Here is a 56372-nt window from a genome sequence, read left to right as displayed (position 1 = left end):
ACGACGGTGCCGGCGTACTTGGCCAGGTGCTGCTCCAGCCACTGCACGCTCTCCGCGTCCAGGTGGTTGGTGGGCTCGTCGAGCAGCAGCAGGTCGGGGGCCTCCAGCAGCAGCTTGCACAGCGCCACGCGGCGCCGCTCGCCGCCGGAGAGCTGGGTCACGTCGGCGTCCGGCGGCGGGCAGCGCAGCGCGTCCATGGCCAGTTCGAGCTTGGAGTCGATGTCCCAGGCGTCGGCATGGTCCAGCTCCTCCTGGAGCCGGCCCATCTCCTCCATCAGCTCGTCGGAGTAGTCGGTCGCCATCTGCTCGGCGATCTTGTTGAACCGCTCCAGCTTGGCCTTGGTCTCGGCGACCGCCTCCTCGACGTTGCCGAGGACGGTCTTGGCGTCGTTGAGCGGGGGCTCCTGGGCGAGCATGCCGACGGTGAAGCCGGGCATGAGCCGGGCCTCGCCGTTGCTCGGCCGGTCCCACCCTGCCATGATCTTGAGGAGGCTGGACTTACCGGCGCCGTTCGGACCGACCACACCGATCTTGGCCCCCGGCAGGAAGTTCAGCGTCACGTTGTCGAGCACGACCTTGTCGCCGTGCGCCTTGCGCGCCTTTTCCAGGACGTAGATGAACTGGGCCACGGTGCGGGCTACCTCCGTCGGTTGCGATCGCGAGCTTGCGGGCGCGGGCGCGGGCGGCGACTTCCGCCCGCCGCCACCGGCCCGGGGCCGGCCGCGCGCACGTCGTCGTCAATCCTGACAGGTACGCCCCGCCGCGCCCACATCACCCCGCCCGGCGCTGCGCCGCGTGCCGCCGCAGGCAGCGGGTGTCGTCAAGATCACGTCATGGGTTGAGCGGTCGTGGGACGGGTAGGTGACTCCGGCACGGGGCACCAGACGCCGCAGCTACGCTCAGTACGCTCATCGCGGTGGACCCGTCAGCACCCGGAGGTGGCCGATCGTGACCGTCCGTAGCTCCTTTGTCGTAGTGGCGAACCGACTGCCGGTCGACGAGGTGAGCACACCAGAGGGACGGCAGTGGCGACGCAGCCCGGGCGGGCTGGTCACCGCGTTGCACCCCGTCCTCGCCGAGCACCGGGGCACCTGGGTGGGCTGGGCCGGTGGCACGGGGGCCGCCCCGGAGCCGTTCGACCTGGAGGGCATCCGCCTGCACCCGGTCCCGCTCAGCGCGGAGGAGCTGGAACGCTACTACGAGGGCCAGTCCAACGCCACCATCTGGCCGCTCTACCACGACGCGGTGGAGACGCCCGCCTACAAGCGCCGCTGGCGCGAGGCGTACCGGCTGGTCAACGCCCGGTTCGCGGAGGCCGCGGCGGAGGTCGCGGCCGAGGGCGCGACGGTCTGGGTGCAGGACTACCAGCTCCAGCTGGTCCCGGCGATGCTCCGCGAGCTGCGGCCCGACCTGAAGATCGGCTTCTTCCTGCACATCCCGTTCCCGCCGATCGAGCTGTTCATGCAGATGCCGTTCCGCACCGAGATCCTGCGCGGCCTGCTCGGGGCCGATCTGGTCGGATTCCAGCAGCGGCTGGCCGCGCAGAACTTCGTCCGGCTGGCCCGGCACCTGCTCGGCCTGCGCTACGAGGGCCAGATGATCCAGGTGGACGGCCGGCAGGTGAAGGCCGGGGCGTTCCCGATCTCCATCGACACTCGGGAGATGGAACGGCTGGCCGAGGACGCGGCGATCCAGGCCCGGGCGAAGCAGATCCGCGAGGAGCTCGGCAACCCGAAGACGATCATCCTGGGCGTCGACCGGCTGGACTACACCAAGGGCATCGAGCTCCGACTCAAGGCCTTCCGGGAACTTCTTGCTGACGGAAAGTTGACAGTTCCGGACGCGGTTATGGTGCAGGTCGCCACGCCCAGCCGCGAGCGCGTGGAGCACTACCAGGCACTTCGCGTCAAGGTGGAACGGGAAGTTGGCCGGATTAATGGTGAATTCGGACGGGTCGGCGTGCCGGCGGTGCATTATCTGCATCAGTCGTACAGTCGCTCCGAACTGGCCGCGATGTACGTCGCGGCCGACGTGATGATGGTGACCCCGCTGCGAGACGGAATGAATCTGGTGGCCAAGGAGTACGTGGCATCGCGCGCCGACCAGGGCGGCGCGCTCGTGCTCAGCGAGTTCGCCGGCGCCGCCACCGAGCTGCGTCAGGCGTTCCTGTGCAACCCGCACGACCCCGACGCCGTCAAGGACGCTCTCCTGCGGGCTGTACACGTGGAGAAGCCGGAGGCCCGTCGACGCATGCGGATCATGCAACGTCATCTGCGCACCCACGACGTGGGGCACTGGGCGAAATCGTTCCTCACCGAACTCGGCACGCGCGGGGCGGAGGCCTCGTGAGCGTGCGGAGTGAGCCGACCCTGCGAGCCCCGCAGCCGCGAACCGAGGTGACATCGTGAACGCCCCCGCCACCGACATCGTGACCCCGCCCGCGGGGACGATGGACCCCGAGCTGCGCGCGGCCATCGGGCGGATCGCCCGGGTCCCGCAGCTCCTGGTCGCCTGCGACTACGACGGGACGCTCGCCCCGATCGTCGAGGACCCGAGCAAGGCCGTGCCGCTGCCGGAGTCGGTCGCCGCGGTCCGCGCGCTGGCCGCGCTGCCACAGACCACCGTCGCGGTGGTCTCCGGTCGCGCGCTGCGGGACCTGGCGGCGCTGTCCCGGCTGCCCAGCGAGGTCCACCTGGTCGGCAGCCACGGCTCCGAGTTCGACATCGGATTCGTGGAACGGCTCTCCCCCGAGCTGGTCGCCGTACGCACCCGGCTGCGCGACGCGCTGCGCGAGATCGCCGCCGCCCACCCGGGCGTACGGCTGGAACGCAAGCCGGCCAGCGTCGCGGTGCACACCCGCGGGGTCGACCCGCAGGTCGCCGCCGCCGTCATCGAGGCGGTCCGCAGCGGCCCCGCCACCTGGGAGGACGTCACCGTCACCCAGGGCAAGGAGGTCATCGAGCTGTCGGTGGTCGCGACCCACAAGGGCACCGCGGTCGACCAGTTGCGGACCCAGCTCTCGGCCAGCGCGGTGCTCTTCATCGGCGACGACGTCACCGACGAGAACGCCTTCGGCAACCTGCACGGCCCCGACGTCGGCATCAAGATCGGCCCCGGCGACACCCAGGCCCACTACCGGGTCGCCGAGCCGATCGACGCCGCCCGGGCCCTCGGCCTGCTGCTGGAGACCCGCCGGCACTGGCTCTTCGGCGAGCGGGCCGTCCCGATCGAGCGGCACTCGATGCTCGCCAACGGTCGGACCGTCGCCCTGCTCACCCCCGAGGCCAAGGTCAGCTGGCTCTGCCACCCCAAGCCGGACTCGGCGGCGATCTTCGCCGACCTGGTCGGCGGCAGCCCCGCCGGGCACTTCACCATCGGCCCGGAGCGCGGCGGCATCCCGCTGGGGCAGCGCTACCGCAACGGCACGATGACCGTGGAGACCCGCTGGTCCGGCCTCACCGTCACCGACTGGCTCGACCTGCCGGCCCGGGAGACCACCCCGGACGGCCCGGCGATCATCACCGGCGACTCGACCCTGGTACGGGTGCTCACCGGCTCCGGCAAGGCCCGGATCGAGTTCGCCCCGCGGCCCGAGTTCGGCCAGGTCGCCACGCAGCTCCAGCCGATGGACGACGGCCTGCTGGTGCTCGGCTCCAACGAGCCGGCCGCGCTCTACGCCCCCGGCGTGGATTGGGAGATCAGCAACGACGGGGGCTACGAGACCGCCCGTGCCGTGGTCGACCTGCGCGCGGCTGGCGGGCAGGTCGTGCTGGAGCTGCGCTTCGGCACGCACAGCCTGGAGCACCACGCCGACCCGATCCACGACCGGCAGGCCGCTGCCGAGCAGCCCTGGAAGGACTGGGTGGCCTCGCTGCGGCTGCCGACCACCGCCCGGGACCTGGTCGCCCGCAGCGCGCTCACGCTTCGTGGGCTCTGCCACGAGGCGACCGGATCGATCCTGGCGGCAGCCACCACCTCGCTGCCGGAGGAACTGGGCGGCGTGCGGAACTGGGACTACCGGTACTGCTGGCTGCGCGACGCGGCGATGACCGCGCGGGCGCTTGTCGACCTCGGCTCGATCGAGGAGGCCGAGGCGCTGCTGCGCTGGGTGGACGGCTGCATCGAGCGCACCGGCGGGCACCCGGAGCGGCTGCACCCGCTCTACACGGTGGACGGCTACGAGCTGGGCGCCGAGGCGGTCATCGACACCCTGCCCGGGTACGCCGGCTCCCGGCCGGTCCGGGTCGGCAACCTCGCCAACCACCAGCTCCAGCTCGACGTCTTCGGCCCGATCGCCGACCTGATCGCCGCCGTGGCCGACGCCCGCGGCTCGGTCCGTGAGGACGAGTGGCGGGTGCTGGAGAACATGGTCGAGGCGGTACGCCGTCGCTGGCACGAGCCCGACCACGGCATCTGGGAGGCCCGTCTTCCTCCCCGGCACCACATCTTCTCCAAGGTGATGTGCTGGATGACCGTGGACCGGGCGCTGCACGTGATGCGTCAGCACGGCGGCGAGGACCGGCCCGAGTGGGTGGAGCTGCGCGACCGGATCGGCGCGAACGTGCTGGAGAACGGCTGGCACGAGGAGGTCGAGGCGTACAGCGTCGCGTACGGCGACGAGGACATGGACGCCTCCTCGCTCTGGATCGGCCTGTCGGGGCTGCTCCCGGGCGACGACCCGCGCTTCCTCTCCACCGTGCTCCGGATCGAGGCGGACCTGCGCAGCGGCCCGGTCGTCTACCGGTACCACTGGGACGACGGCCTGCCCGGCCGGGAGGGCGGCTTCCACATCTGCACGGCGTGGCTGATCGAGGCGTACCTGCGCACCGGCCGCCGCACCGACGCGGAGGAGCTGTTCGTCCAGATGGTCGACACGGCCGGCCCGACCGGCCTGCTCCCCGAGCAGTACGACCCGCTCGCCGAGCGCGGCCTGGGCAACCACCCGCAGGCGTACAGCCACCTGGGCCTGATCCGCTGCGCCCTGCTCCTGGACAACATGCTCAAGCAGTGACCTGACCGACGACGGCGGCCGGAGACTTCGTCTCCGGCCGCCGTCGCGTCTCCACGGATCACCAGGCTCGAGACGGGCAGAACCTCAGGTGTCCAAGGCCCCGACGACGGAGCCGATCACCACGATCGCCGGCGGACGCAGGCCCGCCGCGACCACGTCCGCCGCCACCGTGCCGAGCGTCGAGCGCAGGCTGCGCTGGGCGCCCGTGGTGCCCTCCTGGATCACCGCGACCCGGGTGGCCGGGTCCTTGCCGTGCCCGGTGAGGGTGTCGGCGATCGCGGCGAGGTTCTTCAGCCCCATCAGCACCACCAGGGTGCCGCGCAGTCCCGCGAGGGCCGGCCACTGCACCAGCGAGGCCGGCGAGTCCGGCGCGACGTGCCCGGAGACGACGGTGAACTCGTGCGCCACCGCCCGGTGGGTGACCGGGACACCGGCCACCGCCGGCACGGCGATCGCGCTGGTCACCCCCGGTACGACGGTCACCGGCACACCGGCCTCGGCGCAGGCGAGCAGTTCCTCGCCACCCCGGCCGAAGACGTACGGGTCACCGCCCTTGAGCCGTACCACGAACCTGCCGGCCAGCGCCCGCTCGACCAGGATCCGGTTGATCTCCTCCTGAGCCCGCGACGGCCCGTACGGGATCTTGGAGGCGTCGACCAGCTCCACGTCGGGGCGCAGTTCGTCCAGGAGCAGCCCGGGGACGAGACGGTCGGCGACCACCACGTCCGCCTCGGTGAGCAGCCGCCAGCCCTTGACGGTGATCAGCTCCGGGTCGCCCGGGCCCGCCCCGACCAGCGCCACCCGGCCGGGGGCGGCCCCGGTGGGCGCCTGCGGGGCCACCGCGGCGAGACCGGTGCGGACGTTCAGCAGGTCGCGTACCGCGTCGCGGACGCTCATCGCCCGGCGGGGGTCCCCACCGCCGAGCACCGCGACGGTGACCGGGCCGTGCCGGGTGACCGCCGGGGTCCAGGCGGTGGCGGCGGCGCGGTCGTCGGCGCGTACGCAGAAGATCTTCCGCTCGGCGGCGGCGGCGCTGACCGACGCGGCGGCGAGCGGGTCGTCGACGGCGACCTGCACCAGCCAGGCCCCGTCGAGGTCGTCCGGGACGAACCGGCGCGGCGCCCAGTGCACCCGGCCGGCGTCGACGTGCGCGTGCAGGGCGGGGGTCAACTCCGGGGCGACGAGGAAGACGTCCGCGCCCGCGTCGAGCAGTGCCGGCACCCGGCGGGTGGCGACCGCTCCCCCGCCCACCACGACCACCCGCCGGCCCGCCAGCCGCAGGCCGAGGGGGTAGGGATTGACCGTCACTTCTCCGAGACCCCCGCCGAGTCGAAGGTGGCGACCTCGTGCAGCACCCGCACCGCGCCGGTGACCACCGGCAGCGCCAGCAGCGCACCGGTCCCCTCGCCGAGGCGCAGCCCGAGGTCGATCAGCGGATCCAGCCCGAGGTGCCGCAGCGCGACGGTGGCGCCCGGCTCGGCCGAGCGGTGCCCGGCGACCATCGCGCCGACCGCGTCCGGGGCCAGGGCCGCCGCGACGAGCGCGGCGCTCGCCGCGATCACCCCGTCCAGCAGCACCGGCACGCGCCGCGCGGCGGCGCCGAGGATCAGGCCGGCCAGCGCCGCGTGTTCCAGGCCGCCGACGGCGGCCAGCACGCCCAGCGGGTCGGCCGGGTCGGGCCGGTGCCGGCGCAGCGCGGCCCGCACCACGCCGACCTTGCGCCGGTACGTCTCGTCGTCCACCCCGGTGCCGCGTCCGGTCGCCTCGGCCGGGTCGGTCCCGGTGAGGGCGGCGATCAGCGCGGCCGACGGGGTGGTGTTGGCGATGCCCATGTCGCCGGTGAGCAGGATCCCCGCCCCGGCATCGACCAGCTCACCGGCGACGCGGATGCCGGTCTCGACCGCCGTGCGGGCCTCCTCCCGGGTCAGGGCGGCGGTGACGGTCATGTCCCGGGTGCCCCGGCGGACGTTGGCCTCGACCAGCCGGGGGCCGGCCCGGTCGGCGTCCGGGTCGACCGGAAGCGCGGTGGCGACGCCGACGTCGACCACGGTGACCGACGCACCGGCCTGCCGGGCGAACGCGTTGACCACCGCGCCGCCGGCCAGGAAGTTGCCGATCATCTGGGCAGTGACCTCCTGCGGCCAGGGAGTCACCCCCTGGGCGTGCACGCCGTGGTCCCCGGCGAAGATCGCCACCGCGGCCGGTTCGGGCAGCGGCGGCGGGCAGGTCCCGGCCAGCCCGGCCAGGCGTACGGAGAGCTCCTCCAGGGCGCCGAGCGAACCGGCGGGCTTGGTCAGCCGTCCCTGGAGGTCCCGGGCGGCGGCCATCGCCGGCTCGTCGGGCGGCCGGATCGCCGCGATGGTGGTCTCCAGCATCATGCCTCCAGGATCTCGGCCAGTACCTCGGTGAACGCGTCGGACGTGGCCGGGTCGCGCACGGCCACCCGCAGCCAGTCGGGGCCCAGGCCGGGGAAGGTGTCCCCGCGCCGGACCGCCCATCCGCGCGCACGCAGCGTCTCGCGCACCCGGTCCGCGCCGGCCAGGTGGATCAGGACGAAGGCGCTGGCCGGGCGGCCCGCGACGCGTACCCCGGGCAGGGCCGACAGGCGGGCGACCAGGTGGTCGCGGTCGGCGGCGAGCCGGGCGGCGATCGCTCGCTCGGCCGCGACGGCGGCCGGTGCGGCGATGGCGGTGGCGGCGGCGAGTGCCGGGGTGGAGACCGCCCAGAGCGGCTGGCCGGCCGCGAGCCGCGCCAGCAGCGCTGCCTCGCCGAGTAGATAGCCGATCCGCAGCCCGGCGAGGCCCCAGGTCTTGGTGAGGCTGCGGACCACGAGCAGGCCGGGCAGGTCACGCCGGCCGGCGAGGGACTCCGGCTCGCCGTCGACGCCCGGCGCGAGCGTGGTGTCGGCGAACGCCTCGTCCACCACGAGCACCCGGCCGGGCCGGGCCAGCGCGGCCAGGTCGGCGGCGGGGTGCAGCACCGAGGTGGGGTTCGTCGGGTTGCCGATCATGACCAGGTCGGCGTCGTCGGGCACCCGCGCGGGGTCGAGACGGAAGCCGTCGGCCGGGTCGAGCAGCACCCGCTCGACAGGGTGCCCGGCGGCCCGCAGCGCTGCCTCCGGCTCGGTGAACTGCGGGTGCACCACCACCGGCCGGCGCACCCCGGCCAGGGTGCGGGCGATCAGCACGAAACCCTCGGCGGCGCCGGCGGTGAGCAGTACCTCCTCCGGGGGACGGCCGTGCCGGGCCGCGACGGCCGCCCGGGCGGGCCGCGGGTCCGGGTACGCGGTCAGGTCGGCCAGCGAGGCGGTGAGCGGGTCGGCCAGCCAGTCCGGCATCTCGTCGCGCCGGACGTTGACCGCCAGGTCGACCAGGCCGGGGGTCGCCTCGACGTCCCCGTGGTGGCCGAGGTCCGGCTCGTCCCCGGGCATCCGGTCCGGCCCCCGGGCCGGCGGCCCGGGGGCCGGTTCTCCTCCGGCGGTCGGCTCCGCCCCGATCAGTTGCCCACGCATGTCCGCGATCCTGCCGGGAAGCCGCCGTACGGGACAGCGGATCCCGGCGTGGGCCGCGTCACCACCCCCGAACCCTCCGGCCCGTTTACGAATTCTTCTCATTTCCGAATCGGAAATGTCATAACTTGGCCCTGTGAGCAACCGACCCCTTGCTGCCGCTGGTCGTTCCGTTCCGCTGCTGCGCGCCGGCCTGATCGCGGGCCTCGTGGTGGCCGCCCTGGCCTACCCGCTGGCCGCCGTCACCGGCATCGGCGCGAAGGCCACCGCGCACGCCATGGAACAGAAGACGGACATCCTGCGCACCGCCATGCCGGCCGAGACGTCGTACCTCTACGCCCCCGACGGCAAGACGATCCTGACCATGTTCTACGAGGAGTACCGGCAGTACACGAAGCTGTCGGACATGTCGCCGCACATCCAGCAGGCGATCGTCGCCGCCGAGGACAACCGCTTCTACCAGCACCACGGCGTCGACCCGAAGGGCGTCGCCCGCGCCTTCGTGGCCAACGCCCGCTCCAGCGGCGTCTCCCAGGGCGCCTCCACGCTGACCATGCAGTACGTCCGGATGGCGCTGCGGGACAGCGCCAAGACCCCGAAGGAGGTCCAGGAGGCCACCCAGCAGACCAGCCTGCGCAAGGTCAGGGAGATGCGGATGGCGCTGGACATCGAGAAGGAGCTCACCAAGGAACAGATCATGGAGCGCTACCTCAACTCGGCGTACTTCGGGCACCGGGCGTACGGCATCCACGCCGCCGCGCAGATCTTCTTCTCCAAGACCCCGGCCACCCTCACCCCGGTCGAGGCGGCCACCCTCGCCGGGCTGGTCAAGTCCCCCTCCGCGTACGACCCGATCAGCTCCGACCAGAAGGAGGCCACCGGGCGACGAAACTACGTGCTCGACCGGATGGCCCAGCTCGGCTACCTGTCCCCGGACGCCGCCGCGGCGGCCAGGGCCGAACCGATCCGCACCCGGGTGACCAGCCCGGCCAACGACTGCGCCTCGATCGACAAGCGGTACCAGAGCTGGGGCTTCGCCTGCGACTACGTGAAGAACTGGTGGAGCGCGCAACCCGCCTTCGGCGAGAACCGGCTGGAGCGGATGGACAAGCTGCGCCGGGGCGGCTACCGCATCGTGCTCAGCCTCGACCCCAAGGTCCAGGCGGCGGCCGAGAAGAACGTCGGCGCCAAGGAGAACGTGGGCAGCCCGTTCGCCAACGGCATCGTGGTCGCCGAACCGGGCACCGGCCGGGTCAAGGCGATGGCCGTCAACCGCAACTACTCGCTGGACCTCAGTGAGAACGGGCCCAGCTCCAACCCGGAGGCCAGCCCCAACGTCAAGGCCAACTACCCGAACACGGTGGCGCCCCTGCTCGGCGGCGGCAGCCTCCCCGGCTACCAGGCCGGATCCACGTTCAAGATGTTCCCGATGCTGGCCGCGCTCGACGCCGGGATGACGCTGTCCACCGCGTTCGACTCGCCCCACCGGTACCACTCGCAGGTGTACGACGGCTGGTCGCCGTCCAACGCCAGCGGCGCGATGACCGGACGGCAGACCATGTGGTCCGGCTTCGGCAAGTCGGTGAACACCTACTTCGTCTGGCTGGAGGAGCAGGTCGGCGCGGACCGGGCGGTACACATGGCCGAACAGCTCGGGCTGCGCTGGCGTACCGACGTGGACCGGGAGCACGCCTCCCCGGCCAAGGCCAAGAAGTGGGGCGCGTTCACCCTGGGCGTCTCCGACGCCACCCCGCTGGAGATGGCCAACGCCTACGCCGCGGTCGCCGCCGACGGGCGGTACTGCGAGGCGATCCCGGTCAACTCGATCACCAACCGGGACGGCACGCCGGCCACGTACCGGACCGCGAGCGGCATCGAGCGGGAGGTGGCCAAGCCCCGCTGCCGGCAGGTGGTCAGTGCCGACGCGGCACGCGCCGCCACCGACGCCGCCCGCTGTCCCACCGGTGACACCCCGGCCAAGGGCAGTTGCGGCGGCTGGTCGACGGCGGACAGCGTCCGGGGCACGGTGGGCCGTCCGGTGGCCGGCAAGACCGGCACCACGGACAGCACCCGGTCGGCCTGGTTCGTCGGCTACACCCCGGAACTCGCGGCGGCCAGCTTCATCTCCGACCCGGACAACCCGTTCAACGCCGTCGGCGACGGGCAGTCCCAGATCCCCATCCAGGCGGTGGCCAACACGCTCAAGGAGGCGCTGAAGGGCAAGCCCGTCCGCCAGTTCACCCCGCCGTCGGACGCGATCGTCGGCTGACCGCCGGCCCGCGCCCCCGAGGGTGACCACGAACTCTGCGTCAGGAACGGTGCGGTTCCTGGCGCAGAACCCTGTCCGGGCCCGGAGCCGCCCCGGCCCGTCGTCGGCGGCTCAGTGCAGGTCGGTGGCTCAGTGCAGGTCGGCGGTGACCAGGGACCACATCTCCAGGTCGACCCGGGCGCCCCGGACGAAGCCGGCGTTGCGCAGCAGGCCCTCATAGCTGAAGCCGGCCTTCTCGGCCACCCGGCGCGACGCCGTGTTCCCCGGCGCCACCCGCAGCTCCACCCGCTGGAAGCCGTGCTCCAGGATCAGCGCGATGGCCAACGCGTCCACCGCCTCGGCGGCCAGGCCGTACCCGCGGGCGTGCGGGGCGATCGCGTACGACACCTCGGTGAGCCGGGCACCCCAGTCGGTACGCCGGGTCCAGAGGCAGCCGACCACCCGGTCGTCCTCCCGGCGCAGCACCGCGTAGTGGTCGCCGTCGCCGCTGTCCCGACGCTGCCGCGCCAGGTCGGTGCACCAGGCCAGCCCTTCGATCTGCCCGGCCGAGTCGGCCAGCGGCAACCAGCGCTGGGTCTGCCGGTCGGCGAAGACCTCGTCCACCGCCTGCGCGTCCCCGGCGCGGAGCTGGCGCACCTCGGTACGCGGGGTGGAGACCGTCAGCTCCGGGAAGCGGCGGACCGCCACCTGCCCGATCACACCGGCGCCCCGACACCCTCGGCCACCCCGGCCGCCGTCACCAGCCGGGTCGCGATCGCCGGATCCGCCGCCCAGTGCAGGCCGAGCTGCGACGCGTGCACCCCCCGCCAGACGAACCCCTCGGGAGCGCCGCCGTCCCAGCTCCATGCCGGGTGCTCGCCGGCCCGAGGACTGAGCACCGCCGCGTGCTGCTTGTAGCCGACCACCGTCGTTCCCGCTTCGGCGACCACGCTGGCCGTACGGGCCGTCGCCTCCCGGTGACCGACGACCATGCCGTCCCGGCTCGTCCCGACCGCGTCCAGCACCCCGCACATCGGTGCGCCGTCCCACTCGCGGGCCAGCCAGAGCAGGCCGGCCCCCTCGGCGACCAGCGGACGGCCGGTCCGGGCCAGCTCGGCCACCGCGATGCAGAGCCGGCGGTTGGCGGAGAGCTCCCGGGCGTACGACTCGGGCAGGCCGGCGCCGACGACCAGCGCGCGGGTGCCGGCGGGCAGGACCTCGTCGCGCAGCGGGTCGACGGCGACCACCTCGGCCCCGGCGGCGCGCAGCAGCTCGGCCGTCTCGGCGTAGCTGTAGCTGCCGCCCGGCCCACCGGCCAGCGCGACCAGCGGTGGCCGCCCACCGCCCGGCTCGGCCGGCGCGACGGCCGGCGACCAGGGCTCCACCGGCAGGACCGGGGCGGAACGGGCCAGCGCGAGCAGTCGCTCCAGCTCGACGGTGCCGGCCACCGCCTCGCCCAGCCGGCGCACCGCCCGCGTCGCCTCGGCGTCGCCCCGGAGGACCGGCAGCACCCCGTGCCGCCGGGCGGGCAGCACCGGAGGCAGTTCGTGGCGACGCAGGACCCCGTAGACGGGGACGTCGATGTCGTCGAGCGCCTCGCGGAGCATCGTCTCGTGACGCGGGGAGGCGACCTGGGTGAGGATCACGCCGCCCAGCCAGAGCTGCTCGTCGTACGACCGGAAGCCGTGCACCAGGGCGGCCACCGACTGCCCCATCGCGGCCACGTCCACCACCAGCACCACCGGGCTGCGCAGCGCGGTGGCGACAGCGGCCGTCGACTCCGCCTCGGGGCGGCCGGAGACCGAGTCGTAGAGGCCCATGGTGCCCTGGACCACCGCCAGGCCGGCGCCCGCGGCGCCGTGCGCGAAGAGCGGCCCGAGCCGGTCGGACCCGACCAGCCGGGCATCCAGGTTCCGCCCCGGCCGACCGGCCGCCAACCCGAGGTACGCGGCGTCCACGTGGTCCGGCCCCACCTTGAAGCCGGCGACGTCCACGCCGCGATCGGCGAGGGCGGCGAGCAGGCCGATGGAGAGGGCGTTCGTGCCGTGCCCGGAGGACGGCGCGCTGAGCACGAGGCGCGGCACCGCGGTCATCGTCGACTCCTCGCAGGAGACAGGGGGTGGCGCACGGACAACCGGGAGGAACTCGGACGGTGATCCGCTCGCGTGACCATACCCGCCCGGACCGACGCGTGGCGGCCTCCGGCCGACCGGGGTAACGGGCCGGCGCGGTCAGTGGTCCGGGTCATACGGGTAGCCTCGTGCTGTGTACCGGTTCCTGCTGACCCCACGCTGGCTGGGCATCCTCGCGCTGACCCTGGTCGCCGCCGCGGTGATGGTCCTGCTCGGCAACTGGCAGCTGGCCCGCTACGAGGAGCGCACCGCCGTCAACGAGCGCATCGACGCGGGCAGCCGGGGGACCCCGGCCCCGCTGCGCGACCGGGTGCCGGCACCCACCGGCGGCGCGGGCACGACCGGACCAGCCCCGGCCGAGCAGGCCGAGTGGAGCCGGGTCACCGCCACCGGCCGGTACGACCCGTCGAACGTGATCCTGGTCCGGGGCCGGACGGTGGACAGCACGGTCGGCTTCGAGGTGCTCGCCCCGCTGGTGCTCGCCGACGGCAGCGCCGTGCTGGTGGACCGGGGCTGGATCCCGCCCGCCCCGGGCGGCGGCGCGCTGACCGCGCCGGAGGTGCCCGCCCTGCCCACCGGCGAGGTGACGGTGATCGGCCGGGTGCACCCCACGGAGACCGGCGGCAGCGGCGTGGGCCGACGCGACGGCCGGCTGGAGACCCGCCGGGTCACCGTCGGCAAGCTGGCCCGCGAGCTGCCCTACCCGGTGCACGGGGCGTACCTGCTGCTCGACGAGCAGACCCCGGCGAACGACCCGGCCTTCAAGGCGGTGCCGATCGGGCACGCCAACAATTGGCAGAACCTCGGCTACGTCGTCCAGTGGTGGATCTTCGCGGCGATGACGCTGGTCGGCTACGGCTGGGCGGCGCGGCGGGAGGCCCGCCGCGCGGCCGGGCTGGACAAGCCGAGGCCGCCGGTCGACCGGGCCGCGGAGCCGGTCACCCCGGCCTGACGTCCCGCCCCGCCGGGGTCGCGGGTGGCGTCGCGCCGGTCGCCGCTCGGTCTCCTGCCGTGACGCGGAACGGTCACGCCGAGGGGCCACCGGAGGACCAGGGACGCTGTAGTGTCCGCCCATGATCGACAACCGTGAGGGGTCGCGGTGACCCCTGATCCCACGATGCCACCAGGGTCGGAGCCGACCGCGGCGTACCCGGTCCACCACCCCTGGGGTGCGACGCCGGCGGCGGACCCGGCACCACCCACCACCGACCCCTCCGCGCCGACCACCCGGTTCCCGGCCCCGCCGGCACCGATGTCGGGGCTGCCCGCCACCGCCCAGTTCGCCGCGCTCCCGGCGCAGTTCTCCGCACCACCGGCGCAGTTCTCCGCACCACCCGCCCCGCAGTCCGGGCCACCGGCCGGCCCGTTCTCCGTGCCGCCGGCCCGGTTCGCCGCTTCCCCGGCAGTGGACCGGCCCGGGCCGCATCCCCCGGCCTTCGTGCCGGTGCAGCCGCCGATGCCGCCGATGCCGCCGACGCAACGGGCCCTGCTGCCGGCCGGCCACCACACGCCCGGACAGGACGCGGTGGCGGTGCAGATCGCCGAGATCGTGGTGACCCCGCCGGTGATCCGTACACCGGCCGGTGCGCTGCCCGTGCAGGGCGCCGTCTGGGAGATCGCCGACGACTGGCAGACCCACACCAGGATGGCGCAGTGGGGCATCGTGCTGGCCATCGTGCTCTTCTGCTTCACCGGCGGGCTCAGCCTGCTCTTCCTGCTGGCCAGGACGACCTATCACACCGGGACGGTGCAGGTCACCGTCCGGCACGGCCAGCGGCAGTACGTGGCCCGGATCCCGGTACAACACCAGGGCGAGGTCCAGCAGATCAACAACCAGGTCAACTACGCCCGGTCGCTCTCCACATTCTGAGCCGAGCGGTCCCGCGGTCACGGCGGCCGGCCCCGCACCCCACGGACCTGTCGAGGGTACGGCCCGTCCGACGGGATCCGGTCGCCCCGCGGTCGCTCGGACCGGCCCACCGTCGGGCTACGGGACGCGGCAGCACGGTCCGGGGTGCCGGCCTCCGCCGCCCCCGGGCGCGACCGCCCTCAGCCGCCGGCCCGCCCGGCGTGGATCGCCCGGACCATGTCGACGGTGTCCGCCTCGGCGGCGGTCTTGTCCTCCCGGTAGCGCACCACCCGGGCGAAGCGCAGCGCCATCCCGCCCGGGTACCGGGAACTGGTCTGCACCCCGTCGAAGGCGATCTCGACCACCTGCTCGGGACGGACCCGCACCACCCAGTCGCCGCGCTCGACGGCGAGGGCGAGGAAACGCTCGGTCTGCCACCGCAGCAGTTCGTCGGTGAGCCCCTTGAACGTCTTGCCGAGCATGACGAAGCCCCCGGTGCGCGGATCACGCGCACCGAGGTGGAGGTTGGACAGCCAGCCCTGCCGGCGGCCGCTGCCCCACTCGACCGCCAGCACCACCAGGTCGAGGGTGTGCCGGGGCTTGACCTTGACCCAGGCCGCGCCGCGCCGGCCGGCATCGTAGGGCGCCTCCGGCGCCTTCACCAAGATTCCCTCCTGACCGGCGTCGAGCGCCGCGGCGAAGGCCTCGCCCGCCTGCTCGGCGTCGTCGACCTCCACCCGCCCGACCAGCAGGGACTCGTCGACCGCACCGGCCAGGGCGGCCCACCGCTCCCGGCCGGGCCGGTCGATCAGATCCACGCCGTCGAGGTGCAGCAGGTCGAAGAAGTACGGCGTCAGCACCGTCTCGCCGGTGGTCTCGGCGGCGGCGAGCACCGCCGGGGCCACCGGGGTGCCACCGGTGGTGCTGGGCGTGGCACGGCGGGCGGCCCGGCTGGAGGTCTGTTGGAACGGCAGCGGGCGGCCGGCCGCGTCCAGCCCGATCGCCTCACCGTCGAGCACGAGCTCCCGGGCCGGCAACGCGCGGACGGCGGCGACCACCTCCGGCACCCGGGTGGTGATCTCGTCCAGGCTGCGGGTGAACACCGCGATGTCGCTACCCGAGCGGTGCACCTGGATGCGGACGCCGTCCAGCTTGACGTCCACCACCGCCGGCGCGCCGGTGGCGTCGAGCGCCGCGTCGACCGTGGGGGCGCTCTGCGCCAGCATCGGGGCGAGCGGACGACCCACCCGCAGCCCGAACTCGGCCAGCGCGGCGGCGCCCCCGCCGAGGGCGGCCGTCGCGACGGCACGCAGGTCCCCGGCGAGCAGCAGGGCACGGCGTACGGCGGCGACCGGCACCTGCGCGGCCCGGGCGATCGCCTCGGCGAGCAGCCCGGCCTGCGCCCCCTGGCGCAGCTCGCCGCTGAACAGGCCGACCAGCAGCCGCTGCTCGTCGGCGGTGGCGGCGGCGAAGAGCACACCCAGCAGCTCCCGACGGCGGGCCTGCGATCCCGGCCCGCGCACCGCCGCGATCCCGTCGATCGCCGCGTCGACCTCGGCGACGGTCAGGGTCGGCTCGGCGGCCGGCGGCGGCAGGTCGCGCAGGCTGGCCCAGCCGACGCCGGTCTGCCGTTGGCGCAGCTCACCGGCGAGGTAGCCGGAGCCCGCCGGCACCTCGGCCGGGTCCAGCGACCGCAGGGCCGTGGCGAGCAGCTCCACCTTGGCCCGCCGGCCGCTGGTGGCGCCAACGGCTGCGGAGGTGGCTGCCAGGTCGAGGAACCGCACGAACCTCATCCTGCCAGCCACCCCCGACACCACCCGGGCATTGCCGTACCCGGGCCGTCCAGGGACGATCAGGCGCCGGTCGGGCCGGGCGGGTCAGGCGGAGACGGGTTCCTCGATGCGCAGGCCGCGGGCGCGGACCTCGTCGGCGACCCGGGAGAGCACGCCGTCGAGGGCGACCAGCGCCGCGGAGAGCTCGCCCAGCTGTTCCTTGAGCGTGTCCTCGGGCCACGCGGAGACGTCGACGTCCCCCAGAGCACTCACGGCGGCTTCGAGCCGCGCCATCACGTCGTTCGTACGCATGTTCGAGAGGCTATAACAGCCGCGCGCCCGACACACCGCAAACTCCGACATCGACCCCGAAGTTACGGTTCCGCGACCTTTCCTCCCCGCCGCGCGGGTTCGCCACCCCGGTCGGGACGGTCGAGCCCGCGCAGGCGACGGCGGTCTAGCTGGCCTGGCGTCCCACCTCGGCGACCCGCGCCAGCAGCAACGCCTCGGCCAGGCACACCCGGGCGAACTCGCCGAGGTGCAGGCTCTCGTTCGGCCCGTGCGCCCGGGCGTGCGGGTCCTCCACGCCGGTGACCAGGATCGCCGCCTGCGGGAACATCTCCTGGAAGGTGGCGATGAACGGGATCGACCCGCCGACGCCGATGTCGACCGGGTCGGTGCCGTCCCAGGCGGTACGGAAGGCCGAGCGGGCGGCGTCGAACATCGGACCGGCCGCGTCGATGACGCACGGGTCCCCGTCGTGCTCGAAGCTCACCGTGACCCGGGCACCCCACGGGGCGTGCTTCTCCAGGTGGGTACGGAGCGCGTCGTACGCCCGCTTCGGGTCGTCACCCGGCGCCAGCCGTACGCTCAGCTTGGCCTTGGCCGACGGGACCAGCGCGTTGGGCGCTTCGCCGGTGGCCGGGGCGTCGACGCCGAGCACCGCCAGGGCCGGCTTGGTCCAGAGCCGGTCGGTGATCCGTCCGGTGCCGAAGAGCGACGCCCCCTCGACCAGGCCGGCCTCGGCGCGGAACCGGTCCTCCGGGTAGTCGACGCTGGCGCCCTCCCGGCCGACCAGCCCCTCGACGGTGACGTCACCGGCGTCGTCGTGCAGTGTCGACAGCAGCCGGACCAGGGCGGTCAGCGCGTCCGGCACCGCGCCGCCGAACATCCCGCTGTGCACGGCGTGGTCCAGGGTGCGGACCTCGACGAAGCAGTTGACGATGCCGCGCAGCGAGGTGGTCAGCGCGGGCACGCCGACGTCCCAGTTGGTCGAGTCGGCGATCACGATGACGTCGGAGGCGATCTCCTCGCGATGCTCGGCGAGCAGCCGCTCCAGGGAATCGGAGCCGTACTCCTCCTCACCTTCGATGAACAGGACCACGCCGACCGGAAGCTGGTCGCCGAAGGCGCGCAACGCGGCCACGTGCGCCATGATGCCGGCCTTGTCGTCGGCGGCGCCCCGACCGTAGAGCCGGCCGTCGCGCTCCACCGGCTCGAACGGGTCGGACTCCCACAGCGACAGGTCCCCGACCGGCTGCACGTCGTGGTGGGCGTACATCAGCACGGTGGGCGCGCCGGGCGGGGCCGGCTTCCTCCCGATCACCGCGGGCTGGCCACCGGAACGCACGATCCTCGTGTCCAGGCCGCACCCGCGCAGCAGCTCGGCGACCGCCTCGGCGGAACGCTCCACGTGCGAGTGGTCGAAGCCCTCGAAGGCGATGCCGGGGATGCGGACGAGGCGTTCCAGGTCGGCGCGGACTCCGGGCAGCTCCCGCTCGACGGCGGCCCGGATCTCGGACTCGGACATGATCGGAGTGGTCATGACCGGCATCGTATGCCGGCCTTACCGCGTCGTACCGTCCGAGCCCGCGTCCGGGCCGGTCAGCCGCACGTAGTAGCGGCGTTCGTCGTGCGGCAGCGAAGGCGCGCCGTCGACCACCAGGTCGGCGTGCGGCGCGGTGGCGTCGGCGGCGAAGTGCGTGCGCTCGCCCGCGTGCCAGCGGCGCAACTCGGGCAGGATCTCGGCCCCGTCCCGGCCCACCGCGCGGGTCAGCCGCAGGCCGGCGGGCGCGGTGACGAAGACGGCGAGGCTCAGCTCGGGCCGGATCGCCGCCCGCGCCGCGCTCACTCCTTCCACCAGCAGCACCGGCGCGACCGGCACCGGCACCGGCCGGGGCAGGAAGGCCCGCCGCACCCAGCTGTACCGGTGGTACGCGCCCGGCCGGCCGGCCCGCAGCGGCGCCAGCACGCACCTCTCCAGCCGCGACCAGAAGGTGAGCTGATCGGCCCAGCCGTCGAGCAGGTCGTCGGTGTGCACCACCGGTGGGCGCGCGCTGCCCGGGAGGTCGGCGAGGGCGTCCGCGAGCCGCGTGGCGAAGACGCTCTTGCCCGCGCCGCTCGGCCCGTCGACGGCCACCAGTCGGGTACGCCCGAGCCGCGCCGGCCGGGCCAGCACCCGCCGGGCCAGCGTCGCGTACGCCTCGACCACCGCCACCGCCACCGGCGTGACGCTACCGGGTGTCCCCCGTGAGTTTGGTTCCGCCGCCGGTGGCGGCGTTCGCCGGTGGGCCGGTGCCGGTGACCGGCATGATCTGGACGTGCTCAATGACGTGATAAGTCCGGGCGTGGACGCCCTGCTGGAACAGGCCCGTGCCGGGCTGCGCCGGCTGAGCCCGCTGGAGACCGTCGAGGCGGTACGGGCGGGCGCTCTGCTGGTCGACACCCGCACCGACGCGCAGCGCCGCGAGCAGGGCGAACTGCCCGGCGCGATCGTCATCGAGCGGACCGTGCTGGAGTGGCGGCTCGACCCGGCCAGCGAGTGCCGCATCCCCGAGGCGACCGGCTACGACCGGGAGATCGTCGTGGTGTGCCGGCAGGGGTACAGCTCCAGCCTGGCCGCCGCGAGCCTGCAGGCGCTGGGGCTGCGTAACGCGACGGACATGATCGGCGGGGCGCAGGCGTGGCGGGAGGCGGGGCTGCCGCTCAACGACGGCCCCGCCGACGTCCGCCCCTGAGCAGTGGACCGCCCGGCGGGTTCGGCGGTCTCCCCGCCCACCTGGCCCGCACGCCGGAGGCCACGCGCCATGGCGGCGAGGTAGCGGCATCCGGCAGGCTCCGATACCGCCACGTCGCCGACATGGCGTCGATCATGACGCTCCAGCGGGCGGTCAGGCGGCCGGGGGCGCGCCGGGTGGGATGAACGGCAGGTCGGCGGGGGCCCCCGACTCGATCAGCCGCCACAGCGCGTCGGTGTCCAGGTGGTCCTCGACCAGGTCGCCCAGCAGATCCAGGGAGCGTTCCCGGGCGGCGGCGAAGGCGGTGTCCGGGGCGACCCGGAACCCGTGCCGCCCCGCCGTGCGGGCCACCTCGGTGAGGAAGCGCCGGCGGAACTCGTCGGACTCGAACGCCCCGTGCCAGTGGGTGCCGTACACGGTGTCGAGCCGGACCCCCTCGCCGCCGCCGTCGGCGTACCTGAGCAGCGGGGTCAGGGTCGGGTCGGTGGTCGAGACGTACCCGTGGTGGATCTCGTAGCCGCGCACCGGGACGGCGCCCGACGCGGTACCGACGGCCTGCCGGACGGTCTTGCGCGGGTCGAAGGTGATCTCCACGGGAAGCAGGCCGAGGCCGGGGACGCTGCCCCGGCGGCTCTCCACCGGATCGTGGATGGCCCGGGCCAGCATCTGGAAGCCGCCGCAGATGCCGAGCAGCGGCCGGCCGGCCGCCGCGTGCGCGGTGACGGCGTCGGCCAGGCCGGTCTCCCGCAGCCAGGCCAGATCGGCGACGGTGGACTTGGACCCGGGTAGGACGACCAGGTCGGCGGCGGCCAGTTCGGCGGGCTCGACGGTCAGCCGGACCCGGACGCCGGGCTCGGTGGCGAGCGCCTCGACGTCGGTGGCGTTGCTGATCCGGGGCAGCCGGACGACGGCGACGTCCAGCCAGTCGGTGCCGTGCGGGGCGGCCGGCCGGCCGAGCACCCGCCCGTACGCCAGCGAGTCCTCGGCGTCGAGCCAGAGGTCGAGGTGCCAGGGCAGCACCCCGTACGTGGGCCGACCGGTCACCCGGTGCAGCATGTCCAGCCCCGGCCGGAGCAGGCCGGGGTCGCCCCGGAACTTGTTGATCACGAAGCCGGCGACGAGTGCCTGATCGGCCGGGTCGAGCAGGGCCACCGTGCCGAACATCGAGGCGAACACGCCACCCCGGTCGATGTCACCGACCACGATCGTGGGCAGGCCGGCGTGCCGGGCCAGCCCCATGTTGACGTAGTCGCCGGCCCGCAGGTTGATCTCGGCCGGGCTGCCCGCACCCTCGCAGATCACCACGTCGTACGTCGCGCGCAGCTCGGCCAGCGCCGCGTACGCGGTCTCGGCGAGCCGGGGGCGCAGCTGCCGGAAGTTGCCGGCGGTGACGGTGTCGACGGCCTCGCCGAGGAGCACCACCTGGCTGGCCAGGTCGCTGCCCGGCTTGAGCAGCACCGGGTTGAACCGCAGGTCCGGGGCGAGGCCGCAGGCGGCCGACTGCATCGCCTGGGCCCGGCCGATCTCGCCGCCCCGGCCGTCCGGCCCGACCACCACGGCGGAGTTGTTCGACATGTTCTGCGCCTTGAACGGCGCGACCTTGACCCCACGCCGGTGCAGCCAGCGGCAGATGCCGGCGGTGAGCACGCTCTTGCCGGCGTCGGAGGTGGTGCCCGCGACCAGGAGACCGCCGCTCACCGGCCCCTCCCCCGCTGCGGGCCGGCATCGCCGGGCACCGCCGGTCCGACCGCCCCGGGAAGCCCGGCGCCGGCGGTGCCGACGGCGCCGGGACCGCCGGCACGGGTCACCGCGGCTCCCAGGCCGCCGACGGCGGAGGCGACGGTGGCGGCGACGGCGGAGGCCAGGACGGCCGATCCGCGCCGGCCCACGGCGCCCGCCAACCTGCCCCCGGTGAGCGGCCAGGCTGCCGCGATGCCGAGCGCGGCGAGGCCGACCGCGCCGGAGATCCGGGCCGCCCGCTTCAGGTGCCGGGCCTCGGGACGGGGCCCGTCGCCGAGGAACGGGCGCACCTCGGAGCGGCCGAAGTAGACGTTGCGCCCGCCGAGCCGGACGCCGAGGGCGCCGGCCATGGCCGCCTCGCACTGACCGGCGTTCGGGCTGGGGTGGTCGTTGCGGTCCCGCCGCCAGATGTGCCAGGCCCGGCTCCGGTCGCCGTCGGCCACCGGGGCCACGGCGATGGTGAGCAGGCCGGTCAACCGGGCGGGCGCCAGGTTGAGCAGATCGTCGAGGCGGGCCGCCGGGGTGCCGAAGCGGGCGTACCGGGGGGAACGGTGACCGACCATGGCGTCGAGAGTGTTGGCCGCACGGTAGCCGAGCAGGCCGGGCAGGCCGGCGACCGCGCCCCAGAGCAGGGGTGCGACCACGGCGTCGGAGGTGTTCTCGGCGACCGACTCGACGGTGGCCCGGGCCAGCTCGGGCTCGTCGAGGGCGGACGGGTCCCGGCCGCAGAGACTGCCCAGCCGGCCGCGTGCCGCGGGCAGGTCACCGCTGCGCAGGGCCGCCCCCATCAGCCCGGCCTCGCGGCGCAACGTGCGCCCGCCGAGCACCGTCCAGGTGCCGGCCGCCACCAGCAGGGCGCGGACCATCGGGCGACGTCGGGTGGCGGCGGTGGCCGCCGCGCCGAGCAGCACCGGCGCACCCACCGCGAGCGCGGTGAAGACTGCCCCGGCAGCGCGGTCGGGGCGATGGATCCGCCGCTCCAGGGCACCGGCCGCGCGGCCGAACCCGGCCACCGGATGCCAACGGGCAGGGTCGCCGAGCAGGCTGTCCAGGGCGTACCCCGCCAGCAGTCCTGCCGCGTTCGCCACGGCGGTCGCCTGACGCACCTGTCACCACCTCCGGCCGGCCAGCCTAGCCGTACGCGGGGTGGCCACGTCGCCGTCGCCACCCCGCCCCCGTCCCGTGTCGCCCGACCCGGACCGCCGTGCCCCCGACCGCGCACGTCACCGGGCTCCGGTCCACCGGCTCAGGCCGGCACCGACACCCTGCCCCGGGCGCGACGCCCCCGGCCGGGCCGGGCGACGGCCGCCTCCGCCGGCACCGGGTCGAGCTCGCCGGGCTCCCCCGCGTCGGCGCCGTCGTCCACCCGCTCGCCCGGCTCCGGGGCGAGTTCGTCGTCGAGGGTCCGGCCGTCCTCGTCGTCGTCGAACGGATCGGCCGTGCCCTCGAAGCCGGAGCCCGTCAGCTCGTCGCCGGCCGGGCCGCCGGGCAGGTCGTCGCCCGGCAACCCGGGACGGTCGGGCAGTCCGTGGCCGGCCTGCGGAACGGCGAACCCGGCGAACTCGAAGTCCTCGTCGAACGGCCGGTCCTCCGGCGAGGTGGGGGCCTGCCCGTGCGGCACCGGCTCCGTCGGCTCGCCGTGCACCCGGACGGCCGCCTCGGCGTCCTCCACGGCGCTGGTCGTCATGGTCGGCCGGTTGCGCAGGAAGCGGGCCCGGCCCCGGGACAGGTCGTGCCCGACCGCGACCGCCTCCAACTCGTAGAGGGTGCGGTGGTTGCCCGCGTCGTCGGTCCAGTCGCGGGTGTAGAGGCGGCCCGCCACCACCACCGGGTCGCCGACCATCACCGAGGCGGCCACCCCCTCGGCCAGCTTTCGCCAGCAGTTGACCCGGACACGGAGGCTGTTGCCGTCCACCCACCGGCCGCTGTCCCGGTCGAGACGGCGGGCGGTGGAGGCGACCTTGAAGTTGGCGACCAGGGTGTTGCTCTGCGTGGTTCGCCGCCACTCCGGAGCCGTCAGAACATTACCGACAATTGTCACGTACGTGTCGAACATCGTCCCCTCCCAGGGGTTCAGGGCTGCCGTGGTGAGTCGACTCGCCGCCGAGCCTCGCCGGTACGGATGTCCGGGCGCAGCAGCAGACGGCCGCCCTGTGGACGACGGAACCCCCTGTGGACAAGAACCTGATCAAGGTCCCGGTCTGCTAGGGCCGACCGGCCCTGGGTGGCGGCACCGGGGACGACCAGGATCGAAGTACGGGATCACCGGGAGTGAGGAGGATCCCGACCGGGTATGGAGTTGATCAACCAGAGACGGCCACCACCACGGCCACCACGGCACGTCGACCGAGCGCCGCACGGCACGAGGTCAGATGAGAAAGGTCAGCGAGATGATTCTCAGCCCGCGTACGACCGGCTCCGTCCGTACCGAGCGGGAGGTGCGGCGATGAGCGCGGTGACCAACCCGGCGACCGTCGCCGAGTGCCTGCGCGTCGGCGCCGGCTTCTCCCAGGGCGACCGGAACTGGATCGTGGAGCAGTTCGCCACCCTGGACGCGCGGCTGGCCGCGTTCCACGCCGACGCCACCGAACTGGAGGTGTCGGTCAAGGACCGGGAGGCACGGGGGCAGAAGGTCACGCTGGAGTGCTGGATCGCCGGCCGGCAGAAAATCGTGACCACCTCCAGCGAGGAGGACCTGCGCGCGGCGCTGCACGACGCCCGGGACGACCTGCGCCGACGGCTCAACGACGCGAAGACGAAGCAGGAGCCCCGGCACAACAAGCACATCCGGGAGATCGGCCAGCCCGGTCCGGGCCAGGCAGCCGACGCCGACCTCGACCGGGTCGACGTCGAGACGGCCTGAGTGACACCACTGGTTCGTCCCCGTTCGTCCGGTACGGCCGGGCGGGGACGAACCAGGGGCTACCGCCCGGTAGCTTCCGGGCGTACCGTCGCCCTCGTGGAACCGGACGTGCTGGGGCCGCCGTACGAGCGGCAGACGATCGACCTGGGCACCGACGACGAGGGAGCGGTGGTCGCCACCCTGGTGCGGCGGCGTGCCGACCACTCGACCCGACGGGCCGTGCTCTACGTGCACGGCTACGTCGACTACTTCTTCCAGACCCACCTGGCGGACTTCTTCGCCGAACGCGGGTGGGACTTCTACGCCCTCGACCTGCGCAAGTACGGCCGTAGCCTGCTGGCGCACCAGACCCCGAACTTCTGCCGGGACCTGAGCGACTACTTCCCCGAACTGGACGCCGCCGCGAAGATCATCCGCGAGGACGACGGCCACGACACGGTGCTCGCCATGGGTCACTCCACCGGCGGCCTGATCATCTCACTCTGGGCGCACGCCCGACGCGACGCCGGCCTGGTCGACGGGCTCTTCCTGAACAGCCCCTTCTTCGACATCAACGCCCCCTGGGTGATCCGTCGACCCCTCGCGGCCGCCGTCTCCCGCCTGGGCCGCCGCGCGCCGCACCGGGTCCTCCCCTTCGGCCTGGGCACCGTGTACGGCGAGAGCCTGCACGCCGAGCACCGCGGCGAGTGGACGTACGACCTGAACTGGAAGCCGCTGGCCGGGTTCCCCGTCCGGGCCGGCTGGCTGCACGCGATCCGCTCCGCCCAGCGGCAGCTGCGCGCCGGGCTGGACATCCCCGTGCCGGTGCTGCTGGCCTGCTCGACCCGGAGCTTCAAGGGCACGAAGTGGCACGACTCGGCGGCCCTCGCCGACGCCGTGCTCGACGTCGAGCACATGGTCCGCTGGGCACCCCGGCTCGGCCGGCACGTCACCCTGGCCCGCTTCGACGGCGGCATGCACGACCTGACGCTCTCCGGCCCCGCCGTACGCGAGCAGGTCTTCGCCGAGGTCGGGCGGTGGGCCGAGGCGTTCCTCGGCGCGGGCCCGACGGAGGCCGGCCCGGCCTCGCCCGCGGCGGTGCCCGGCAGCCGGTCCCCGGCCGACGCGGACGAGCCCGCCACGGCGGCCCAGGGCGGCTGAGTCAGCCCAGGTCCGTGACGACCCGGTCGAGGGTGGCCACCGGGTGGCCGCCCTCGCCGGGCAGCACCACGCCCAGGCAGCGCAGCCCGACCTCGCCCGCCACGTCGGCCTGGACGCCGAAGACCGGCGCGCCGAGGTAGCCGGCCGGCAGCTCACCGGTGAGCCGCAGCCCGTCAGCCGCGCGGACCACCCGCTCGACCGCCACCTCCAACGGCCGTGACCCGTCGTCGCGGACACCGAGCGCGAGCACGATCGCCGAGACCGGCTCCGCGCCGATCCGGGCCACGTCGTCCGCGCCGGCCGCGATCGCGTCCGGCACCGACTGGGTACGCCAGCGCCAGCCCTCCCGCACCGCCCGGTCGTGCAGCCCGCCGGCGGGCAGGACCGCCACCCCGCCTTCCGGCCGGTGTACCCACCACCCGCAGGGCAGGGCCAGCGCGTCGGCGGCCACCCCTGTCGGCTCGGTCACGCTCGGTCTCAACCCGATCTCCGCGACGTCGGCGTACGCCAGCACGTCCGCCGCCGTGAGCAGGTACTCCCCGGTCGGATGGTGGAGGAAGAACGCCGTTCCGACCGGGCCGTCACCGGCCGGACGGATCGGCAGGATCGCCCGACCGAGCAGCTGGCACAGCTCGTAGGCGACCTCGTTCTCGGCATCCGGTTCCAGCAGCACGGCACCGAGGGTACGGGGCGGGGAGGGCCCGGCTGCGGCTGACGGGCCCTCGCCCCCGGGCTGTGGCATCACCCACCGACCGATCGGGGCGTCGCCTGCCGACCGATCGGAGTGGAACCGAGGTGACCAGGGCGGCGGTGGCGTGCGACGCTGATCACCGTGCCGGGACGGCCACCCGTTCCCCCACCTGGCGGGGGTACGGCGGTACCCTCTTGGCGCGAGTTGCATGTTGCGCGCCCGTAGCTCAGCGGATAGAGCAGGGGACTTCTAATCCCAAGGCCGCAGGTTCGAATCCTGCCGGGCGCACAGGTACTTCTCTGACTTGAACGGCTCGCGTGGGGCTGTCCGTGGTGCGAGTGGGCTACGGTGGCCCCGTGGCAGCCTCGAACGGACGCAGCAAACGCCAGCGTGGTGAGATCGAAACCTTGCCCAGTGGGTCACTGCGCGTGAAGGTCTATGCCGGGATCGACCCGATCAGCGGGAAGCGGCACTACCTGACCGAGGTCATCCCCGCCGGCCGCACCGCAGCCAAGGAAGCCGAGAAGGCGCGTACCCGGTTGCTGGCCCAGGTGGACGAGCGGCGCAACCCCCGCACCCGCGCCACCCTCGACCAACTCCTAGACCGGTGGCTTGAGGTGGCCGAAATCGAGGCCACCACGCGCATGGGCTACGTGAACAAGCTCAATAAGCACGTCCGGCCGGTGCTGGGCAAGCTGCCGGTCGGCCGGCTTGAAGCCGAGACGTTGGAGTCGTTCTACGCGAGCCTGCGCCGCTGCCGCGACTGGTGCGGCGGCAAGGCGTACGTGAAGCACCGCCTGGAGGGCGAGCACAGCTGCACGGCGAAGTGCCGGCCGCACGTCTGCAAGCCGCTCAGCGCCTCGTCAGTGCGGCAAATCCACTGGATCCTCAGTGGTGCCCTCAGCCGCGCCGTCCGTTGGCGCTGGATCGCCGTCAACCCCGCCAGTCAGGCCGAGCCACCCGCGCCGCCGCACCCCGATCCGCAGCCGCCGAACCCGGCCGACGCCGCGCGGATCATCAACGAGGCGTGGCGCGACCCGGATTGGGGCGCGTTGGTGTGGCTCGCGATGACGACGGGCGCCCGGCGCGGCGAGCTGTGCGCGCTCCGCTGGCACCATCTCGACCTGGCCGCCGGTGTGCTGACGCTACGACGCAGCTCCTACCTGGACGCAGACGGCGAACTGCGGGAGAAGGACACCAAGACGCACCAGCAGCGGCGGGTGGCGCTCGACGCGGAGACGATCGAAGTGCTGCGCGAGCTGCACGGCCGGTACGTCGAGCGCCTGGCCCAGCTCGACGCGGACGCCGATCCCGCCGACTACGTCTTCTCCCCCGAGCCAGACAACAGCCGTGGCTACCGCCCTGACACCATCACGCAGCGGTACGGCCGACTCGCCACCCGACTCGGCATCACCAGCCACATTCACGCCCTGCGCCACTACTCGGCGACCGAGCTGATCAACGCAGGTGTCGACGTGCGGACCGTCGCCGGCCGACTTGGTCATGGCGGCGGCGGGACAACTACGCTCAGGGTCTATGCAGCCTGGCTGTCGGAGTCGGACCAGCGCGCGGCAGGGACCCTGGCCGCTCGAATGCCGCCGCGTCCGGCTACACCCACACGGCGAACGGCGGAAGGCAGCCCTTACCAAACAATAGCGGCAGACCTTCGCGAGCAAATCGCGACTGCGATGCTGCGGCCCGGTGATCAGCTTCCGGCGGTTGCTGAGCTTGCGGCAGCTTATGGCGTCTCCGTGGGCACCGCTCACCGGGCTGTCGTCCTTCTGACAGCAGAGGGCTTGGTCAGTGTCTCTCGGGGTCGTCGAGCGACCGTCGCGTGTGCATGAGCTGCGGATTCGCTCTGAACAGCGACTCGAACAGTTTGCTATAGGGGAGCACAGGAGGGACGGTCTGTCGGTACCCCAGCGACATCAAGTAGGGCAGACTTGGTACGTCCATCGTTCTACCCGCTTATTGACCTGTGGGAGCCAAGTTGACGGCGGTCAAGCGAATCTTATGCCTTGCAAATTCTCGCAAACCGCAGGGGCGATGCATAGCCGGGCTTGAACTAGATGGAGCTAGAGCCACAGGATGGATCCGACCCATAAGCAGCCAAACTCACGAGGCGGTCTCATACGACGAGCGGAAATACGAAGACGGAAGCGAACCGCAGGTGCTGGACATCATCGACATTCCTCTACTTTACCCCCGACCACGAGGACATCAGCAGGAGAATTGGGTAATCGATTCCAATTCCCGTTGGGTGAAGGCTGGAAGCGTTACCCCCGGCCAAATTACAGCACTGGCCGCCACTTCCGGCCCACTTTGGAAGAACGGTTGGCGCACCCAAAACGGCCTGCATGATTGCCTTCCCGCAGAAGAGGCCGATCCCGCAGACGGCTCCCTAAAGCTCATCTACTTAGCCCACGGGCTAAATCTGCGCGTTTTTACAATCGGCGAGAATTTCGGCAATCCAAGGCGGCGAGTCCAGGCCGACTTTCACTTCGGCGGCGTGCAGTATAATATCACGGTCACGGACCCAATAATCGAACGCGCGTACCGAGATCGAGCAATCGGCGAATATGCGCTCGGCGCTAGCTACTTGACGATTAGCCTTGGTGAGAAATTCGCAGACGAACGCTGCCACAAGTTCGTCGCCGCCATCATTGGAGCATAGGATGCCTGCACATGAAATGCAAATCTTCACCATTGGACATTCCACACACTCACTTACCAGCTTCATAGAACTTTTGCGGAGGGCAGGGATATCCGCTATTGCCGACGTCCGATCAACTCCCTACAGCAGACACCAGCCTCATTTCAACCGCGAAGCGTTGAGATCTTCACTGAAAGACGCTGAGATATCGTACGCTTTCCTTGGGCACGAGTTAGGTGGACGTGGCGTTGGACCATCCGTGAGAGATCAGCATGGTCGCGTCCGTTACGATCGAATTGCCAGGTTGGATCTCTTTCGCGAAGGGCTTAAGCGGCTACAAGAAGGAACCCAACGCATGCCGATTGCAATCATGTGCACCGAAGGCGAGCCACTGAATTGCCATCGCGCAATCCTGATCAGCCGACACCTAGCCGAAGACGGCATGGAAGTAACGCACATTCACTCCGACGGCAACTTTGAATTTCACCGCGATGCAGAGAATAGACTTCTGCGCATTACCGGCCTCCACCAGCCGGAGATATTTAGAACCAGAAGAGAGATACTTCAAGAGGCTTACCAGCGCCAAGAGGAGCGCATAGCCTATGTCGCACCTAGGACCGAAAGTCATGAGAGCGTTCTGTCGTGAAAATCTACACTATTGGCTTCACACGGAAGTCCGCCTCCCAATTTTTTGACACTTTATGCGGCGCGCAAGTCAACAGGGTTGTCGATGTCCGGCTAAACAATGTCTCCCAGCTGGCCGGGTTCGCCAAAAAAAACGACCTAGAATACTTTCTTAGAAAAATCGGATCTATTCGCTACACACACGCTCTAGATCTTGCGCCTACCCAGGAAATGTTAGATGCCTACAAGAAGGGGGCGGGCACCTGGAGTGAATACGAAGCACGTTTTGGAGAGTTGATTCAAGGAAGACGCGTAGAAGCGAGCTGGGCTGACGAGTTGCGCGACGGCGACTGCTTCCTATGCAGTGAAGAGAAGCCTCATAATTGCCACCGTCGGCTTGTGGCCGAATACTTCGCACGCCACTTCGGCGGGGTGGAAATACAACACCTTGTCTGATTAGATTCCTTCTAGACCAAGCCGCTGATGAGACAGGGGTGGATCCGCGAATTCCTATACCTGCCAAGGATCACGCCAGCAGCCCGCCGAGCGACGACCTACCCGCTCCTGGACAGTCCCCCAGATACCTCAAGGGGGACCCCAGGGGAGCCCCGCTTGCAGGCCCCGGCCTGACAGCGACTGGCCGGCTCCAAGGCGACATCTTGGCGCTGGAGGGCACGAGCGCCGCCCCGGCCCGAGAGTACGGCCGATTCGGCGGCTGCTCGCCAGATCGGCATGATAGGGCGCATGCGTTTGCTGGTGCTCGGCGGAACCTGGTTCGTAGGCCACGCGGTCGTCACGGCCGCCATCGACGCGGGCTGGGAGGTAACCACCTTCAACCGGGGCACCTCCGACCCCTTCCTAGAGGCTGTACGGCCCATCCGAGGTGATCGAACCCGTCCGGAGGACGTCGCCGCCCTCGCCGCGGCCGGCCCCTGGGATGCCGTGGTCGACACCTCGGGCTACGTGCCGAGGAACACCCTCGACGTGGCTCGTGCCCTCACTCCCGTCGCCGGTCGCTACGTCTTCATGTCGACGGTCAGCGTCTACCGGGACTGGCCGCTGAAACCGCTCAGCGAACGGTCCGAGGTGCTCTACTGCCCGCCCAACGCCGGCCCGGACTACGGCACCGACACCGAGGATGGGCCGACGCAATACGGCTACCAGAAGTCCGGCTGCGAGGCAGCGGCAGTCACCGCCTTCGGAGCGGATCGGACGACGATCCTGCGTCCCGGTGTCGTGCTCGGCCCGCGTGAGTACGTCGGCCGCCTGCCGTGGTGGCTGCGCCGCGTGGCTGCCGGTGGGCAAGTCCTAGCCCCCGGCTCCTCCGACCGCACGATTCAGCCGGTCGACGTGCGCGACCTGGCCGCGTTCGCACTTCACACCATCACCGAAGATTCCTCCGGCGCGTTCAACGTCTGCGCCCCGGTGGGCGGCGCCACCTTCGGCGGGCTACTGGCCGACTGCGCCCACGCCACCCAGGCGGACGCTTCCTTCGAGTGGGTGCCCGATGAGGTGTTGGTCAGTCAAGGCGTCCGGCAGTGGTCCGAGCTGCCCCTCTGGCGCACCTTCGACGGCGTGTGGCGCGTCGACACCGCCAAGGCTCAGGCTGCCGGCCTGCGCTGTCGGCCGCTCTCCCTGACTGTCCGCGACACCTGGCGGTGGATGGTGGAGAGCGGCGAAGTCAGCAACCACGACCGCGCCGCCGAGATTGGCATCAGCCCGGAGAGGGAAGCTCAGGTGTTGGCCGCCTGGCGGCAGTCAGGCGAGCGGGCGCGCTGAGGTTTCCGACAGCCAGACCGAGATGCGCTCGGCGAGCTGGCGCGCGTCCGCATCGCGGTCCCACGGCGACTGGCTCAGCATGCGCTCAATCCGCGACAGCCGGCCGGTCAGCGAGACGTTGCGCTTCTGCGGCGGCAGGTCCAAGACGGTACGCAACGCTTCGGCGGCGCCATCCTTGTCTCGCATGTGGAGGTGCGCAGCGGCCACGTCGATCTGCGTCCCGTTGATCTGCGAGTACGGCCGCCTGGGCGACGGCAACGCCTCGTACACCTGCAACGCCTCTCGGGCGTACCTCGCGGCCTGCTCGCCGTTGTGGAGGTCAAGCCATGCCGCCGCCGCACATGCCGCCGCCCGCGCGTCGCCGAATGCGAACTCTCCGCCGGTAACGGTGGCAAGTTCGTCGGGTCGGTCCGCCGCCGCTTCTCTGTCTCGCTGGGCCGCTTCCAAGACGGCCGCGACCGAATCGGAGTCGGCGAGCAGAGCGTGAGAGCGGGCAGCGACGTAGCGAAGCCTCAGTCTCGGCTCGCCCTCCGGTGCCGTTCGCATGGCCCGAGCGAAGTAGCTCAGCGCGGAGTCAGGCTCGTTACGCCAGTTTGCGAGCGTCATTTGCAGGCCATAGGTCCACGCCTTCAATGACGCATGTCCGGCCAAGTCAGCGTACTGCGTCGATGCCCTGGCCAGCGCCGCCGATTCGTTCCAGTGCCCGAGATCGAATGCGGTGGAGGCCATCAGGGAAGCACTCTGGCCGATCACCACGTAGAGGTCGGCTAACTCGACGGGCCGACGCGTGCGCTCCACCAAAGCCCTTGCCTCGTCCCGCAACCGGCGGGCGCTGCTGAAGACATCGAAGGCTGCCATGCCTCCCGACCGGGCGAGCAACCTCACGTCTTCCTGCAAGGACTCAATGGAGTCGTGTGGCAGGGCCAGGCTCAGCAGCAGGGAATCATTGGCGACCGAGTCGGCAGCAGCGCTCACAGCATCAACAACGCTGCCGCCGCTGCCAGCATTTCCCTCCGGGCGCCCCGCGCTGAGCATTTCGAAGAACCGGGAGCGAGCCGAATCCGCGACACGGTCCAAGGCGGCATTAAGCACGTCTTGATTGGCATTCCCAGGAACAGTATCGGGTCGACTATGCCAGTACGCGACCGTCCTTGTCGCGATTCCCAGCCACCCCGCGAATCCCTCGTTCGTCATTCCGGCGGCAGCTTGCAGTGAACAGGCGAGGCTCCCTGTCCACCGATCTACCGCCGCCACCGTCGTCTCCCGAGCTTGCAAGTTGCATTGGATTGCCACACGTTGCACTGGGTTTGCATGGGCGCTCGGCTCATCTTCGACTTCACTAGGTCTCAGCAAGCCGAACGGAACACCAACCACAGACTACTGAGGAGACTCCCGTGGCTGAACCCCTCGCCGCCAAGAACGACCGCCCTCGGTTCCGGTCGGTCGCGGACACCGCAACGATGCTCGGCATGTCGGAGGTGACCGTCTACCGGGCGATTCACGCCGGCCAGTTCCCCGCCATCAAGGTCCGTGGCCGCTTCGTAATTCCGGCACGCGCCATCGACGAAATGGAGGCGTCCGCGCTGGCGTACGGCCTGGTGGACGCCAGCAACTACGCGTTGCGGCCTGCCGGTTGACCGCTACCGAGTGGCCCGCTTCGGCCCCGGCGGCGCAGGCGGGACGCTGTGCTCCCGAGCTAGCTTCCGGACGTAGGCACCGCTGAACGGCGACAGCCGCTCGACCTCAGCCGGACCGACGCCACCACGGAGCGCCGCAACCACCGCCGCAACCACCGCTTCGCGTGCCGCTTCGTGAGCAGCTTCGGTACGCCGGTACCGCTTCGTGGCTGCTGATAGCTCATCTCGCGCATCAACCATCGGACCAACATACCGCTACCCCCTTGCGCAACAGACCCGCGTATCGCTACCTTGTTGCGCAACAAAGGCGCGCATCTAGAGCGCCGGATCAGTCAGAAGGGACATGCAAGTGACTGAGTCGAACCACTCCCCCGAGGTCGAGCCGAACGCCGCTGAACTCTCTGAGATCGAGCAGGAGTTGCCGCTGATTGAGGCTGAGGTTCTGTTGCTCGACGCGCAGATCGTCGTGCTGACCAGCGACGCCGGCCCGACCGAGTTGGACTGGCAGCGGCTTCGTCGGGCGCAGCGCCGGGTGCTGCGTGAGGCGCGTGCCCTGCTCGCCGTTCGCTCGGCCGACGGCCGGGCCGCGTAGGTGGGTAGCGCCATGAGCCGTCGCTACCCGATCCCCCGCCCCGCTGACGACCCCCGCTTCACGTTTGGTCTGGCGCTGGACGTGGCCCAGGTGCTCGCCGCGCACGGCTACCCGTCGATGGCCGAGCCGTACGACGGGTGCGGGGCGGACCTGGTGGACCTGCAACAAGCCCTGTTCTCGCTCATCTACGGCACCGACGTATCGGAGGGACACCTTTCATGACCGCCCCCACGCTGTCGGCCTTCCCCCGGCCGGTCGAAGACTTGATCCCCGCCGCCCGCGACCTGGCCGACCAGCTCGGCGAGATCCCGTCACGCAACCGCATCAAGAAGGAACTGCGGGTGGGCGGTCCGAAGGCAGACGCGATCCTCGCCGCTCTGACCCGCACCGACACCCCACCGGCCACCACCGAACCCACCGCCGACCCGGTCGACAGCGTCCCGGACCCGATCGCTGACCCGGTCCCAGCACCGGACCTGCCGCCAGCCAGGGACGACATCCCGCCGGTCCTGTCGGAGCAGGCAGCACCCGTCGCAGACCTGGGCACCAACATCACGACCGAAGCGATTCCGGCCGACTTGACGGACAACCGGCGTGCGGTGGTGTGGCCGGTGGTGCTGCTGGCGCTGCCCGCGTTCGTGGCGATCTGGTCCGGGTGGGTCGGGCTCGGCGGACTCACCGGGTTCGGGGTGGTCCACCCGCTGCCGGGCATCTGGGACAGCTTCTCCATCAACTCGGCCATCACCCTGCCGATCGGCGTGGAGACGTACGGCGCTTATGCCCTGTACGTGTGGCTGTCCGGCCGGGTGCCGGACCTGGCCCGCCGGTTCGCCAAGTGGTCGGCCATCGCATCGCTGCTCGTCGGCGCGCTCGGCCAGGTCGCGTACCACCTCTTGGTTGCGGCCGGGGTCACGTCGGCCCCGTGGTGGATCACCACCGCCGTGGCCTGCCTGCCGGTCGGGGTGCTCGGCATGGGCGCCGCCCTGGCACACCTCGTCCGCACCCACGACTAGTTCCGCCCGGCGACGCGGCCACCTGGCTACCAACCTGCGCCGCGCCGCCGGCCCTTCACCCCTCAGCCAACGACCTCGGGAGAGACCACCCATGTTCGCAGATCCCACCGGCCGCCACGCCGCCGCGTTCGCTGCCGTGTTTGTCGCCCTCTACGTCGCCCACCAGGTCGCCGACCACTGGGTGCAGACCCAGCACCAGGCCGATTGCAAGGGCCAGCCCGGCTGGACCGGCCGCATCGCCTGCGCTGCCCACGTCGCCACCTACACCGCCACCGCCGGCCTGGCGCTCCTGTTCCTGATCGCCGGCACCGGCCTGCGGCTCGACCCGTGGGGTGTGGCGGTCGGGCTGACCATCTCGGCGGTCACCCACTACATCGCCGACCGGCGCACGCCACTTCGCCGGATCGCCGCCGCCCTCGGCTCGGCCGACTTCTACGCCCTCGGCGCACCCCGACCCGGCCGCGACGATAACCCGTCGCTTGGCACCGGCGCCTACGCCCTGGACCAGTCCTGGCACATCGGCTGGCTGTTCATCGCCGCCCTGTTCTGCGCCGCCTGACCACCCTCACCGAAGGAGATCCCTGATGGCAAGCATCTCGATCGGCAGCGCCGGACGCGTCAGCAGCGGCGGCAAGCAGTTGTGGTGCCCGGCCTGCGGCAACGAGACCAACTGGCGCGACATCACCGCCAGCAACCAGCGCACTCACGCGACCTGCGGTGACTGCGGCAACCGAATCTCCGTCAAGAACTGACTTCCCCTGCCCGGCGGCGCGGCCACCTGGCTACCAACCTGCGCCGCGCCGCCGGTCCTTCCCCACCGCCACAACCCCAGATGGAGGAACACCCGACATGACGTCCCCCCGAGACGACGACCGATTCGACTGGCGGGCCGCCGAGCGCGACCTGACCGGAGATGCCCCCGACGCGAACGTGGTCGACCTGGACGCCGCCCGTACCGCCCGCATCAGCGCCGACACCGACGACGGCGGGCCGGTGCTGGTCGACTCCCCGGCCGCGCAGCGCACGCCGCGGTTCACTCTCGATGGCGTACGCGCCGGTCAGCGGCGCCCGATCCTGCCGGCCTGGCTGCGCTCGCGCGCCGAGCTGCGCGACACGATGCGATGGGCGGTCGGGCACCTGTTGCACACCACCGCGTACCACGCCACCCGCACTCCGAAGTACGCCGGCAAGCTGGCGCTGCGCGCCCCGGCCGGCGCATGGCGGATGCTGTCCGGGGCGACCCGGTGGCTGTTCGACTGGGAAGGCGAGCCGGTCCGGCAGGCCACCGTGCGGCGGGAGAACGCCGAGGACTACCTCAAGCTGTCCCGTCAGCGTGACCGGCGAGTGCGGTGGCGTGGCATCGTCGCCACTTTCACCCTCGCCATCGCCCTGGCCGGTGGCGTGGCGGTCGCTCTCGCCCCGGAGTGGGCGCGGTGGGCCGTGCTGGCACTGCTGGTGACGCTGTGTGGGATGTTCGGTCAGCCGGCAGACAAGCCGCTGCTCGACACCGCCGTGGTCGTGCCTCGGGTCGCCCGCCTCACCTCCGATGTGGTCGTGCGCGCCCTGGCCGTGCTCGGCATCTCCGGCATCACCCAGGCCATCGCCAAGCAGGGCAACCGCGCTATCGCGTTCACGGCCCCTATCGTCCGCGACGGGCCGGGGTGGCGGGCCGACATCGACCTACCGCCGGGCGTCACCGCCGGGGACGTCATCGAGCGGCGCGACCGGCTCGCCGCCGGCCTCACCCGGCCGCTGGGCTGTGTGTGGCCGGAGGGACAGCCGGAGGTGCACCCCGGTCGGATGCTGCTGTGGGTGGGAGATCAGGACATGGCCGCCGCGAAGCCGGCCGCTTGGCCGCTACTCAAGGCGTCCGGTGGTTTCGACCTCGCCAAGCCGGTGCCGTTCGGCACCGATCCACGCGGCCGAATCATCACCTTCGACCTGCCGTACACGAACCTGCTCATAGGGTCGATCCCTGGCTACGGCAAGACCGCCGCCACCCAGGTCCCGATGCTCGCCGCCGCGCTCGACCCGTACGCGGAACTGTGGTGCTTCGACTTCAAGGGCACCGGTGGACTCGACCCGTTGGAGAAGGTGTCGGCGCGGTATGCGTCGGGGCAGGACGACGACACCGCCGAAGAGGGCTTGATCGCCCTGCGGGAGCTGCGCAAGGAATGCCAGCGACGCGCCGCCGTCATCAAGGGCCTACCCAAGGCGGTATGCCCGGACAACAAGGTCACCCCCGAACTGGCCCGCCGCCGCAAGCTCGGTCTGCACTGGCTCGTTGTCGCTCTGGACGAGGTGCAGGAACTGTTCTCACACCCGGAGTTCGGCAAGGAAGCCGGAGAGCTGGCCGAGAAGGTCATCAAGCTGGGCCGCGCCCTGGGCGTCATCCTCGTCGTGGCCACCCAGCGGCCGGACGCCAAGAGCCTGCCCACCGGCGTGTCGGCGAACGCCGGTACGCGGTTCTGCCTGCGTGTCATGGGGCAGATCGAAAACGACATGATCCTTGGCACCTCTGCGTACAAGAACGGCATCCGGGCGACCATGTTCGCCAAGAAGGACAAGGGCGTGGGCTACCTCGTCGGCGCGGCCGACGACGCGCAGATCGTGCGCACCTTCTACATCGACGGCCCCACCGCCGAGAAGATCACCGACCGGGCACGCGCCCTGCGCGAGGCGGCCGGCACGCTGACCGGCCACGCCATCGGACAGGCCGCGCCAACCCCGGCTGTACGCCGGGACACCCTGTTGGACGACATCCTCACCGTCGTTCCGGCGACGGAGGCGAAGGTGTGGGCGGAGACGCTGACCGAGCGGCTTGCCGAGCTGAACGCCGACGCGTACGGGGACCTGACCCGCGATCAGCTCACGGCAGCGCTCAAGCCGTACGGGGTCACCACGGGGCAGGTGTGGGGCACCGACCCGACCACGGGCAAGGGCGCCAACCGGCGCGGCATCGAACGCCAGCACATCGCCGATGCGGTCGCGGAGCGTCACAAGCGGCGCGGCGACAAAGCCGCCTAACCCGGACAACGTGTGGTCGCTAGGTCTAGCGGCACCCCCCGCTAGACCTAGCACCCCCGCTAGCGACCAATCCCAACCCTGGCCAGCGCCCTAGCCACTAGCGGCGTCAGCCCTCCGCATCCTCAAACCGGCTCGTGGAGGCGTTTCGTGACCACCATCGCCCTGCTCGCTAGCCTCGCCACCTTCGGTTACACAGTGTGGTACCTGGTCCTGTGCGTCGTGGCCCCGTGGGGGCGCTGCCGCCGCTGCCGGGGCCGCCGCAACCACCGCACCGCCATCGGTACCCGACGCGACTGCCGCCGCTGCGAGGGCACCGGCCGCCGCGTCCGTATCGGCCGCCGCATCGCCGAGTACATGCGGGCCGAGTACCGGGCAGGCAACCAGTGAAGCGCCGCCCCGGCAGCCAACGGCACACCGGGTGGTGCGCCCGGGACCACCGCTGCAACCTCGGCGAACACCGCTCCGACGAAATCCTGGTCGACCTGCCCGGCCACGCCCGCGCCGTCCTCGTCCGCGTGCGGGCCAGCGACGGCCGCGAGCACGCCGAGATCCGCGTACGGGTTGCCCTGGCCGACGTCGACCCGGCAGCCCGCCGCCAGCTCGGCACCCTGCTCGCCGGCCTGCGCGACCTGGTGATCCGCGCCGCCGCGATCCGTCAGCCGCGCCCCGGCCGCACCGCCGCCTGACTTCCCTCCCCGACTCACGACAGGAGCACGTCATCGTGACCCGACCGCCCGCGCACGACCACGCCGCCGAGCAGGCCGTGATCGGCGCTGCGCTGCTCAACCCGTCCGTCGTCGCCGACCTCGCCACGGCGCTCACCCCGGCCGACTTCCACCGGCCCGCTCACGCCCGACTGTGGGAAGCGCTCTGCACGATGCACGCCGCCCGCGAACCGGTCGACCCGATCGCCCTGGCCGCCCGACTCGCCGCAACCGGCGACCTGGCCAAGGTCGGCGGAGCTCCGTACCTGCACACCCTGATTGCCGCCGTCCCCACTACCGCGAACGCAGGTCACTACGCGCGGATCGTCGCCGACCACGCACGCCGCCGCCAGGTCGCCGACCTCGGCGTCTACTTCGCCGATAAGGTCGACCAGGGCGCCGACGTTGCCGACATCCTCGCCACCGGCCGCGCGATGCTCGACCACGCCGCCACCGGCGCCCAATGGGCACCACTGATCCCGCTCGGCGACCGCCGGCACCTCCCCGAGTTCCCGGCCTACGTGCTGCCCGAATGGGTCGCAGAGCACGTCTACGCCGTCGCCGAGTTCACCCAAACCCCCGTCGACCTCGCCGGCTGCATCGCCCTGGCCGCCCTGTCCACCGCCGCCGGGGGCCGCGCCGAAGTGGAGGTGCGCGGTTCCTGGCGCGAACCCACGAACCTGTTTACCGTCGTTGTGTTGCCACCGGGCTCCCGGAAGTCGGCTGTGTTCGCCGCGATGACCGGGCCGCTGCTCGCCGCGGAAAAGGCCCTTGTCGAGCGGACGAAGCCGGCGATCGTGGAGGCCGAACTTGCTGCGCGCGTCGCCGGCAAGACGGCGGAGAAAGCCGCCATCGCCGCCGCGAACGCCGACGCGTCCGGGCGGGACACCCTGCTTGCCGAAGCGACCGCTGCCGCGATGAACGCTGACGCCGTGACTGTGCCTGTCCTGCCGCAACTGGTCGCCGACGACGTCACCAGCGAAGAGGCCGCGTCCCTGCTCGCCGAGCAGGGCGGACGCCTCGCCGTTCTCTCCCCCGAAGGCGGCATCTTCGCCACCATCGCCGGCCGCTACTCCGGCACCCCCAACTTGGAGGTCTTCCTCAAAGGCCACGCCGGCGACATGCTGCGCGTCAACCGCCGCTCCCGCGCCCCCGAACACGTCGAACACCCCGCCCTCACCCTCGGCCTGGCCGTGCAACCCGACGTGTTGCGCGACATCGCCGACATGCCCGGCTTCCGAGGCAAAGGGCTACTCGCCCGTATCCTGTTCAGCCTGCCTGAGAACACCGTCGGCCGCCGAAAGATCGGCGCCGACCCGGTACCCGAGCACATCGCCACCGCCTACGCCGCCAACCTCGGTGCCCTGGTCGCCAGCCTCGCCGAATGGACCGACCCGGCAGTGCTCCCGCTCACCCCCGAAGCCAACGAACGGGTCCTGGACATCGAACGGGCCGTAGAACCACGCCTTGCCCCCGGCGGGGCATGGGGACACGTCGTGGACTGGGGTAGCAAGTACACCGGCGCAGTGGTCCGCCTCGCCGGGCTGATCCACCTCGCCGAACAGCTGCGCGACGGCTGGGGCAAGCCGGTCACGGCCGAGACTGTGGAGCGGGCCGCACTGCTCGGCGAGTACTTCGCCGCTCACGCTCTGGCCGCCTTCGACGACATGGGAGCCGACAAGAGCACCCGGTACGCCCGGCTCGTGCTCGCCTGGATCGAACGGACCGGCTCCACCACGTTCACTAAGAAGGAGTTGTACCGGGCCGTCCGCAGCCAGATCCCCACCGCCGCCGACCTCGACCCCGTCCTGTCACTGCTGGAAATCCACGGGTACCTGCGCCAACTCGACCCACCGCCCCGGGCCGGCGCCGGCCGGCCACCGTCGCCCGGGTTCCTCGTCCACCCGGACGTACACCAAACCACTGGCACCGTCTACGCCCTGCCTGCGACGGCAGGCCGCAGACCCGCGTAAGCCAGTGGTCTAAATGGCCGCAATGGCAGAAACCCAGCCTGCCTGGGTTTCTGCCATTGCGGCCATTTAGACCGGGGCCTGGCCATCGCCCGACTGCGGCCACCTACCCGCTGGCTTCGACTCCTTGGCCCCCCGGGCAACGATCGTGATGTCACCCAGTTAGTCGTTCACGGAGTCATTCCCAGATCCAGTTCCCAGGGGTTTAACCTGTGTCATCGCGTCTCGGAACCGCGAACCTGCCCGAGGACGCCGCCCCCGCCCCTATTCGAAGAACCGCCGGCCGCCGAACTCTGCCTTCAATCGGTCATCTAATTCATCCGCCAACCCAATCATGACTTGCACGGCAAGCATCAGATGCGCCGATTGGAAATAACGCCCATAAACAGGTATGGACGCCCAAACGGTTTCTGCCGCATAGTAGAGCCTACCTATAGGCAAACGGTTACTGAATTCAGACAACCTAATTAGAAGCTCGTGCGTTTGCTCAACGTCCATCAAAACAGGCGAGAACACGTCAACCAGCGGCGGGGCATCTCGCGTTCTAACGAACACGGCCGCAGACCCAGCCCTGATCTCAATGTCGCCGTCACCGTCTATCTTCAAATCCTCGGCCGAAACTTTAGTCATGAGGGCAACAACTTGCTTAACGGCCTCCTCTAGCGGCACCTCTTCAAGAGGTTCCATGTCAGATTCAGTTCCGCCGTCCCGCGAGGCAGCAGCAGACTCGGTCTGCGCTTTCTCGCCTTCGTCAATCCACCGACCCACCAACGCCCAGAACTCGATCGGCTCTCGTTCCGATATTGAGGGACTCCCCCTATAGGCGGGGTGAGACGGTCCGCGCTCCTCAGCAGCACTAGGTCGCGGTTGCTGGTCATGGCCCGTGGCCGCCGAAGACCGGTAATCGCCGCCGCGACCTTGACCGCGACTCTGCTCCCGCTCCTGCTCCTGCTCCGCTACAGGAACCGAAATCCCACCAGAGTCGGCTAGTTTGAGCGACTCCGCAATTGCACGGATGGCGAGCCTCATTCCCCTGTTGGCAGGCCCCAGCCTCCCTAGGAGGGAATGCGACAATACCGCGCCCGAAGCTCTTCGAAGGTGAGATTCGTTGAACGACAGAGGCGCGCCGCCCCCGCCTATCTCATCACCCCTCACTTCCGGCGTCTTCCGAGTCGCGCTACCACTATCGGATTCGGACGCCGCATTGCTCTCGGGATGCCTTGAGCCCGGCTGATTCGAAGACGGCGTCCGGGAACGTCGGGCCATTTCATTTCCCCATCGTCTGCATCAGCGCCAGCACGACAGCAAGCACGACAGCTGCCCCTTGAAAATAGAACGCTACTGTCATGACTAGCAAGCGGGCACGATTGCCCTCTAGTGTCAAAATCTTCGATAGAAAAAGTTCGGCAGTCGCGTCAGCCTGCTCCTTTTCGCCAGCAGCAGTAGCCCACCTTTGCACGGCAACAAGACGCGGACCTGGATGCAATAACGGAACGAGAGTAATAACTCCAAGTGCACCAGCTATACCTAAAGCCCATAACGCACCTGACACATTCAGCTTTCCGGTCTGAATTCGGGCCGCCAAGACTGCGGCAGCAACGGCTGTGGTAGCAATGAGAAAGCCGGCGCGACTCGCAATGGCGTCGCATTGAACCCGGACGTGCTCCAGTTGTCTGTCTAACTCAGCGAACATGCGGTCCGCATGGGTCGTCACCCTAGATTCCCCTTGAGGATCGGCGGTACGTCGGGGTCATGCTAGCGATGCTGGCTTGATTCGCACTATAGGTGACTTGTTTGGGACAGGGAACAAGCAATCCGCCCCCCAGGAGCTCTCCACCGTTGCCGCCGCGTCTGCCGTCAACCCGCCCCTTTGAGGAGCGGCCTCCGCCCGGCCCGCCACGTCGAGCGGACCTTGACGGCCCGCACGGACGCTGGCGGGCTGGGCGGAGGCCTGCTCGGCTTGCCCGGGTCGACGGTGGAACCGATGCGTTGCCAGCCCTTACCAAACGGCTTGGCTTACAGAGCGTTACTACAACTCGACACACCCGAATTCGGTAACCAGGTCAAGTGTGGAGCTATTCGTGGTGCGAAATGCAGGTCACCACGGAAGGTCAGGCATACCAGGGAAGAGGTTTTTGCAGCTAGAGCGCCTAATGAAGCCAGAGATCATAGGGCTAACACCACTTCTAATCCCAAGGCCGCAGGTTCGAATCCTGCCGGGCGCACCACCGTCACCGCAGAAGCCGGAGGGACGCCGCACGGCGTCGACGATGCGCCGTCCCGATCGTGTCGGTCCGGCTCGCTACCCTCCGCCGCGTGACCGAGACTGCTGACCTGACGCGGGTGCCGACAGCGAAGGACGAGGCCCGGTTCTGGGCCCTGGTGGAGGCGGCCTGGGCGTCGCTCGGGCCGGAGCCGGCGGCGCTGCGCCGGGCCCTGGCCACCCGGGACCCGGAGGCCGACGACGTCGACCCGTACGCCCTGGACGCCTGGCTGGACCCGTTCCTCGCCCGTCTGCGTGACCTCTGCGTCGATCTGTCGAGCCGCGAGCTGACCGACTTCGACCGGGTGGTGGAGCGGAAGTTGTACGACATCGACCGTCAGGACGTCCATAACGTGACCGACGGCTCGGACGACGGGTTCCTCTACTGTCGGGGGTGGATTGTCGCCGTCGGCCGCGAGTTCTACGAGGCGGTGCGCGCCGACCCGGCGATGGCCGTGCTGGACGCCGGCTGCGAGCAGATGTGCTATTTCTTCGCGCACCTGCACTCCGAGCGCTTCGGCGACTGGCCCGACACGGGCTCGGGCATTTCCCGGGAGTCGGTCAGCAACCCGGCCGGCTGGCCGGAGGAGTGACGGGCTGTGGCCGGTCGCGTCCGGACTGTCGGTGCCGCACCCTAGGCTCGGCCGCATGGTGACGGAGACCGATCTCGCCCTGCCGGGCGGCGACACCCTGCACGTCTACGACACCGGCGACGACTCCGGCGGCCGGCTCGCCGTCTTCTGGCACCACGGCACGCCGAACGTCGGCGCCCCACCGGCGCCGCTCTTCGCCGCCGCCGACCGGCTGGGCCTCCGCTGGGTGTCGTACGACCGGCCCGGCTACGGCGGGTCGACCCGCCGCCCGGGGCGGGACGTGGCCTCGGCGGCGGAGTTCACCGCCCGGGTCGCCGACGCGCTGGGCATTGCGCGGTTCGCCACGATGGGCCACTCGGGCGGTACGCCGCACGCCCTGGCCTGCGCGGCGCTGCTGCCGGACCGGGTGCTCGCCGTGGTGGGCGGTGCGGGCCTGGCCCCGTACGACGCCGAGGGGTTGGACTGGTTCGCCGGCATGATCGCCTCCGGGGTGGCGTCACTGCGGGCGGCCGCCGAGGGGCGCGAGGCAAAGGAGCGGTACGAGACCTCCGGCGTCGAGTACGACCCCGAGTTCACCCCCGCCGACCTGGCCGCGCTGCGGGGCCGGTGGTCCTGGCTGGACAGTGTGGTCCGCCCCGCCGTGCGGGGTGGCCCGGGCGGGCTGGTCGACGACGACATCGCCTACGTCACGCCGTGGGGCTTCGACCCGGCCCAGGTCACCGCGCCGGTGCTGCTGCTGCACGGGGAGCGGGACCGGTTGGTGCCGGCGGCGCACAGCGCCTGGCTGGCTCGCCGCTGTCCCTCGGCCGAGCTGCGGCTGGCCCCGTCGGACGGGCACATCTCGGTCTTGAACGGCAGCGAGGCCGCGCTGGAGTGGCTTCGCCACCGCACCGGCTGAGGTCAGCGGGGCGGCGGCCGCGGGACCGGCCGCCGCCCCGGCGTGCCCGTAGGGGCACAGGGTCGGCACGCGTCGTTCGGTCGGCCCCGGGGGGGGGGTGGGTGCCGTCCGACGCGACGCGGCCTGGCCGACGCCGGGGCGGGGCGAGGGGAGAGTGTGGGGAGGTGCCCCGCCCGGCGTCGGAGTTCAGTTGGTGGGTGGTGCGCTCGGCCGGTGGCCGCCGCCCTGGTTCTCGGCGCGCGGGGTCTCCGGGGCGGTGGGGCGGGTGTCCGGCTTACCGGCGGGCCGGCTCGGGGCGGCCGAGGGGCGCGTCGAAGGACGGCCGGATGGTCGGCCCTTCTCGGCGGTCAGCAGCGTGTCGCAGTACGCGGCGACCTTCTCCCGGTCACCGGCGGTGGTGACCAGCACGGTGAAGGCAGGGTTTTCCAGCGCTTTGCCGGGGTTGTCGGTGGCCTTGGCGACGTACGCCCGGCAGAGGCCGACCAGCGACGGCGAGGGGGTGCCCTTCGCGCCGGTCGGTCCGGTGTTCTTCCCCTGGTCGGCGGGGGTGCCGGTGGAGTGCGCGGACGGCTTCGCGCCGGCCTCGGTGAGCGGGTTGGGCAGGGCGCCGTTCGCGGCGGCGACCGCCACCCCACCGGTGGCGGTCACGGCAAGCACCGTGGCACCGGCCTTCAGGGTGAGCAGTTTCGCCAGGGCGGTCTCGAGCATGGACATCTCCGGTTCTGGGGGCGACGGAGCAGCGGTGCGGTCCGGGGCGCCTTCCGGATCAACACCTTCCGTGCCCCTCAGCGCCGGCAGCGGCGCAGGTGTCACACCGGTCGGAGACGGCGGACGCCGAGCAACCCTCGGCGACTCGGCGTGTACCGCCGGTGATGAAGAGCGCTTCCCGTGGCATTCATCCGCGTCAATCAACTGCCGTGCGGACCTGGACGGGCCGTTGGCCGAACTGCGGACTGGCCGGCCCGAGCGGAAACGAGCTGACCGACGGGCCGGGTGCCGTCGGCCGGGCCGGGTCGCGCTCTCCGGCTCGCTGCCGGTATCGAGTTCCTCTCCCGCGACGACTACTACCGGGCGCCGGGCGCGTCGGCGTGGGGCGCGGTCGGCGGGTGACCCCGGGCGCGGAGCCGGCGCAGCATCCGGGCGTCGGTGAAACCGACCGCCCGGGCGGCGGACTCGACGGTGGCGCCATGCCCGATCAGGTGCTCGGCCCGTTCGAGGCGGAGCAGTTGCTGGTAGCCGAGCGGGGTGAGCCCGGTGGCCCGGCGGAACAGTCGGGTGAGGGTGCGTTCGGCGACCCCGGCGGCAGCGGCCAGGTCGGCCAGCGGCAGCGCCTCGGAGAACCGGCTGTCGATCAGGTCCTGCACCCGGTGGGCCGCGTCGGAGAGGTGCGACCGGTACCGCATCATCGCGCTGGCCTGCTGTTCGTGGCCGTTGCGCCGGGCGTAGACGACGAGGGTGCGGGCGATCCGGGCGGCCGCCGCCGGGCCGTGCCGGGCGGCCACCAGGTGTAGCGCCACGTCGATGCCGCTGGCGATGCCGGCGGAGGTGACCACCCGGTCGTCCACCACGTAGAGCACGTCGCGGACCACCCGGGCGGCCGGGAAGACGCGGGCCAGGTGGTCCTGGACGTCGTGGTGGGTGGTGCAGCGCCGGCCGGCGAGCAGGCCGGCCCGGCCGAGCGCGAACGCGCCGGCACAGACACTGGCCACGGTGCCGCCGTTGGCGTGGTGGTCGGCCAGGCGCCGCAGGTCGTCCCGGCCGACCGGCCCCGCCGGGCCGTGCGCGCGGGGCCGCCAGCCGGGTACGACCACCAGGTCGTCGGCGGCCAGCTCCGGCCATTCGGTGACGGCTCCCAGCGGTACGCCCTGCACGGTCGGCACCGGGTCCCGCTCGGCGACGTAGTGCAGCCGGTAGTCGTAACCGAGGTCGGCGGCGGCGGAGAAGACCTGGGCCGGGCCGGCGAGGTCCAGCAGGTGCAACTGCGGCACCAGCAGGAAGACGACCCGGGCCACGGCGCTCAGGCTCCCGCGCCGGCCGGCACCGCGCCGGTGACCTCGTCGACGGTACGCACGGTGGCGAACCGGTTGGCGAGCGCGTACTCGGTGCGGGCGATCATCTCCCCGGTCGGCAGGGTGCGCGGGTCGGCGAGGATCTCCGCCAGGCTCGCGTCGGCGGGGAGGTCCCGGTGCGGGGTCGGGAAGGTCACCGTCGCGTCGATCACGAAGGTCATCCGGTAGCCGAGGTCGCAGCCGACCCGGGTGGTCGTCTCCACGCACTGCTCGGTCCGGATGCCGCAGACGGTCAGGTCGCGGACGCCGGCCGCGGTGAGGATCTGCTGGAGGTTGGTGGTGGTGAAGGCGTTGTGCGAGGTCTTCACCAGGGTCGGCTCGCCGGGCCGGGCGGCCAGCCCGTCGATCAGCCGTACGTGCCCGGACGTCGGGTCGAAGACGGTCCCGCTGCCGGGCTCGGCGTGCAGGACCCAGACGACCAGGTCACCACGGCGACGGGCGGCGTCGACCAACCGGTCGACCTGGCCGACGATGGCGGGGTTCGAGCCGTGGGCCCAGATCGGGCGCCGACGGAAGGACTCCTGGACGTCGATGACGACGAGTGCTGCTCTGCTCATGGAAGAGATCCTGGCCGGGTGGAGGCCGGGGCGGCAGGCACCATCATGCCCGGATGCGGAACGATCCGGCCACCGCCCCGGCCCGGCGGCCCGGGGCCACCGCCCGGTCGCCCCGCCGACGTATCACGCCGGACCCGGCCCGGGGGCGATCATCGCGGTCGCTCCGCCGACGGGGTCGCGCCGGACCCCGGCCGGGAAGCAACCGCCCGCAGGAGCAGTGGAGACGTCGGGACACTACAGACCTGATGGCACATCTGGATCAGCGTCCGTCGGAGACCGGCCCTCACCGCCGGAGGCCGGCGTCTCCCCGTCCGGCAACCGGCACGGGCTCCGGCTCCGGCACGGGCCGGGCACGGCACGGCACGGGCCGGGCACGGCACGGCACGGGCCGGGCACGGCACGGGCCGGGCACGGCACGGCACGGGCCGGGCACGGCACGGCACGGGCCGGGCACGGCACGGGCACGGGCCGGGCACGGCACGGGCACGGCACGGGCACGGCACGGGCGGGGTGATCCATCTGTGAGATCAAGTCGGTAGCGTCCGCCACACCACCCCGCCGGGGAACCGGGGACCGTGCCGGCTGCGGTTCCGGGCCGTGCCCCCGACGGCGGGGCCGCCGCGGACGGCTGAACGGCCCGGCCCGGGTCGATACCCCGGGGGAGGCGTCCGGGCCGAGCGAGCGGTCCGCCGGAGGAGTGGCCGGCGGCGTCTGTGGAAGGGTCAGGAGGTGGCGGTGCGGCGGCCGCGCCGGTCCAGCTCGGCGGCCTCGGCGGGGGTCGGCGCGGTGCCGCCGAGGTGGGCCGGCTGCCACCAGGCGTCCTCCGGGCCGGCGGGCTTCTCCGGGTACTCCTGCTGCGCCCGGTCCACCAGGGCGGCGAGCCGGGACTTCAGCTCGACCGTCATGGCGTTGGCGTCCGGGTGGTCGGCCGGGTCCATCGGCTCGCCGACCAGGATGGTGATCGGGGTGTGTCGGCGGGTCAGGTCCTTCGGCCGACCCTTGGTCCACATCCGCTGGGTGCCCCAGAGCGCCACCGGCAGCAGCGGCACCGCCGCTGCCTGCGCCATCCGGGCGGCCCCGGTCTTGAGTTCCTTGACGGTGAACGACCGGCTGATCGTCGCCTCGGGAAAGACCCCCACCACCTCGCCGCGACGCAGCGCGTCCACCGCCGCGTTGTACGACCCGGCGCCCGCCGCCCGGTTCACCGGGATGTGCTTCATGCCGCGCATCAGCGGGCCGGAGATCCGGTGCGCGAAGACCTCGTGCTTGGCCATGAAGCGGACCAGCCGGCGGGACTCGTGCGCCCCGAAGCCGCAGAAGATGAAGTCCAGGTAGCTGACGTGGTTGCTGGCCAGCACCGCCCCGCCGGTACGGGGGACGTGGTGGCTGCCCTCGACGGTCAGTCGCAGGTCGAGGACCCGGAACATCGTCTTGGCGGCGGTGATCACGGGCGGGTACACGAGTTCCGGCATCCCGTAACTTTACCCCGCGTAGGTTACGGATCCGTAGGGGCCGAACGACCCCGCCGGCGGACGCGCCGCCGTACTGGAGGGCAACGAGTTCTGCCTGCTCCCCCACCGGCCCTGAGGCCGGCGGAGGAGCAGACGCGCGATCAGTCGGCGAGGCTGTGCAGGTCGAGCCGGCCCCGGGCGAAGGCGTCCACCCGGCCCCACCGGCCCGGGATGTCGAGCACCTCGATGCGTCCCATGCCCACCGGCAGCACCGGCTCCACGGCCAGGTGCCCCTCGTGCGGCTCCAGCCCCAGCATGGTCCGCAGCAGCAGCAGCGGGGTGCCGGTGGACCAGGCCTGCGGGCTGCACGCGGTCGGATACTCGACCGGGAACTTGGTCTGCTCCCGGGGGTAGCCGCCGAACGCCTCCGGCAGCCGCCCGTGGAAGTACGTGGCGGCGTCCAGGATGCCGCTGGCGATGGTGGCGGCCTCCTCGGTGAAGCCGTACCGGCGCAGACCCCAGGCGATGAAGGAGTTGTCGAACGGCCAGATCGTGCCGTTGTGGTAGCCGATCGGGTTGTACCGGATCTCCCCCTCGGCGAGGGTCCGCACGCCCCAGCCGGTGAAGAGCCGTGGCCCGACCAGGTGGTGGGCGATCTTCTCGGCCCGGTCGTGGTCGACGATGCCGCTCCACAGCAGGTGGCCGACGTTGGAGCTGAGGGTGGCGCACTGCCGGCCGTCGGGGTCCAGGGCGAGCGCGTAGTACTCCCCGTCCTCGACCCACCAGTCCCGGTTGAAGCGTTCCTTGAGCTGCGTGGCCTCCCGCTCCAGCAGGTCGGCGTAGGCCGGGTCGCCCCAGAACTCCCGGGCCATCCGGGCGGCGCGCACCTTCGCGTCGTACGCGTACCCCTGCACCTCGCAGGTGGCTCGGGGAAACGGCGGCAGCGTCCCGTCGGAGTACGAGATCGAGTCCCAGGAGTCCTTCCAGCACTGGTTCTCCAGGCCGGTGTCGGTGTTGCGCCGCTCGTACCAGATGTAGCCGTTGCCGACCAGGTCGGCGTAGTTGTCGATCCACTTCAGCGCGGCCCGACACTCCTGCTCCAGCTCCCGGACCAGGTCGACGTCCCCGCTCCACTTCTCGTACTCGTCGAGCAGGATCACGAAGAGCGGCGTGGCGTCGACCGAGCCGTAGTACGGCGAGTGCGGCTGTTCCTCGAACGCGGCCGTCTCGCCGTAGCGCATCTCGTGCAGGATCCGGCCCGGGTCCTCCTCCCGGAAGTCGTCGAACCGGGTGCCCTGCAGCGAGGCCAGGATCCGCAGCGTGGTCTTGGACATCTCGGGCGCGAAGGGCAGCACCTGGAGACAGGTCAGGATGCTGTCCCGGCCGAACATCGTCATGAACCAGGGCAGGCCGGCTGCGGGTAGCGTCTGGCCGCCGAGCGAGAGCGGCGAGAAGCGCAGCGCAGCGAGATCCACCAGGCTGCGCCGGTAGGTGGTTGCCAGTTCCTCGTGCTCGCTGTTCAGCTTGGGCGCCTTGGCGATCCACTCCTCCAGGTCGTGCTGGAGAGCGAGCCGTTCGGTGCCGTGCACCCGCAGCCCCATCCGCAGGTCGCGCCCGCCCGGGCCGATCGCGTGGGTCTGCACGTCGATCCGGGTCTCCCACTGCTCGTTCGGTTCCAGGTGCACGCTGTACGCGAAGCCGTTGCGGTCGTACCGGGCCGACTCGGACGACGAGATGACCGTCTCCCGGACGAAGCTGCCCCGCCGGTAGCCCAGCCGCAGCCGGTCCGACTCCGCCTCGGCGTAGATCTCGCCCTTCTTGTTCAGGATCTCGTCCTTCACCTGGAACAGGTCGGCGAAGTCCGAGCCGGCGTCCATCCGGATCTCCAGGTCCACCGGCTTCTCGTCGTGGTTGAGGATGGTCACCTGTTCCCGGAAGCTCCCGCCGACCGTCCGTTCCCGGATGATCGACAGCTTGGCGTCGACGTAGTGCGTGGCCATCCCGGGCACGAGGAAGAAGCGGGCCTCGTAGTACTGGAGGTCGTCGTACGAGAGGGCGTTGAGGCGCTCGCCGTTGACGGTCAGCACCCAGCGGGACAGGAACCGGGTGTCGATGGAGAACAGGCCGGTCGGTTCGCTGGGGGTCGCCTCGATGTCGCCGGTGTCCTCCGACACGACGAAGGTGTTGCCGTCCAGGATCCGGATCGTGTTGCTCTGCCCCATCAGTGCACCTCCGCGTGGAAGAGCCGTCGTGGTCCCTTGGAATCCGGCGGTCCGGGGAAGATCCGTTCGATCTGGACCACCAACCTGGCGTCACCGGTCACGGTCATGTCGCCCCGCAGCACCGCCGCGACCCCGTGCTCACGACCGGCGGCCATCTCCTCGAAGAGCGCCGGGCTGATCCCGACGACGGTGTCCGCCTCGCGGTCCTCCTGGCTGACCCGGACCTTCCCCCGGTCGATCTCGACCAGCCAGTGGGTGGTCTGCGCCCCCTCGTGCAGGTCGAACCGCAGTGTCCCGGAGGTCTTGGCCAGCACGGGCTCGTACCCCCGCCGGTCGAGGTCCTCGAAGAACCTCGTGGTCGCGTCCACCATCAGGTCCTCTCCCCGTCGTCGCTCTCCCCTGGTGACGTACTCCGGCCGGGTCCCCGCCCGGCGGCCGGTCAACCTCGCCCGGATCGGGTGAGCCGGCACGACGACGCGTCGTACCGGCGCAGTAGCGTGCCGAACGGAAGGGGGTACGGATGGCGGCAGCGGAGGTGGACCGTCGGCGGGTGCTCGCCCACCGGGCGGTCGCGCAGCAGCTCGACCGGTCGATCGAGATCGAGGTTGAGACGGTGCGGGCCGGCCGGGGCGCCACCCGGGTGGCGGTGCGGACCGAACCGGTCTGACCATGCCACGACGCCGGCCCTCGGAGGAGGACCGGCGTCGCGTCGCCCGCGGCGGACGATCAGTTGTTCGGCTCGTCGGCGGAGATGTCCGCCAGCACCGACTGCGGCTCCCGCTCGACCGCCAGGTCACCCATGGAGATCAGGCCGACGAGCTTGCCGTCGTCGATCACCGGCAGCCTCCGGACGGCGTACGTCCGCATCAGGTCGGCGGCGGCGACCGCGTCGTCGTACTGGCTGACGGTCACCAGGTCCCGGCTGGTGATCTGGTTGAGCCGGGTGGTGTCCGGGTTCATGCTCTCGGCCACCCCACGGACTGTGATGTCCCGGTCCGTGACGATGCCGATCACGTCATCACCTGCCGTCACCACCACGTCGCCGATGGCGCTGTCGCGCATCTCCTGCGCCGCCGCGGTGAGCGTGTCGTTGCCGTCCATCGTCACCAACCGGGTCGTCATGAACTCTCCGACCGTTGTCATGGTGCTCCCCTCTCGGTGTCGGCACGGCCCGTCTACCCGGCGCCCCCGAGCAGGTAACGCCGGTCAGCCGCGCGGCGGCATGCCGTAGCGGCGCGGCCCGGGCGGCCTGCGGCGCAGGCGGGCCCGGGCCGGCGGCGTGGGTTCAGCGGAGTTCGGCGGCGACCAGTTCGGCGAGCTGCACCGCGTTCAGCGCGGCGCCCTTGCGCAGGTTGTCGTTGGAGCAGAACAGTGCCAGGCCGTGCTCGACGGTCTCGTCGGCGCGGATCCGTCCCACGTACGTCGGGTCCTGACCGGCGGCCTGAAGCGGGGTGGGCACGTCCGACAGGGCCACGCCGGGGGCACCGTCGAGCAGTTCGCGGGCCCGCTGCGGGGTGACCGGCCGGGCGAAGCGGGCGTTGATCTGGAGCGAGTGACCGGTGAAGACGGGCACCCGCACGCAGGTGCCGGAGACCTTCAGCTCCGGGATCTCCAGGATCTTGCGGCTCTCGTTGCGCAGCTTCTGTTCCTCGTCGGTCTCGAAGGAGCCGTCGTCGACGATCGAGCCGGCCAGCGGGAGCACGTTGAAGGCGATCGGCCGGGCGAAGGAGTGCGGCGCGGGGAACTGGACGGCGCAGCCGTCGAAGGCGAGCCCGACGGCGTTCTCGGCGACCTTGCGCACCTGCTCGTCCAGTTCGGCGACGCCGGCCAGTCCCGCGCCGGAGACCGCCTGGTACGTGGAGACGACCAGGCTGACCAGTCCCGCCTCCTCGTGCAGCGGGCGCAGCACCGGCATCGCGGCCATGGTGGTGCAGTTCGGGTTGGCGATGATGCCCCTGGGGCGGTCGGCGACGGCGTGCGGGTTGACCTCGGCGACGACCAGCGGCACCTCGGGGTCCATCCGGTACGCCGAGGAGTTGTCGATGACCACGGCGCCGGCGGCGGCCACCCGGGGGGCGAGTTCCTTCGCGGTGCCCTTGCCCGCCGAGAAGAGCACGATGTCCAGCCCGGAGTAGTCGGCGGTCGCCGCGTCCTCGACGGTCACCTCGCCGTCCCGCCAGGGCAGGGTCCGCCCGGCCGAGCGCGCCGAGGCGAACAACCGCACCTGCTCCGCCGGGAAGTCCCGCTCCGCCAGCACCTGCCGCATCACGCCACCGACCTGGCCGGTGGCCCCCACAATGCCGATCCTCATGCCCGCGAGGCTACCCAGCCCACCGGCCCGGGCGGGAACGCTTTCCCACCGCCCGGGTCGCCCACCGCCCGCCACGGCGGTGTCCGGGCCCGCTTCCGACCTGCAACAACAGCACCGAACGGCGCACCGGCCGGGAAGATCGCGCGCCCCGGGCCCACCCGGCCGGAGCTTTCGCGTCCCGGCCCGGCGGGACGGCGGCGGGGCGGCGCGACCGGAATCACACCGCCCGCCGGCGGCGTCCAGCGGGTCGGACCGGGCCAGGTGCCCCGGCTCAACGGACGTGGTCGGTGACCTCACCGAGGCCGGTGGCCACCAGTTCGTCCCGGATCAGCGCCGCGTCGCCCTCGACGACGAGGGTGAGCGCCTCCGGGCGCAGGTGCGTGGCCGCCGCAGCGGAGACCTGTGCCACGTCGGCGGCGAGCAGCGACTCGCGCAGCCGGGCGTGGTAGTCGTCCGGCAGGTCGTGCACCACCAGGGTGGTCAGCGCGGAGGCGATCGCCCGAGGGCTCTGCAACTCCACCGAGAGCTGGCCGGCCCGCCAGGAGCGGGCCACCGCCAGCTCGTCCTCGGTCACCCCGGTCAGCTGGGTACGGGTGATCTCCCCGACCGCCTCGACCAGGGCCGGCGCGGTCACCGCGGTCTGCACGCCGGAGGCGACCGCGAACCGGCCGAACCGGCGGGACGAGGCGAAGTCGCCCCGGATGCCGTACGTGTAGCCGCGCACCTCACGGATCAGGTGGTTGAGACGGGAGGTGAACGCCCCGCCGAGCACCGTGCCGGCCAGCGTCATCGGCACGTGGTCGGGGTGGGCGCGGTGCGGCGACGGGTGCCCGAGGCGCAGCGTCGACTGCACCGAGCCGGGCCGGTCCAGCAGGATGATCCGTCGTCCCGCCCGCGCCGGCACCTCGATCGGGCCGCCCCGGTCGACGGGGCCGCCGCCGGTGCCGGCGAACGCCGCCGCGCCCAGCGCGTCCAGGTCGAGGCGGTCCAGGTCACCGGCGACGATCAGGGTGCCGGGGCGGATGAACCACTCCGAGTGGAAGACGGTGACGTCCTCGGCGTCGAGCGCGGCCACCGACTCCGGGTCGCCGTACATCGGGCGGCCCCAGCGGTTGTCGGCGCCGAACAGGTCGGCGCGGAGCACCGCGTCGGCGCGCGGACCGGGGTTGGCCCAGTCCATCCGCAGCGCGGTGGCCTCGTCGTCGCGGACCCGGCGCACGTCGTCCGGGTCGAGCCTGGGTGTGCGGACCGCCTCGGCGAGCAGTTCGACGGCGGCGCTCAGCCGGTCGACCGGCACCTGGACGCTGACCTGGAACGAGTCCCAGTCCAGCCCGGTGACCAGTTCGGTGCCGAGCCCTTCGACGGCGAGCGCGAACGCGGTGGCGTCCCGCTGGGCGGTGCCTTCCTCCAGGGCCTTGGCGAGCACCCCGGCGAGCCCTTCCTTGCCGACGGGTTCACGGCCGGCGCCCGCGTCGAGCAGCAGCACCGCGACGGCGAGGTTCTGCCCGGGCAGGTGGGCGGCGACGACCCGGCCGCCGGCGACGTCGCGCCGGACGACCGTCGGGAACCGGTACGGGCGGGGGGTCCCCGCACCGGGACGGGCGGCGATCAACGTCATGAGGTCTTCTCCTCCGGCACGTAGGTCAGGGTCACCCGGTCCGTGGCGCCGAGCAGCTCGGCGGCCAGTTCGGCGATCTGCTCCGCGGTCACCGCGAGCCAGGCGGGCAGTCGTTCGGCCGCCTTCGCCGGGTCGCCGAACTGGGTGGCGTACCGGCCGAGGGTGTCCGCCCGGCCGTCCACGGTGGACATCTGCCGCCACCAGGCGGTGCTGAGCAGCGCCTTGGCGCGGTCCAGTTCGGCGTGGGTGACCGGCACGGTGGCCAGTTCGTCGACGACCTCGGCGACCCCGGCGGCGAGCCGCTCGGCGGTCACCCCGGGGCGGGCGGTGGCGGTGACGATCAGCGGCGCGGGGGCGTGCGCCAGGTCCACCCCGTACGCCCCGACGCTGTCCGGCTGGGCGATCCGCTCCCCGTCGGCGAGGCGCTGGTAGAGGCGGCTGCCCCGGCCACTGCCGAGCACGGCGGCGAGCACGGTCGCCACGTCGTTGCCGGGGGTGCCGAAGGGGTGGGTGCGGTGCGCGACGTACACCCGGGGGGCGGGCACGTCGGCGGTGACGGTCTCGACGGCGGCCCGACCGGTGGCCGGGACGGTACGGCCGTCCGGCGCGGCGGGGATGTCCGCGCGGGCGGGGATCGCGCCGAAGTACCTGTCGGCGAGGGCGAAGACCTCGGCGGCGGTGGCGTCCCCGACGACGGTGAGCACCGCGTTGTTCGGCGCGTAGTACGTGGTGTGGAACGCCTGGAAGGTGGCCAGGTCGGCGGCGTTCAGGTCGGCCATCGAGCCGATCGTCGCGTGGTGGTACGGGTGCCCCGGCGGGTAGAGCAGCGGGAGCAGCCGTAGCCACGCGTCGCCGTACGGGACGTTCTCGTAGCGCTGGCGGCGTTCGTTCTTGACCACGTCACGCTGGTTGTCCAGGGTCTCCTGGGTCAGCGCCGGGACGAGCCCGCCCATCCGGTCCGCCTCCAGCCAGAGCGCCAGCTCCAGGTGCTCGGCCGGGACGGTCTCGAAGTAGTTGGTCCGGTCCGGGTTCGTGGTGGCGTTGAGCGAGCCGCCGGAGCCCTGGATCAGCTTCATGTGCTCGGTCTTGGCGACGTTGACCGACCCCTCGAACATCAGGTGCTCGAAGAGGTGGGCGAAACCGGTCTGCCCGTCCGGCTCGTGCCGGGAGCCCACGTCGTACCAGAGGTTGACCGCCACCGCCGGCGCGGTGCGGTCCTCGCTCACCACCACGCGCAGGCCGTTGTCCAGTCGGGTCGTCTCGATGGGCCAGGGGTAACCGCTGTCGGGCATGACCCGACGCTATCCGATCTCCGGGGCGGAAAGGTGACGTGTGGCCGCTCGACCAGCCGGGGCGGCGCGGCGCGCATCGTGTGGGCGGCGGGGGGTACCGGAGGTGCCATGCCCTCCCGTCTCGCCGCCGCCGTCACCGCCGGGGCCGCCGCGCTCACCCGGCTGCGCGGGGGTCGCCGCCTGCTGCATCCGGCCGGTCGCTCGTTCGCCGCCGAGGTGATGATCTGGGGTACGCCGGGTCCGCCGACCGGCGTGCCGCTGCTGGACGCCCCGGGCCGGTACCGGGCCACGGCACGCCTCTCCAAGGGGGTGCCCACGCCGGGGAACTGGCCGGACGTGCTGGGGCTGGCGGTGCGGCTGCACCGGGCCGAGGGGTGCCCGTTCGACCTGCTGGTCAGTTCCGCCGGCGCGGCCCCGGTGCTGCGCAACCTGCCGCTGCCCCGGCGGCGCTTCACCGGGACGTACAGCACGATCATGTCGTACCGGGTGGGCGCGCGGCGGCTCTGGCTGGCGGCGCTGGCCGACCCGGACTCGGTGGATCTGGGCCGCAGCCTGGGCGAGGTGGCGGCGGCGGCCCGGGCGGCGGACGCGCCGCGCCTGGTGCTCGCGGTCGCGTCCGCCGTCGGTCCGTGGCGACCGTTCGGCCAGGTGGCCATCGGCGACCAGCTCGACGTCCGGACGGACGCGGCGCTGGCCTTCGACCCGGTGGGCAACCTGCCGCCGGGCCTGCGGGTTGCAGGTCCGCTCGCCTGGCTGCGCGAGCAGACCTATGCCGGTTCCCGGCGGGCGCGGGGCGCGTCGACGGGCTGCTAGGCCGTGTTTCAGAAGTGGGCAGGGTTGACTGTCCGGGCTTGATCGATCCGGCGTGTCGGTGATCGATAGTCGGTGAGGTCTCCGGTAGATGGTTCTTCGACCAAGAAGACCTGAACACCGGAGACCTCGTGGCCAGCGTAGCGGCAACGAGGCGGCACGACCTGACCGACGCGCAGTGGGCGGCGCTGGAGCCGTTGCTGCGCACGGGCAAGAGGCCGGGTCGGCCGCCGACATGGAGTAAACGGCTGCTCATTGATGGGATCAGGTGGCGGACCAGGGTCGGATCGCCGTGGCGGGACGTGCCGGAGTGCTACG

55 protein-coding genes, 1 tRNA gene and 1 pseudogene (1 of these 57 running past the window's edge) are annotated in these 56372 nt (G+C 71.9%); 29 read left to right on the top strand and 28 right to left on the bottom strand.

What is annotated here, in order from left to right:
* Nucleotides 1-629: the beginning of an energy-dependent translational throttle protein EttA gene (ettA, locus tag GA0070560_RS22710; protein ID WP_091301241.1), read on the bottom strand. 1048 nt of this gene lie to the left of the window's left edge; only the first 629 of its 1677 coding nucleotides appear in the window; it begins with the start codon at nucleotides 627-629; the stop codon falls past the left edge of the window.
* A gap of 319 nt (nucleotides 630-948) precedes the next feature.
* Here ettA and GA0070560_RS22705 point away from each other — a divergent pair, with 319 nt between their 5' ends.
* Together GA0070560_RS22705 and otsB are read left to right on the top strand one after the other, a co-directional pair.
* Entirely contained in the window at nucleotides 949-2349 is a 1401-nt protein-coding gene (locus GA0070560_RS22705) for an alpha,alpha-trehalose-phosphate synthase (UDP-forming) (RefSeq protein ID WP_091301239.1), read from the top strand.
* Nucleotides 2350-2449: 100 nt separating this feature from the next.
* Nucleotides 2450-5011 carry a trehalose-phosphatase gene (otsB, locus tag GA0070560_RS22700; protein WP_091301320.1) on the top strand — a complete coding sequence of 854 codons (2562 nt, stop codon included), beginning with the start codon at nucleotides 2450-2452 and terminating at the stop codon, nucleotides 5009-5011.
* 84 nt (nucleotides 5012-5095) lie between these two features.
* Here otsB and cobA read toward each other — a convergent pair whose 3' ends face one another.
* Genes cobA through cobC form a run of 3 tightly spaced genes read right to left on the bottom strand, consistent with a single transcriptional unit; the run spans nucleotide 5096 to nucleotide 8507 of the window.
* The gene (cobA, locus tag GA0070560_RS22695; protein WP_091301238.1) at nucleotides 5096-6319 is read right to left on the bottom strand and encodes a uroporphyrinogen-III C-methyltransferase; all 1224 of its coding nucleotides are present in this window, start codon (nucleotides 6317-6319) and stop codon (nucleotides 5096-5098) included.
* Entirely contained in the window at nucleotides 6316-7386 is a 1071-nt protein-coding gene (gene cobT / locus GA0070560_RS22690; protein ID WP_091301236.1) for a nicotinate-nucleotide--dimethylbenzimidazole phosphoribosyltransferase, read from the bottom strand. Before cobT ends, cobA begins: the two co-directional genes overlap by 4 nt.
* Complete coding sequence (gene cobC / locus GA0070560_RS22685) at nucleotides 7386-8507, bottom strand: Rv2231c family histidinol phosphate aminotransferase CobC (RefSeq protein ID WP_245675665.1); 1122 nt, start codon at nucleotides 8505-8507, stop codon at nucleotides 7386-7388. The genes cobT and cobC overlap by 1 nt, the downstream gene beginning before the upstream one ends.
* Before the next feature lie 148 nt (nucleotides 8508-8655).
* Between cobC and GA0070560_RS22680 the strand changes: the two genes are divergently transcribed.
* Nucleotides 8656-10788, top strand: coding sequence for a transglycosylase domain-containing protein (locus GA0070560_RS22680; RefSeq protein WP_091301232.1), 2133 nt, complete (start codon nucleotides 8656-8658; stop codon nucleotides 10786-10788).
* Nucleotides 10789-10917: 129 nt separating this feature from the next.
* Here the strand turns inward: GA0070560_RS22680 and GA0070560_RS22675 are convergent, their stop codons facing one another.
* A complete protein-coding gene (locus GA0070560_RS22675) occupies nucleotides 10918-11487 on the bottom strand; it encodes a GNAT family N-acetyltransferase (protein WP_091301230.1) in 570 nt (189 codons plus the stop codon).
* Nucleotides 11484-12860: a cobyrinic acid a,c-diamide synthase CobB gene (locus GA0070560_RS22670; RefSeq protein WP_091301228.1), complete on the bottom strand. Its 1377-nt coding sequence runs from the start codon at nucleotides 12858-12860 to the stop codon at nucleotides 11484-11486. The genes GA0070560_RS22675 and GA0070560_RS22670 overlap by 4 nt, the downstream gene beginning before the upstream one ends.
* A 172-nt stretch (nucleotides 12861-13032) precedes the next feature.
* Between GA0070560_RS22670 and GA0070560_RS22665 the strand changes: the two genes are divergently transcribed.
* Nucleotides 13033-13851, top strand: coding sequence for an SURF1 family cytochrome oxidase biogenesis protein (locus GA0070560_RS22665; RefSeq protein ID WP_245675659.1), 819 nt, complete (start codon nucleotides 13033-13035; stop codon nucleotides 13849-13851).
* A 165-nt stretch (nucleotides 13852-14016) separates the two neighbouring features.
* On the top strand, nucleotides 14017-14769 hold the full coding sequence (locus tag GA0070560_RS22660) for a ribosomal eL19 family protein (RefSeq protein ID WP_245675658.1): 753 nt from the start codon (nucleotides 14017-14019) through the stop codon (nucleotides 14767-14769).
* Nucleotides 14770-14948: 179 nt separating this feature from the next.
* Here the strand turns inward: GA0070560_RS22660 and GA0070560_RS22655 are convergent, their stop codons facing one another.
* The 4 genes from GA0070560_RS22655 to GA0070560_RS22640 all read right to left on the bottom strand — a co-directional run bounded on the left by GA0070560_RS22655 (nucleotide 14949) and on the right by GA0070560_RS22640 (nucleotide 19023).
* Nucleotides 14949-16541, bottom strand: coding sequence for an ATP-dependent DNA ligase (locus GA0070560_RS22655; protein WP_170839533.1), 1593 nt, complete (start codon nucleotides 16539-16541; stop codon nucleotides 14949-14951).
* 84 nt (nucleotides 16542-16625) lie between these two features.
* Nucleotides 16626-16832 (bottom strand): hypothetical protein, encoded by a 207-nt coding sequence (locus tag GA0070560_RS22650; protein ID WP_088975693.1) that lies wholly within the window; start codon nucleotides 16830-16832, stop codon nucleotides 16626-16628.
* 145 nt (nucleotides 16833-16977) lie between these two features.
* Complete coding sequence (locus tag GA0070560_RS22645; protein WP_170839536.1) at nucleotides 16978-18330, bottom strand: dipeptidase; 1353 nt, start codon at nucleotides 18328-18330, stop codon at nucleotides 16978-16980.
* A 36-nt stretch (nucleotides 18331-18366) separates the two neighbouring features.
* Nucleotides 18367-19023: a uridine kinase family protein gene (locus GA0070560_RS22640; protein ID WP_091301222.1), complete on the bottom strand. Its 657-nt coding sequence runs from the start codon at nucleotides 19021-19023 to the stop codon at nucleotides 18367-18369.
* A gap of 112 nt (nucleotides 19024-19135) precedes the next feature.
* Between GA0070560_RS22640 and GA0070560_RS22635 the strand changes: the two genes are divergently transcribed.
* Nucleotides 19136-19537, top strand: a complete 402-nt coding sequence (locus GA0070560_RS22635; RefSeq protein ID WP_091301316.1) for a rhodanese-like domain-containing protein — start codon at nucleotides 19136-19138, stop codon at nucleotides 19535-19537.
* Between the two features lie 153 nt (nucleotides 19538-19690).
* Here GA0070560_RS22635 and GA0070560_RS22630 read toward each other — a convergent pair whose 3' ends face one another.
* The 3 genes and pseudogenes from GA0070560_RS22630 to ssb all read right to left on the bottom strand — a co-directional run bounded on the left by GA0070560_RS22630 (nucleotide 19691) and on the right by ssb (nucleotide 23333).
* A complete protein-coding gene (locus GA0070560_RS22630; RefSeq protein ID WP_091301220.1) occupies nucleotides 19691-21235 on the bottom strand; it encodes a cobyric acid synthase in 1545 nt (514 codons plus the stop codon).
* A gap of 182 nt (nucleotides 21236-21417) precedes the next feature.
* Nucleotides 21418-22383: pseudogene (locus GA0070560_RS22625) on the bottom strand (cobalamin biosynthesis protein); the annotation flags it as partial.
* A 140-nt stretch (nucleotides 22384-22523) separates the two neighbouring features.
* Entirely contained in the window at nucleotides 22524-23333 is an 810-nt protein-coding gene (ssb, locus tag GA0070560_RS22620; RefSeq protein WP_091301219.1) for a single-stranded DNA-binding protein, read from the bottom strand.
* A gap of 390 nt (nucleotides 23334-23723) precedes the next feature.
* On the opposite strand from ssb, the gene GA0070560_RS22615 reads away from it, so the two are divergent.
* Nucleotides 23724-24140, top strand: a complete 417-nt coding sequence (locus GA0070560_RS22615; RefSeq protein WP_091301217.1) for an HPF/RaiA family ribosome-associated protein — start codon at nucleotides 23724-23726, stop codon at nucleotides 24138-24140.
* 96 nt (nucleotides 24141-24236) lie between these two features.
* Nucleotides 24237-25280: an alpha/beta hydrolase gene (locus GA0070560_RS22610; protein ID WP_091301215.1), complete on the top strand. Its 1044-nt coding sequence runs from the start codon at nucleotides 24237-24239 to the stop codon at nucleotides 25278-25280.
* A gap of 1 nt (nucleotide 25281) precedes the next feature.
* On the opposite strand, the gene GA0070560_RS22605 is transcribed toward GA0070560_RS22610, so the two are convergent.
* Nucleotides 25282-25953 (bottom strand): hypothetical protein, encoded by a 672-nt coding sequence (locus GA0070560_RS22605; protein ID WP_091301213.1) that lies wholly within the window; start codon nucleotides 25951-25953, stop codon nucleotides 25282-25284.
* Between the two features lie 233 nt (nucleotides 25954-26186).
* On the opposite strand from GA0070560_RS22605, the gene GA0070560_RS22600 reads away from it, so the two are divergent.
* The 6 genes from GA0070560_RS22600 (at nucleotide 26187) to GA0070560_RS22580 (ending at nucleotide 31027) form a co-directional block, all read left to right on the top strand.
* Nucleotides 26187-26259 (top strand) — tRNA-Arg (locus tag GA0070560_RS22600).
* 68 nt (nucleotides 26260-26327) lie between these two features.
* On the top strand, nucleotides 26328-27815 hold the full coding sequence (locus GA0070560_RS22595; RefSeq protein ID WP_245675656.1) for a tyrosine-type recombinase/integrase: 1488 nt from the start codon (nucleotides 26328-26330) through the stop codon (nucleotides 27813-27815).
* 134 nt (nucleotides 27816-27949) lie between these two features.
* Complete coding sequence (locus tag GA0070560_RS28355; protein WP_425412695.1) at nucleotides 27950-28645, top strand: dual OB domain-containing protein; 696 nt, start codon at nucleotides 27950-27952, stop codon at nucleotides 28643-28645.
* A 1-nt stretch (nucleotide 28646) separates the two neighbouring features.
* Nucleotides 28647-29270, top strand: a complete 624-nt coding sequence (locus GA0070560_RS22590) for a DUF488 domain-containing protein (RefSeq protein ID WP_211565954.1) — start codon at nucleotides 28647-28649, stop codon at nucleotides 29268-29270.
* Nucleotides 29267-29704: a DUF488 domain-containing protein gene (locus tag GA0070560_RS22585; RefSeq protein ID WP_211565953.1), complete on the top strand. Its 438-nt coding sequence runs from the start codon at nucleotides 29267-29269 to the stop codon at nucleotides 29702-29704. The genes GA0070560_RS22590 and GA0070560_RS22585 overlap by 4 nt, the downstream gene beginning before the upstream one ends.
* A gap of 288 nt (nucleotides 29705-29992) precedes the next feature.
* Nucleotides 29993-31027 carry an NAD-dependent epimerase/dehydratase family protein gene (locus GA0070560_RS22580; protein WP_091301207.1) on the top strand — a complete coding sequence of 345 codons (1035 nt, stop codon included), beginning with the start codon at nucleotides 29993-29995 and terminating at the stop codon, nucleotides 31025-31027.
* Here GA0070560_RS22580 and GA0070560_RS22575 read toward each other — a convergent pair.
* Complete coding sequence (locus GA0070560_RS22575; protein WP_245675655.1) at nucleotides 31007-32221, bottom strand: hypothetical protein; 1215 nt, start codon at nucleotides 32219-32221, stop codon at nucleotides 31007-31009. The genes GA0070560_RS22580 and GA0070560_RS22575 overlap by 21 nt on opposite strands.
* A 200-nt stretch (nucleotides 32222-32421) precedes the next feature.
* Between GA0070560_RS22575 and GA0070560_RS22570 the strand changes: the two genes are divergently transcribed.
* The 9 genes from GA0070560_RS22570 to GA0070560_RS22535 all read left to right on the top strand — a co-directional run bounded on the left by GA0070560_RS22570 (nucleotide 32422) and on the right by GA0070560_RS22535 (nucleotide 37982).
* On the top strand, nucleotides 32422-32664 hold the full coding sequence (locus GA0070560_RS22570) for a helix-turn-helix domain-containing protein (RefSeq protein ID WP_091301205.1): 243 nt from the start codon (nucleotides 32422-32424) through the stop codon (nucleotides 32662-32664).
* Between the two features lie 349 nt (nucleotides 32665-33013).
* Nucleotides 33014-33256 carry a DUF6284 family protein gene (locus GA0070560_RS22565; protein ID WP_091301307.1) on the top strand — a complete coding sequence of 81 codons (243 nt, stop codon included), beginning with the start codon at nucleotides 33014-33016 and terminating at the stop codon, nucleotides 33254-33256.
* 12 nt (nucleotides 33257-33268) lie between these two features.
* Nucleotides 33269-33478 (top strand): hypothetical protein, encoded by a 210-nt coding sequence (locus GA0070560_RS22560; protein WP_091301309.1) that lies wholly within the window; start codon nucleotides 33269-33271, stop codon nucleotides 33476-33478.
* The gene (locus GA0070560_RS22555) at nucleotides 33475-34269 is read left to right on the top strand and encodes an ABC transporter permease (RefSeq protein ID WP_091301203.1); all 795 of its coding nucleotides are present in this window, start codon (nucleotides 33475-33477) and stop codon (nucleotides 34267-34269) included. The genes GA0070560_RS22560 and GA0070560_RS22555 overlap by 4 nt, the downstream gene beginning before the upstream one ends.
* Before the next feature lie 91 nt (nucleotides 34270-34360).
* Complete coding sequence (locus GA0070560_RS22550) at nucleotides 34361-34828, top strand: DUF3307 domain-containing protein (protein ID WP_091301201.1); 468 nt, start codon at nucleotides 34361-34363, stop codon at nucleotides 34826-34828.
* A gap of 25 nt (nucleotides 34829-34853) precedes the next feature.
* The gene (locus GA0070560_RS28860) at nucleotides 34854-35021 is read left to right on the top strand and encodes a hypothetical protein (protein WP_170839530.1); all 168 of its coding nucleotides are present in this window, start codon (nucleotides 34854-34856) and stop codon (nucleotides 35019-35021) included.
* A gap of 97 nt (nucleotides 35022-35118) precedes the next feature.
* The gene (locus GA0070560_RS22545; RefSeq protein WP_091301199.1) at nucleotides 35119-37296 is read left to right on the top strand and encodes a P-loop NTPase family protein; all 2178 of its coding nucleotides are present in this window, start codon (nucleotides 35119-35121) and stop codon (nucleotides 37294-37296) included.
* Nucleotides 37297-37443: 147 nt separating this feature from the next.
* The gene (locus GA0070560_RS22540; protein WP_091301197.1) at nucleotides 37444-37683 is read left to right on the top strand and encodes a hypothetical protein; all 240 of its coding nucleotides are present in this window, start codon (nucleotides 37444-37446) and stop codon (nucleotides 37681-37683) included.
* On the top strand, nucleotides 37680-37982 hold the full coding sequence (locus GA0070560_RS22535) for a hypothetical protein (RefSeq protein WP_091301195.1): 303 nt from the start codon (nucleotides 37680-37682) through the stop codon (nucleotides 37980-37982). The genes GA0070560_RS22540 and GA0070560_RS22535 overlap by 4 nt, the downstream gene beginning before the upstream one ends.
* Nucleotides 37983-37996: 14 nt before the next feature.
* On the opposite strand, the gene GA0070560_RS29600 is transcribed toward GA0070560_RS22535, so the two are convergent.
* Nucleotides 37997-38146, bottom strand: coding sequence for a hypothetical protein (locus tag GA0070560_RS29600; protein WP_245675667.1), 150 nt, complete (start codon nucleotides 38144-38146; stop codon nucleotides 37997-37999).
* On the opposite strand from GA0070560_RS29600, the gene GA0070560_RS22530 reads away from it, so the two are divergent.
* Complete coding sequence (locus GA0070560_RS22530; RefSeq protein WP_245675664.1) at nucleotides 38075-39973, top strand: YfjI family protein; 1899 nt, start codon at nucleotides 38075-38077, stop codon at nucleotides 39971-39973. The genes GA0070560_RS29600 and GA0070560_RS22530 overlap by 72 nt on opposite strands.
* 261 nt (nucleotides 39974-40234) lie before the next feature.
* On the opposite strand, the gene GA0070560_RS30120 is transcribed toward GA0070560_RS22530, so the two are convergent.
* Both GA0070560_RS30120 and GA0070560_RS28345 read right to left on the bottom strand, forming a co-directional pair.
* Nucleotides 40235-40999 (bottom strand): T3SS (YopN, CesT) and YbjN peptide-binding chaperone 1, encoded by a 765-nt coding sequence (locus GA0070560_RS30120; protein WP_139131574.1) that lies wholly within the window; start codon nucleotides 40997-40999, stop codon nucleotides 40235-40237.
* A gap of 238 nt (nucleotides 41000-41237) precedes the next feature.
* The gene (locus tag GA0070560_RS28345) at nucleotides 41238-41684 is read right to left on the bottom strand and encodes a hypothetical protein (RefSeq protein ID WP_139131573.1); all 447 of its coding nucleotides are present in this window, start codon (nucleotides 41682-41684) and stop codon (nucleotides 41238-41240) included.
* Between the two features lie 602 nt (nucleotides 41685-42286).
* Between GA0070560_RS28345 and GA0070560_RS22520 the strand changes: the two genes are divergently transcribed.
* Both GA0070560_RS22520 and GA0070560_RS22515 read left to right on the top strand, forming a co-directional pair.
* Complete coding sequence (locus tag GA0070560_RS22520; RefSeq protein WP_245675654.1) at nucleotides 42287-42826, top strand: DUF4240 domain-containing protein; 540 nt, start codon at nucleotides 42287-42289, stop codon at nucleotides 42824-42826.
* A gap of 55 nt (nucleotides 42827-42881) precedes the next feature.
* The gene (locus GA0070560_RS22515; protein ID WP_091301185.1) at nucleotides 42882-43724 is read left to right on the top strand and encodes an alpha/beta fold hydrolase; all 843 of its coding nucleotides are present in this window, start codon (nucleotides 42882-42884) and stop codon (nucleotides 43722-43724) included.
* Between the two features lie 186 nt (nucleotides 43725-43910).
* On the opposite strand, the gene GA0070560_RS22510 is transcribed toward GA0070560_RS22515, so the two are convergent.
* The 6 genes from GA0070560_RS22510 to GA0070560_RS22485 form a co-directional block, all read right to left on the bottom strand.
* Nucleotides 43911-44432 (bottom strand): hypothetical protein, encoded by a 522-nt coding sequence (locus GA0070560_RS22510; RefSeq protein WP_139131572.1) that lies wholly within the window; start codon nucleotides 44430-44432, stop codon nucleotides 43911-43913.
* Between the two features lie 356 nt (nucleotides 44433-44788).
* Nucleotides 44789-45736 (bottom strand): GlxA family transcriptional regulator, encoded by a 948-nt coding sequence (locus GA0070560_RS22505; protein WP_091301181.1) that lies wholly within the window; start codon nucleotides 45734-45736, stop codon nucleotides 44789-44791.
* Nucleotides 45737-45741: 5 nt separating this feature from the next.
* Nucleotides 45742-46350, bottom strand: coding sequence for an isochorismatase family protein (locus tag GA0070560_RS22500; protein ID WP_091301179.1), 609 nt, complete (start codon nucleotides 46348-46350; stop codon nucleotides 45742-45744).
* A 722-nt stretch (nucleotides 46351-47072) separates the two neighbouring features.
* Nucleotides 47073-47822, bottom strand: a complete 750-nt coding sequence (locus GA0070560_RS22495; protein WP_091301177.1) for a lysophospholipid acyltransferase family protein — start codon at nucleotides 47820-47822, stop codon at nucleotides 47073-47075.
* 140 nt (nucleotides 47823-47962) lie between these two features.
* On the bottom strand, nucleotides 47963-50023 hold the full coding sequence (locus tag GA0070560_RS22490) for an amylo-alpha-1,6-glucosidase (RefSeq protein WP_091301174.1): 2061 nt from the start codon (nucleotides 50021-50023) through the stop codon (nucleotides 47963-47965).
* Nucleotides 50023-50394 (bottom strand): SCP2 sterol-binding domain-containing protein, encoded by a 372-nt coding sequence (locus GA0070560_RS22485; protein WP_091301173.1) that lies wholly within the window; start codon nucleotides 50392-50394, stop codon nucleotides 50023-50025. The genes GA0070560_RS22490 and GA0070560_RS22485 overlap by 1 nt, the downstream gene beginning before the upstream one ends.
* Nucleotides 50395-50543: 149 nt before the next feature.
* Here GA0070560_RS22485 and GA0070560_RS28850 point away from each other — a divergent pair, with 149 nt between their 5' ends.
* The gene (locus tag GA0070560_RS28850; RefSeq protein WP_170839529.1) at nucleotides 50544-50690 is read left to right on the top strand and encodes a hypothetical protein; all 147 of its coding nucleotides are present in this window, start codon (nucleotides 50544-50546) and stop codon (nucleotides 50688-50690) included.
* A gap of 59 nt (nucleotides 50691-50749) precedes the next feature.
* Here the strand turns inward: GA0070560_RS28850 and GA0070560_RS22480 are convergent, their stop codons facing one another.
* The 4 genes from GA0070560_RS22480 to GA0070560_RS22465 form a co-directional block, all read right to left on the bottom strand.
* Entirely contained in the window at nucleotides 50750-51166 is a 417-nt protein-coding gene (locus tag GA0070560_RS22480; RefSeq protein ID WP_091301171.1) for a CBS domain-containing protein, read from the bottom strand.
* Between the two features lie 142 nt (nucleotides 51167-51308).
* Entirely contained in the window at nucleotides 51309-52334 is a 1026-nt protein-coding gene (locus tag GA0070560_RS22475; protein WP_091301169.1) for an aspartate-semialdehyde dehydrogenase, read from the bottom strand.
* A 271-nt stretch (nucleotides 52335-52605) separates the two neighbouring features.
* A complete protein-coding gene (locus tag GA0070560_RS22470; protein ID WP_091301167.1) occupies nucleotides 52606-53952 on the bottom strand; it encodes a M16 family metallopeptidase in 1347 nt (448 codons plus the stop codon).
* Nucleotides 53949-55244: a M16 family metallopeptidase gene (locus GA0070560_RS22465; protein ID WP_091301165.1), complete on the bottom strand. Its 1296-nt coding sequence runs from the start codon at nucleotides 55242-55244 to the stop codon at nucleotides 53949-53951. The genes GA0070560_RS22470 and GA0070560_RS22465 overlap by 4 nt, the downstream gene beginning before the upstream one ends.
* Before the next feature lie 108 nt (nucleotides 55245-55352).
* On the opposite strand from GA0070560_RS22465, the gene GA0070560_RS22460 reads away from it, so the two are divergent.
* Nucleotides 55353-56057, top strand: a complete 705-nt coding sequence (locus GA0070560_RS22460) for a phosphodiesterase (protein WP_091301163.1) — start codon at nucleotides 55353-55355, stop codon at nucleotides 56055-56057.
* Nucleotides 56058-56185: 128 nt separating this feature from the next.
* Nucleotides 56186-56372: transposase (locus tag GA0070560_RS22455; protein ID WP_139131571.1), on the top strand; the 187-nt coding region annotated here is incomplete at its 3' end.

It is taken from the genome of Micromonospora halophytica (genome assembly GCF_900090245.1).
GTDB classification, from domain to species: Bacteria; Actinomycetota; Actinomycetes; order Mycobacteriales; family Micromonosporaceae; genus Micromonospora; species Micromonospora halophytica.
This window is presented reverse-complemented; position numbering and strand designations above follow the sequence as displayed.

Excerpts from the sequence above, each read along its gene's own strand:
- otsB (WP_091301320.1), top strand. The coding sequence starts at position 2,450 with ATGGACCCCGAGCTGCGCGCGGCCATCGGGCGGATCGCCCGGGTCCCG.
- cobT (WP_091301236.1), bottom strand. The coding sequence starts at position 7,386 with ATGCTGGAGACCACCATCGCGGCGATCCGGCCGCCCGACGAGCCGGCG.
- GA0070560_RS22670 (WP_091301228.1), bottom strand. The coding sequence starts at position 12,860 with ATGACCGCGGTGCCGCGCCTCGTGCTCAGCGCGCCGTCCTCCGGGCAC.
- GA0070560_RS22660 (WP_245675658.1), top strand. The coding sequence starts at position 14,017 with ATGCCACCAGGGTCGGAGCCGACCGCGGCGTACCCGGTCCACCACCCC.
- GA0070560_RS22655 (WP_170839533.1), bottom strand. The coding sequence starts at position 16,541 with ATGAGGTTCGTGCGGTTCCTCGACCTGGCAGCCACCTCCGCAGCCGTT.
- GA0070560_RS22650 (WP_088975693.1), bottom strand. The coding sequence starts at position 16,832 with ATGCGTACGAACGACGTGATGGCGCGGCTCGAAGCCGCCGTGAGTGCT.
- GA0070560_RS22645 (WP_170839536.1), bottom strand. The coding sequence starts at position 18,330 with ATGTCCGAGTCCGAGATCCGGGCCGCCGTCGAGCGGGAGCTGCCCGGA.
- ssb (WP_091301219.1), bottom strand. The coding sequence starts at position 23,333 with ATGTTCGACACGTACGTGACAATTGTCGGTAATGTTCTGACGGCTCCG.
- GA0070560_RS22615 (WP_091301217.1), top strand. The coding sequence starts at position 23,724 with ATGAGCGCGGTGACCAACCCGGCGACCGTCGCCGAGTGCCTGCGCGTC.
- GA0070560_RS22590 (WP_211565954.1), top strand. The coding sequence starts at position 28,647 with ATGCCTGCACATGAAATGCAAATCTTCACCATTGGACATTCCACACAC.
- GA0070560_RS22580 (WP_091301207.1), top strand. The coding sequence starts at position 29,993 with ATGCGTTTGCTGGTGCTCGGCGGAACCTGGTTCGTAGGCCACGCGGTC.
- GA0070560_RS22575 (WP_245675655.1), bottom strand. The coding sequence starts at position 32,221 with ATGACGAACGAGGGATTCGCGGGGTGGCTGGGAATCGCGACAAGGACG.
- GA0070560_RS22560 (WP_091301309.1), top strand. The coding sequence starts at position 33,269 with ATGAGCCGTCGCTACCCGATCCCCCGCCCCGCTGACGACCCCCGCTTC.
- GA0070560_RS22555 (WP_091301203.1), top strand. The coding sequence starts at position 33,475 with ATGACCGCCCCCACGCTGTCGGCCTTCCCCCGGCCGGTCGAAGACTTG.
- GA0070560_RS22550 (WP_091301201.1), top strand. The coding sequence starts at position 34,361 with ATGTTCGCAGATCCCACCGGCCGCCACGCCGCCGCGTTCGCTGCCGTG.
- GA0070560_RS28860 (WP_170839530.1), top strand. The coding sequence starts at position 34,854 with ATGGCAAGCATCTCGATCGGCAGCGCCGGACGCGTCAGCAGCGGCGGC.
- GA0070560_RS22545 (WP_091301199.1), top strand. The coding sequence starts at position 35,119 with ATGACGTCCCCCCGAGACGACGACCGATTCGACTGGCGGGCCGCCGAG.
- GA0070560_RS30120 (WP_139131574.1), bottom strand. The coding sequence starts at position 40,999 with ATGAGGCTCGCCATCCGTGCAATTGCGGAGTCGCTCAAACTAGCCGAC.
- GA0070560_RS22515 (WP_091301185.1), top strand. The coding sequence starts at position 42,882 with ATGGTGACGGAGACCGATCTCGCCCTGCCGGGCGGCGACACCCTGCAC.
- GA0070560_RS22510 (WP_139131572.1), bottom strand. The coding sequence starts at position 44,432 with ATGCTCGAGACCGCCCTGGCGAAACTGCTCACCCTGAAGGCCGGTGCC.
- GA0070560_RS22500 (WP_091301179.1), bottom strand. The coding sequence starts at position 46,350 with ATGAGCAGAGCAGCACTCGTCGTCATCGACGTCCAGGAGTCCTTCCGT.
- GA0070560_RS22495 (WP_091301177.1), bottom strand. The coding sequence starts at position 47,822 with ATGCCGGAACTCGTGTACCCGCCCGTGATCACCGCCGCCAAGACGATG.
- GA0070560_RS22490 (WP_091301174.1), bottom strand. The coding sequence starts at position 50,023 with ATGGGGCAGAGCAACACGATCCGGATCCTGGACGGCAACACCTTCGTC.
- GA0070560_RS22485 (WP_091301173.1), bottom strand. The coding sequence starts at position 50,394 with ATGGTGGACGCGACCACGAGGTTCTTCGAGGACCTCGACCGGCGGGGG.
- GA0070560_RS28850 (WP_170839529.1), top strand. The coding sequence starts at position 50,544 with ATGGCGGCAGCGGAGGTGGACCGTCGGCGGGTGCTCGCCCACCGGGCG.
- GA0070560_RS22480 (WP_091301171.1), bottom strand. The coding sequence starts at position 51,166 with ATGACAACGGTCGGAGAGTTCATGACGACCCGGTTGGTGACGATGGAC.
- GA0070560_RS22475 (WP_091301169.1), bottom strand. The coding sequence starts at position 52,334 with ATGAGGATCGGCATTGTGGGGGCCACCGGCCAGGTCGGTGGCGTGATG.
- GA0070560_RS22470 (WP_091301167.1), bottom strand. The coding sequence starts at position 53,952 with ATGACGTTGATCGCCGCCCGTCCCGGTGCGGGGACCCCCCGCCCGTAC.
- GA0070560_RS22465 (WP_091301165.1), bottom strand. The coding sequence starts at position 55,244 with ATGCCCGACAGCGGTTACCCCTGGCCCATCGAGACGACCCGACTGGAC.
- GA0070560_RS22460 (WP_091301163.1), top strand. The coding sequence starts at position 55,353 with ATGCCCTCCCGTCTCGCCGCCGCCGTCACCGCCGGGGCCGCCGCGCTC.